This is a genomic window from Micromonospora cabrerizensis, from assembly GCF_022230955.1.
Classification (GTDB): domain Bacteria; phylum Actinomycetota; class Actinomycetes; order Mycobacteriales; family Micromonosporaceae; genus Micromonospora; species Micromonospora cabrerizensis.
This window is the reverse complement of record NZ_JAKKFI010000089.1, coordinates 1-56,787: the sequence shown is the minus strand read 5'-3', so window position 1 is coordinate 56,787 and position 56,787 is coordinate 1. Positions and strand designations below refer to the sequence as shown.

The 56,787-nt window shown below is 70.8% G+C and carries 53 protein-coding genes and 1 pseudogene (1 of these 54 only partly in view); 34 read left to right on the top strand and 20 right to left on the bottom strand.

What is annotated here, in order from left to right; genetic code table 11:
• Positions 1-93, top strand: the 3' portion of a protein-coding gene (locus LADH09A_RS23765) for a PepSY-associated TM helix domain-containing protein (RefSeq protein WP_238647680.1). It extends 1,371 nt beyond the left edge of the window; the window shows 93 of its 1,464 coding nt (coding positions 1,372-1,464); its start codon lies off the left edge, out of view; its stop codon occupies positions 91-93.
• A gap of 87 nt (positions 94-180) precedes the next feature.
• Here the strand turns inward: LADH09A_RS23765 and LADH09A_RS23760 are convergent, their stop codons facing one another.
• The gene (locus LADH09A_RS23760) at positions 181-1,314 is read right to left on the bottom strand and encodes a cupin domain-containing protein (protein WP_238647679.1); all 1,134 of its coding nucleotides are present in this window, start codon (positions 1,312-1,314) and stop codon (positions 181-183) included.
• Positions 1,315-1,327: 13 nt separating this feature from the next.
• Positions 1,328-1,561: a hypothetical protein gene (locus LADH09A_RS23755; protein ID WP_238647678.1), complete on the bottom strand. Its 234-nt coding sequence runs from the start codon at positions 1,559-1,561 to the stop codon at positions 1,328-1,330.
• Between the two features lie 351 nt (positions 1,562-1,912).
• Here LADH09A_RS23755 and LADH09A_RS23750 point away from each other — a divergent pair, with 351 nt between their 5' ends.
• Together LADH09A_RS23750 and LADH09A_RS23745 are read left to right on the top strand one after the other, a co-directional pair.
• Positions 1,913-3,514: a helix-turn-helix transcriptional regulator gene (locus tag LADH09A_RS23750; protein WP_238647677.1), complete on the top strand. Its 1,602-nt coding sequence runs from the start codon at positions 1,913-1,915 to the stop codon at positions 3,512-3,514.
• Positions 3,514-4,341 carry a GNAT family N-acetyltransferase gene (locus LADH09A_RS23745; RefSeq protein WP_238647676.1) on the top strand — a complete coding sequence of 276 codons (828 nt, stop codon included), beginning with the start codon at positions 3,514-3,516 and terminating at the stop codon, positions 4,339-4,341. Before LADH09A_RS23750 ends, LADH09A_RS23745 begins: the two co-directional genes overlap by 1 nt.
• An 8-nt stretch (positions 4,342-4,349) precedes the next feature.
• On the opposite strand, the gene LADH09A_RS23740 is transcribed toward LADH09A_RS23745, so the two are convergent.
• Positions 4,350-5,360 (bottom strand): aldo/keto reductase, encoded by a 1,011-nt coding sequence (locus tag LADH09A_RS23740; RefSeq protein ID WP_238647675.1) that lies wholly within the window; start codon positions 5,358-5,360, stop codon positions 4,350-4,352.
• 115 nt (positions 5,361-5,475) lie between these two features.
• Here LADH09A_RS23740 and LADH09A_RS23735 point away from each other — a divergent pair, with 115 nt between their 5' ends.
• On the top strand, positions 5,476-6,084 hold the full coding sequence (locus LADH09A_RS23735; protein WP_238647674.1) for a TetR/AcrR family transcriptional regulator: 609 nt from the start codon (positions 5,476-5,478) through the stop codon (positions 6,082-6,084).
• Between the two features lie 31 nt (positions 6,085-6,115).
• Here the strand turns inward: LADH09A_RS23735 and LADH09A_RS23730 are convergent, their stop codons facing one another.
• The 3 genes from LADH09A_RS23730 to LADH09A_RS23720 form a co-directional block, all read right to left on the bottom strand.
• Complete coding sequence (locus LADH09A_RS23730; protein ID WP_238647673.1) at positions 6,116-6,745, bottom strand: VOC family protein; 630 nt, start codon at positions 6,743-6,745, stop codon at positions 6,116-6,118.
• Positions 6,746-6,873: 128 nt separating this feature from the next.
• Positions 6,874-7,758 (bottom strand): pyridoxal-phosphate dependent enzyme, encoded by an 885-nt coding sequence (locus LADH09A_RS23725; protein WP_238647672.1) that lies wholly within the window; start codon positions 7,756-7,758, stop codon positions 6,874-6,876.
• Between the two features lie 67 nt (positions 7,759-7,825).
• The gene (locus LADH09A_RS23720; protein WP_238647671.1) at positions 7,826-8,356 is read right to left on the bottom strand and encodes a hypothetical protein; all 531 of its coding nucleotides are present in this window, start codon (positions 8,354-8,356) and stop codon (positions 7,826-7,828) included.
• Between the two features lie 387 nt (positions 8,357-8,743).
• On the opposite strand from LADH09A_RS23720, the gene LADH09A_RS23715 reads away from it, so the two are divergent.
• Both LADH09A_RS23715 and LADH09A_RS23710 read left to right on the top strand, forming a co-directional pair.
• A complete protein-coding gene (locus LADH09A_RS23715) occupies positions 8,744-9,958 on the top strand; it encodes a hypothetical protein (RefSeq protein ID WP_238647670.1) in 1,215 nt (404 codons plus the stop codon).
• Positions 9,951-10,532, top strand: coding sequence for a hemerythrin domain-containing protein (locus LADH09A_RS23710; protein ID WP_238647669.1), 582 nt, complete (start codon positions 9,951-9,953; stop codon positions 10,530-10,532). Before LADH09A_RS23715 ends, LADH09A_RS23710 begins: the two co-directional genes overlap by 8 nt.
• A 97-nt stretch (positions 10,533-10,629) precedes the next feature.
• Here the strand turns inward: LADH09A_RS23710 and LADH09A_RS23705 are convergent, their stop codons facing one another.
• Together LADH09A_RS23705 and LADH09A_RS23700 are read right to left on the bottom strand one after the other, a co-directional pair.
• Positions 10,630-11,340 (bottom strand): GAF and ANTAR domain-containing protein, encoded by a 711-nt coding sequence (locus tag LADH09A_RS23705; RefSeq protein WP_238647668.1) that lies wholly within the window; start codon positions 11,338-11,340, stop codon positions 10,630-10,632.
• Positions 11,341-11,574: 234 nt separating this feature from the next.
• On the bottom strand, positions 11,575-12,702 hold the full coding sequence (locus LADH09A_RS23700) for a glycoside hydrolase family 183 protein (RefSeq protein WP_238647667.1): 1,128 nt from the start codon (positions 12,700-12,702) through the stop codon (positions 11,575-11,577).
• Between the two features lie 233 nt (positions 12,703-12,935).
• Between LADH09A_RS23700 and LADH09A_RS23695 the strand changes: the two genes are divergently transcribed.
• The 5 genes from LADH09A_RS23695 to LADH09A_RS23670 all read left to right on the top strand — a co-directional run bounded on the left by LADH09A_RS23695 (position 12,936) and on the right by LADH09A_RS23670 (position 19,472).
• On the top strand, positions 12,936-14,378 hold the full coding sequence (locus LADH09A_RS23695; protein WP_238647666.1) for an FG-GAP repeat domain-containing protein: 1,443 nt from the start codon (positions 12,936-12,938) through the stop codon (positions 14,376-14,378).
• A 19-nt stretch (positions 14,379-14,397) separates the two neighbouring features.
• Positions 14,398-16,452, top strand: coding sequence for an N-acetylmuramoyl-L-alanine amidase (locus tag LADH09A_RS23690; RefSeq protein ID WP_238647665.1), 2,055 nt, complete (start codon positions 14,398-14,400; stop codon positions 16,450-16,452).
• Between the two features lie 79 nt (positions 16,453-16,531).
• Positions 16,532-17,986: an FG-GAP-like repeat-containing protein gene (locus tag LADH09A_RS23680; protein ID WP_308194675.1), complete on the top strand. Its 1,455-nt coding sequence runs from the start codon at positions 16,532-16,534 to the stop codon at positions 17,984-17,986.
• Positions 17,987-18,003: 17 nt separating this feature from the next.
• The gene (locus tag LADH09A_RS23675; protein WP_238647664.1) at positions 18,004-18,996 is read left to right on the top strand and encodes an alpha/beta hydrolase; all 993 of its coding nucleotides are present in this window, start codon (positions 18,004-18,006) and stop codon (positions 18,994-18,996) included.
• A gap of 20 nt (positions 18,997-19,016) precedes the next feature.
• A complete protein-coding gene (locus LADH09A_RS23670; protein WP_238647663.1) occupies positions 19,017-19,472 on the top strand; it encodes a DNA alkylation repair protein in 456 nt (151 codons plus the stop codon).
• A 31-nt stretch (positions 19,473-19,503) separates the two neighbouring features.
• Here LADH09A_RS23670 and LADH09A_RS23665 read toward each other — a convergent pair whose 3' ends face one another.
• Positions 19,504-20,334 (bottom strand): SAM-dependent methyltransferase, encoded by an 831-nt coding sequence (locus LADH09A_RS23665; protein WP_238647662.1) that lies wholly within the window; start codon positions 20,332-20,334, stop codon positions 19,504-19,506.
• 252 nt (positions 20,335-20,586) lie between these two features.
• Between LADH09A_RS23665 and LADH09A_RS23660 the strand changes: the two genes are divergently transcribed.
• Positions 20,587-21,522: a hypothetical protein gene (locus tag LADH09A_RS23660; protein WP_238647661.1), complete on the top strand. Its 936-nt coding sequence runs from the start codon at positions 20,587-20,589 to the stop codon at positions 21,520-21,522.
• Between the two features lie 52 nt (positions 21,523-21,574).
• Here the strand turns inward: LADH09A_RS23660 and LADH09A_RS23655 are convergent, their stop codons facing one another.
• The 3 genes from LADH09A_RS23655 to LADH09A_RS23645 form a co-directional block, all read right to left on the bottom strand.
• Positions 21,575-22,744: a hypothetical protein gene (locus tag LADH09A_RS23655; RefSeq protein ID WP_238647660.1), complete on the bottom strand. Its 1,170-nt coding sequence runs from the start codon at positions 22,742-22,744 to the stop codon at positions 21,575-21,577.
• Positions 22,741-23,256 (bottom strand): SigE family RNA polymerase sigma factor, encoded by a 516-nt coding sequence (locus tag LADH09A_RS23650; RefSeq protein ID WP_238647659.1) that lies wholly within the window; start codon positions 23,254-23,256, stop codon positions 22,741-22,743. Before LADH09A_RS23650 ends, LADH09A_RS23655 begins: the two co-directional genes overlap by 4 nt.
• A gap of 238 nt (positions 23,257-23,494) precedes the next feature.
• A complete protein-coding gene (locus tag LADH09A_RS23645; protein ID WP_274530042.1) occupies positions 23,495-24,217 on the bottom strand; it encodes an alpha/beta fold hydrolase in 723 nt (240 codons plus the stop codon).
• A gap of 344 nt (positions 24,218-24,561) precedes the next feature.
• Between LADH09A_RS23645 and LADH09A_RS23640 the strand changes: the two genes are divergently transcribed.
• Positions 24,562-26,016 carry an alkaline phosphatase PhoX gene (locus tag LADH09A_RS23640; RefSeq protein ID WP_238647657.1) on the top strand — a complete coding sequence of 485 codons (1,455 nt, stop codon included), beginning with the start codon at positions 24,562-24,564 and terminating at the stop codon, positions 26,014-26,016.
• Between the two features lie 61 nt (positions 26,017-26,077).
• On the opposite strand, the gene LADH09A_RS23635 is transcribed toward LADH09A_RS23640, so the two are convergent.
• The 3 genes from LADH09A_RS23635 to LADH09A_RS23625 are packed head-to-tail and all read right to left on the bottom strand — an operon-like array spanning position 26,078 to position 30,581.
• On the bottom strand, positions 26,078-27,805 hold the full coding sequence (locus LADH09A_RS23635; RefSeq protein ID WP_238647656.1) for an IlvD/Edd family dehydratase: 1,728 nt from the start codon (positions 27,803-27,805) through the stop codon (positions 26,078-26,080).
• Between the two features lie 50 nt (positions 27,806-27,855).
• Entirely contained in the window at positions 27,856-29,373 is a 1,518-nt protein-coding gene (locus tag LADH09A_RS23630; protein ID WP_238647655.1) for an aldehyde dehydrogenase (NADP(+)), read from the bottom strand.
• Positions 29,370-30,581, bottom strand: coding sequence for a fumarylacetoacetate hydrolase family protein (locus tag LADH09A_RS23625; protein ID WP_238647654.1), 1,212 nt, complete (start codon positions 30,579-30,581; stop codon positions 29,370-29,372). The genes LADH09A_RS23630 and LADH09A_RS23625 overlap by 4 nt, the downstream gene beginning before the upstream one ends.
• A gap of 211 nt (positions 30,582-30,792) precedes the next feature.
• Between LADH09A_RS23625 and LADH09A_RS23620 the strand changes: the two genes are divergently transcribed.
• Both LADH09A_RS23620 and LADH09A_RS23615 read left to right on the top strand, forming a co-directional pair.
• On the top strand, positions 30,793-31,590 hold the full coding sequence (locus LADH09A_RS23620) for an IclR family transcriptional regulator (protein WP_238647653.1): 798 nt from the start codon (positions 30,793-30,795) through the stop codon (positions 31,588-31,590).
• A 48-nt stretch (positions 31,591-31,638) separates the two neighbouring features.
• Positions 31,639-32,583: an acyltransferase domain-containing protein gene (locus LADH09A_RS23615; protein WP_238647652.1), complete on the top strand. Its 945-nt coding sequence runs from the start codon at positions 31,639-31,641 to the stop codon at positions 32,581-32,583.
• Between the two features lie 56 nt (positions 32,584-32,639).
• On the opposite strand, the gene LADH09A_RS23610 is transcribed toward LADH09A_RS23615, so the two are convergent.
• Positions 32,640-33,158: a CGNR zinc finger domain-containing protein gene (locus LADH09A_RS23610; RefSeq protein ID WP_238647651.1), complete on the bottom strand. Its 519-nt coding sequence runs from the start codon at positions 33,156-33,158 to the stop codon at positions 32,640-32,642.
• 112 nt (positions 33,159-33,270) lie between these two features.
• Between LADH09A_RS23610 and LADH09A_RS23605 the strand changes: the two genes are divergently transcribed.
• From LADH09A_RS23605 to LADH09A_RS23560, 10 genes and pseudogenes are all read left to right on the top strand, one after another.
• Complete coding sequence (locus LADH09A_RS23605) at positions 33,271-33,954, top strand: pyridoxamine 5'-phosphate oxidase family protein (protein WP_238647650.1); 684 nt, start codon at positions 33,271-33,273, stop codon at positions 33,952-33,954.
• Positions 33,944-34,078 (top strand): annotated as a pseudogene (locus tag LADH09A_RS23600) (DUF1348 family protein); the annotation flags it as partial. The gene LADH09A_RS23605 and the pseudogene LADH09A_RS23600, both read left to right, overlap by 11 nt.
• Positions 34,079-34,315: 237 nt before the next feature.
• On the top strand, positions 34,316-35,071 hold the full coding sequence (locus LADH09A_RS23595; protein WP_238647779.1) for an MBL fold metallo-hydrolase: 756 nt from the start codon (positions 34,316-34,318) through the stop codon (positions 35,069-35,071).
• Between the two features lie 80 nt (positions 35,072-35,151).
• Positions 35,152-36,693: a phenylacetate--CoA ligase family protein gene (locus tag LADH09A_RS23590; protein ID WP_238647649.1), complete on the top strand. Its 1,542-nt coding sequence runs from the start codon at positions 35,152-35,154 to the stop codon at positions 36,691-36,693.
• Positions 36,690-37,136, top strand: a complete 447-nt coding sequence (locus LADH09A_RS23585) for a DUF4188 domain-containing protein (protein WP_238647648.1) — start codon at positions 36,690-36,692, stop codon at positions 37,134-37,136. Before LADH09A_RS23590 ends, LADH09A_RS23585 begins: the two co-directional genes overlap by 4 nt.
• A complete protein-coding gene (locus LADH09A_RS23580; protein ID WP_238647647.1) occupies positions 37,133-38,218 on the top strand; it encodes a hypothetical protein in 1,086 nt (361 codons plus the stop codon). The genes LADH09A_RS23585 and LADH09A_RS23580 overlap by 4 nt, the downstream gene beginning before the upstream one ends.
• Positions 38,215-39,108, top strand: coding sequence for a nitroreductase family protein (locus LADH09A_RS23575; RefSeq protein ID WP_238647646.1), 894 nt, complete (start codon positions 38,215-38,217; stop codon positions 39,106-39,108). Before LADH09A_RS23580 ends, LADH09A_RS23575 begins: the two co-directional genes overlap by 4 nt.
• A 91-nt stretch (positions 39,109-39,199) precedes the next feature.
• Positions 39,200-40,204 (top strand): hypothetical protein, encoded by a 1,005-nt coding sequence (locus tag LADH09A_RS23570; RefSeq protein WP_238647645.1) that lies wholly within the window; start codon positions 39,200-39,202, stop codon positions 40,202-40,204.
• Between the two features lie 281 nt (positions 40,205-40,485).
• Positions 40,486-41,277, top strand: a complete 792-nt coding sequence (locus LADH09A_RS23565; protein WP_238647644.1) for a hypothetical protein — start codon at positions 40,486-40,488, stop codon at positions 41,275-41,277.
• Positions 41,278-41,289: 12 nt separating this feature from the next.
• A complete protein-coding gene (locus LADH09A_RS23560; RefSeq protein ID WP_238647643.1) occupies positions 41,290-41,571 on the top strand; it encodes a hypothetical protein in 282 nt (93 codons plus the stop codon).
• A gap of 90 nt (positions 41,572-41,661) precedes the next feature.
• Here the strand turns inward: LADH09A_RS23560 and LADH09A_RS23555 are convergent, their stop codons facing one another.
• Complete coding sequence (locus tag LADH09A_RS23555; RefSeq protein WP_238647642.1) at positions 41,662-44,520, bottom strand: CBM96 family carbohydrate-binding protein; 2,859 nt, start codon at positions 44,518-44,520, stop codon at positions 41,662-41,664.
• A 189-nt stretch (positions 44,521-44,709) separates the two neighbouring features.
• On the opposite strand from LADH09A_RS23555, the gene LADH09A_RS23550 reads away from it, so the two are divergent.
• From LADH09A_RS23550 to LADH09A_RS23540, 3 genes are read left to right on the top strand one after another with little or no spacing between them, the layout of a single operon-like run.
• Positions 44,710-45,066: a YciI family protein gene (locus LADH09A_RS23550; protein ID WP_238647641.1), complete on the top strand. Its 357-nt coding sequence runs from the start codon at positions 44,710-44,712 to the stop codon at positions 45,064-45,066.
• Positions 45,063-46,328 (top strand): RNA polymerase sigma factor, encoded by a 1,266-nt coding sequence (locus tag LADH09A_RS23545; protein WP_238647640.1) that lies wholly within the window; start codon positions 45,063-45,065, stop codon positions 46,326-46,328. Before LADH09A_RS23550 ends, LADH09A_RS23545 begins: the two co-directional genes overlap by 4 nt.
• Positions 46,325-46,831 carry an SRPBCC family protein gene (locus tag LADH09A_RS23540; protein ID WP_238647639.1) on the top strand — a complete coding sequence of 169 codons (507 nt, stop codon included), beginning with the start codon at positions 46,325-46,327 and terminating at the stop codon, positions 46,829-46,831. Before LADH09A_RS23545 ends, LADH09A_RS23540 begins: the two co-directional genes overlap by 4 nt.
• Before the next feature lie 24 nt (positions 46,832-46,855).
• On the opposite strand, the gene LADH09A_RS23535 is transcribed toward LADH09A_RS23540, so the two are convergent.
• Positions 46,856-47,068 carry a helix-hairpin-helix domain-containing protein gene (locus LADH09A_RS23535; RefSeq protein ID WP_238647638.1) on the bottom strand — a complete coding sequence of 71 codons (213 nt, stop codon included), beginning with the start codon at positions 47,066-47,068 and terminating at the stop codon, positions 46,856-46,858.
• Between the two features lie 114 nt (positions 47,069-47,182).
• Between LADH09A_RS23535 and LADH09A_RS23530 the strand changes: the two genes are divergently transcribed.
• From LADH09A_RS23530 to LADH09A_RS23505, 6 genes are all read left to right on the top strand, one after another.
• Positions 47,183-50,011: an AfsR/SARP family transcriptional regulator gene (locus LADH09A_RS23530; protein ID WP_238647637.1), complete on the top strand. Its 2,829-nt coding sequence runs from the start codon at positions 47,183-47,185 to the stop codon at positions 50,009-50,011.
• Between the two features lie 69 nt (positions 50,012-50,080).
• Complete coding sequence (locus LADH09A_RS23525) at positions 50,081-51,667, top strand: alpha/beta hydrolase (protein WP_238647636.1); 1,587 nt, start codon at positions 50,081-50,083, stop codon at positions 51,665-51,667.
• A 182-nt stretch (positions 51,668-51,849) separates the two neighbouring features.
• Positions 51,850-52,491: a DNA alkylation repair protein gene (locus LADH09A_RS23520; RefSeq protein WP_274530050.1), complete on the top strand. Its 642-nt coding sequence runs from the start codon at positions 51,850-51,852 to the stop codon at positions 52,489-52,491.
• Between the two features lie 96 nt (positions 52,492-52,587).
• Positions 52,588-52,803 carry a hypothetical protein gene (locus tag LADH09A_RS23515; protein WP_238647634.1) on the top strand — a complete coding sequence of 72 codons (216 nt, stop codon included), beginning with the start codon at positions 52,588-52,590 and terminating at the stop codon, positions 52,801-52,803.
• Between the two features lie 83 nt (positions 52,804-52,886).
• Positions 52,887-53,630 (top strand): aminoglycoside phosphotransferase family protein, encoded by a 744-nt coding sequence (locus LADH09A_RS23510; RefSeq protein ID WP_238647633.1) that lies wholly within the window; start codon positions 52,887-52,889, stop codon positions 53,628-53,630.
• Between the two features lie 94 nt (positions 53,631-53,724).
• On the top strand, positions 53,725-54,315 hold the full coding sequence (locus LADH09A_RS23505) for a DinB family protein (protein ID WP_238647632.1): 591 nt from the start codon (positions 53,725-53,727) through the stop codon (positions 54,313-54,315).
• Positions 54,316-54,443: 128 nt separating this feature from the next.
• Here LADH09A_RS23505 and LADH09A_RS23500 read toward each other — a convergent pair whose 3' ends face one another.
• Entirely contained in the window at positions 54,444-56,483 is a 2,040-nt protein-coding gene (locus LADH09A_RS23500; RefSeq protein ID WP_238647631.1) for a hypothetical protein, read from the bottom strand.
• Between the two features lie 73 nt (positions 56,484-56,556).
• Positions 56,557-56,787: integrase core domain-containing protein (locus LADH09A_RS23495; protein ID WP_238647630.1), on the bottom strand; the 231-nt coding region annotated here is incomplete at its 5' end.

Genomic DNA, 56,787 nt, shown 5'->3' with positions numbered 1-56,787 from the left:
GCCTTCCTCGTCATCGACGCCGTCGCCGGCGCGGTGTCCCGACGCCGACGACCTGCCGAGGCGCCCACGTCTCCGGCACCGGCCGGGACCTGATCCGGTGGTCCGGCCGCCCGTGCGACGGGCGGCCGGACGCCGCACCTGACCAGGCCGCCAGGCTCGGAGCGGTCGCGATGACGGTGGTCAGATCACCGTTTGTTTGGTGGTCGGCAGGGCGTCGACCATCGACTTCTGCACGTTGATCGTGTCCGCGATGATCTCGTGGGGCGTGTTGGCCATCCACTGCATCACCGAGATGTCCTCGAAGCGCGGGTGCCGGAACATCTCCAGGAACACCAGCGGTTCGTCACCGGTGTTCTCGATGTAGTGCCCGTAGGCGAAGGGCACGTAGCCCACGTCGCCGGCCTGGAAGTCGAACGTCCGGGCGGCGGCCTGGGACGCGAAGACGCCCATCCGGCCGGTGCCGGAGATGTAGTACTGCCACTCGTCGGTGGTGGGATGCCAGTGCAGCTCGCGCATTCCCCCGGGCTCGACCTCGACGAGGGCCGCGGCGGTGGTCACGGACGCGGCGAAGTTGGTCGAGTCGGTGACCCGGACCGTCCCGCCCTGGAAGCGTTGCGGGGTCTGGGCGGTCATCCGGTGTTTGAAGCTGCGCGGGATGTCGCCGGTGGGGCTGACCACCCGGTCCTGTTGCAGGGGCGGCGGGACGTCGCCCTGGAAGATGTACTTCTCCCGCTCGGGCAGGTTCTCCATCTGTTCCATCGTCCAGCCGAAGTTCTTGGCCAGGACGTGCCGGGGCGTGTGGGCGAAGAAGTCGCTGAGCAGGAAGGTGTTGTTCTCCGAGAAGGCCCCGTCGTCGAAGACGAGCAGGAACTGGGCGCCGTCGGCCAGCGCCTGGATGTTGTGCGGTACGCCCTGCGGAAAGAACCACAGGTCGCCCTCCTTCACGTCCTCGATGAAGTTGCGTCCCTCGTGGTCGACCGCGCTGATCCGGCAACTGCCGCTGAGCATGTACGCCCACTCGGACTGCTGGTGCCAGTGGATCTCGCGGTACCCACCGGGCTCCAGTCCGAACTGGACACCGGCCAGTTGGGTGGCGATCGGCAGGTCGCGGGCGGTGACCTCCCGGGTCCAGCCACCCTTCTCCACCCGGGTGTGCGCCTGGGAGAACGAGAACTTCAGGTTGGGCACCAGCCGGCTGTCGGTCGTCGGCGGCACCACCAGATCGGGGTTCTGCCGCTCGAGTTCGATGTTGCGGCCCGGGATGGGCGGGCCACCCTGGTCGCCGCGGCGCGGCTGGGGATCGCTGTTCGCCATGATCGTTGTCTCCTCATGTCGGTTGGGTCGGCCCGGGCGCGGACACGGATCTGTCTCGCGGGCGCGGCCGGGACGGCAGGCCCAGCAGGGCGCGTACCGCGGGCCATCCGTACTGGACCGCGATCGCGGCGGGAACCGCCACCGCGGTCGCCACCACCACCAGACGGGTCCACGGCGGAGCGTGGCCACCCGCCCCGGTGCTGGCGAACACAATGAGAGCCAGCAGTACGACCCGGAGCCGGTTCACGCCGGGAAGGCTGGTCCGCTCCGGGTTCTCGCCCCGATCGTTGGCTGGCGAGTGGCGGTCGGGCCGACCGGTCGCGCTGCTCGGCAGCCAACGATCAAGGGGAGACGACGTCGTGTGGGCCATGCTTCGATGATCGGGGCCACGCCGGTGCCGTCGCATCACGTGATCGCGCCATTACGTTCCGTCAGATCCGGGACGAACCAGACCTGTGGGAGCCCGAACCACCGGGCGGGGTCCTTTCGCCGCAATCCCGCCGGTTCGTCGATCTGGTCGCCCGCCTCTGCCGCCGTGGATAGGCTCGGTCGCAGGACGGCATTTCGACGCGCCGGGTAACCACCGGGGAGAACGCCATTGTCCGAATCATCCTTCAACGCCGGAGCGATCCCGGCTGACGACATCGCCACCAACACCGAACAGCGACAACGGTGGCTGTTCGCCGAGGCTGATCAGCTCCGGCTCGCCGGGCGCGGTCAGACGGCCCTGCGCACCCTGGCAGTGGAGATCGCAGCGAATGGCCGCGGCGAGCGACACCGCGCCCTGCTGCTCGGCCGCCTGGCCCAGATCGCGGCACTGGAGCCACCGTCGGTCGCCCTCGCGGGCCTACGGGAGTCGCTGAACCAGCGACTGGACGCCCCGAGCCGAGCCACTCTGCTCGCCACCATCGCCACCATCGCAGCCCGCGCCGGACATCCCGACGCCGACGCCCTGCTGCGCGAGGCGGGCACGGCGCACGCCACATCGGGTGACCGGTCATCCGCCCATCACCTCGCCCTCGGCCGGGCCGCCCGCGCGCTGTCGTACGGAGATCTGCCCGGCGCGCACGCCGTCCTGGCGGCCCTGGACCCCGACGCCAGGGCGGCCCGACGGGACGCCACCTCGGTCCGGACCGAAGGAATCCTGGTGCAGCTCGGTCTGGGCCGGCACCAGGACGCCCGGACGGCGACCGGTCAGGCCTTCGGCGACACGACCTCGACCGGTACGCCGCTGAGCGGCACCCTGACCGCCCTGGACTGCCTGCGCATGGTCGCGGTGGGTGAGTTGCCCGAGGCTGCCGCCCTCGCCTCCACCAGGCTCGGATCCGGCTCGGCGGAGCTCAGCCAGGAGACACGTGCCCTGCTGGTCACGGTCATCGCGGAGGTGCACTACCGCCGAGGCGACCACCACGCGGCGCGCGCTGTCCTCCGCACCTGCCTCACCCGGAGACGGTGGCCGGACAGTACCGTGTGGACACCCGCTCTTTGTGTCGCCGTCCGCGATCCCGCCCTCAACGAGCCGGCGAACCTCCTCGACAGGATCGTCGCCGACCTGCACCGGTCGGTGCGCTCACTCCTGCCGGTGCCGCAGTTCGGCCCCCGCCTGGTCCGCGCGGCGGTGACCACTGGCGACACGCAGGCCGCCCGCCGGGTCACCGAACTGGTCGCACTGGTGGCCACCCGGACTCCGGTCCCGCTGTGGCAGGCACTGGCGGACCAGACCAGAGGGCTGCTCGACGGCGACCCCGGCGCCCTGCGGTCGGCGGTCGACGGGCTGCGCACCACCACCGCGTGGCCGGCTCTGGCCGACGCGTTGCTCGACCTCGCCAACAGCCCTCGGCTGCGCCCGGCGCAGGCATGGGATGCCGCGCACGAGGCGGCGGCCCTCTACGCCCGCATCGGCGCGCCGGGCGATCAGGCGACCGCCGACCGACGATGCGCCGAGCTCGCGGCCACCCCGCGCCGTCGGTTGTCGATCGACGAGCCGCCGCGTACGGGCATCGAGGCGCTCACGCCCGCCGAGGAGCGGGTGGCCGAGATGCTTGCCGCCGGTGCCACCAAGAAGGAGGCGGCCGGGCACCTCTTCGTCTCCTTCCACACGGTGGACACCCAGCTCCGGTCCATCTACCACAAGCTGGGTATCCACAACCGGATGCAGCTGGTGCGGGCCTGGGACCGGTACAGGTCGACAATCAGCTGATGACCGAACCAGCCGACCTGACCCCGCTCGCCGAGGGCGTGGAGTGCGAATTCATGTACTCCTACGAGTCGCGGGCGCCCGAGCCCGCGTACACCGATCTCGGGATCGCGACCACGCGCATCGGCGGTGGCGTCGCCCTCGCGATGCGCGACGACCCCTCCGGTGGGTACTGGAGCAAGGCGCTCGGCTTCGGCATCACCGAGCCGTTCACCGCACGGACCCTGGATCGCGTCCTCGACTTCTACCGGGAGCAGGGCGTCGCTCAGGCCGTCCTCCAGCTTGTCCCGTCGGTGCTGCCCGCGGGCTTCGACGAGATCGCCGCGGCACGCGGGCTCGAAGCGGGGAGCACCTGGGTCAAGCTCGCCGCCCGGCCCGGTGACGTGCCTGCGGCCCCGACCCGCCTGCGCCTCGGCCCGGTGCCGACGGCCGAGGCGCAGCGCTGGGCGAACGTGCTGCTCTCCGGCTTCGGTATGCCGGCCGGCGGGCTCACCGACATGCTGGCGGCGACCGTGGGCGAACCGGCCTGGAGACCGTACGCGGCGTGGGACGACGCGGAGCTGGTGGCGGGCGGCAACCTGTTCGTGCACGACGGGAGCGCCTCGCTCAACGCCGCCGCGACGGCACCCGGTCACCGCGGCCTCGGTGCGCAGTCGGCGCTGATCGCCGCCCGCGCCCGAGCCGCGGCCGAGGCCGGATGCCGGTGGCTGTTCGCCGAAACCGGGAAGCCCGCACCGGGTGCGCAGAACCCGTCGCTGAACAACCTGCGCCGGGCGGGGCTGGTGCCGCTCTACGAGCGCCGCAACTGGGTCTGGCGGTCAGCTCCCTGACCTGGCCGTCACTTCTCGCTGTCGAGCAGGTCCATCATCGGCGCGGCGTACCGCTGGCCGGAGGCGGCACCGGCCGGCACCGCGCGCTCGATCTCGTCCACCGTCTCCTGATCCAGCGTCAGGTCGGCTGCGGCCAACGACTCGGCCAGCCGATCCCGCCGGCGCGCGCCGACCAGTGGCACGACCTGCTCGCCCTGCGCGGCCACCCAGGCGATCGCCACCTGGCTCGTGGTGGCCCCCAGCCGCTGCGCGACCCGGCCGAGAGCATCCACGAGGCGCAGGTTGGCGGCCAGGTGCTCGCCCTGGAACCGTGGGCTGTTCGCCCGGAAGTCGGTGCCGGTCAGCTCACGGTCCGCCGACCAGTGCCCGCTGAGCAGACCACGGGACAGCACACCGTAGGCGGTCAGGCCGATGCCCAGCTCGCGCAGCGCCGGCAGGATCGTGGCCTCCGGGCCACGGGACAGCAGCGAGTACTCGATCTGGACGTCACTGATCGGCGCCACCGCGGCGGCCCGACGGATGCTGTCCGCGCTCACCTCGGAGAGCCCGATGTGCCGGATGTAGCCGGCCTGCCGCATGTCGAGCAGCGCGCCCACGGTTTCCTCGACCGGCACCTGCGGGTTCAGCCGCGACGGCCGGTAGATGTCGATGTAGTCGGTGCCCAACCGGCGCAGCGAGTACGCCAGCCGGTCCTTCACCGCCGCCGCCGACACGTCGTACGGTGCCGCCTGGAACCCACCGTCCGGCGTCCGGCGTGCGCCGAACTTCACGCTGACCACCATCTCGTCGCGGCGACGCTCCCGCAGCACCCGGCCGATCAGCATCTCGTTGTGGCCCGAGCCGTAGAAGTCGGCGGTGTCGACCAGGTTCACACCGGCGTCGATCGCCGCGTGCAGGGTGGCGATGCTTTCCGCCTCGTCGGCCGGCCCGTACAGGTCCGACATGCCCATCGCCCCGAGGCCGATGGTCGACACTTCCGGCCCGGAGGCACCCAACCGTCGCCGTCGTAGACCCGTCATGTTCCTCGTCTCCTTCGGTCGTCGTCGCGGTGCGTCCTGCTGCCGGGGCACCAATGTGTACGCTGTGTCCATATAACCAGCACGAAGACACTCTGTCCATATAACCGGAGGACCAGTGGCCCAGCTCACCCCGGACGCCGACCCGCCACCCCGGCGTGGCCGTGGCCGCCGGCCCGCCGACCAGGTACGCGCGGAGATCCTCACGGCCGCCGGCGACCTGCTGCTGGCCGAGGGCATGGCCGGCTTCACGATCGAGAAGGTCGCCGCCCAGGCCGGGGCGAGCCGGATGACGATCTACAAGTGGTGGCCATCCAAGGGGGCACTCGCCCTGGACGGCTACTTCACCGTCGTCGCGCCCACGCTGGCCTTCACCGACACCGCCGACATCGTCGCCGACCTGACCAACCAGCTCGTCGCCTTCGTCCACCTCGTACGCGACACCCCCGCCGGGCGGGTCATAGCCCACCTCATCGCGCAGGCGCAGACCGACCCCGAGCTGGCGGACGCCTATCGGCAGCGCTACTCGGGCCCCCGCCGGGCCCTCGCCGTCGAAGCCATCACCAGAGCCATGGCCCGCGGGCAGCTACGCCCCGACATCGACCCGGAGTCCGTGGTCGACCAACTCTGGGGCGCCTGTTACCACCGGCTCCTCGTCCCCGACCTGCCGCTCACCGAGGCCTTCGCCCGCACCCTGGTCGACAACCTCGTCCGCGGGCTGCGCTGACAGACCGACCGCCGCTCTCGCGTCGCGGGGCTCACTCGGGCGGCGTGGCTCCCGACTGCTCGCTGACCATGTACGCCGCGTACCAGTCGGGCCAGTTCTCGTCGCGCTGGCCGGTGCGTTCCTCGTGCTCGCCGTGGGCGGCCGCCGCGCGTCGCATCGCGCCGGCCAGGTCGGTCGCGGAGCCGAACGACGTCAGCCCACCCTCGATCCGACCCGGAAGCCGGTTGGTGATCTCCTGCATCAGCCAGGTGTTGCCGTCCGGGTCGCGGAACGTGGCACGCGAGACGTAGCTGCGCCGCTCCGGGTCCAGCCCGTCGACCGGGCCGGCCGGGCTGACGTGGAAGACGCCACCGACCTCGACACCGGCCGACACGAGGGCGTTCCGGGTCGCCTCGATGTCGGACACGACCAGGTAGGCCATGGCCGAGCCGGGCGCCGCCGACGTGAGCCCGGTGCCGAACTGCACGGAGCATCCGGAGCCGTGCGGGGTAAACTGGACGATGCCCGGCGGTGTCTGGTCGAGGCGCCACCCGAGGCGTACGTAGAACGCCTTCGCGCGGTCGACGTCCGACACCGGGACGACGATCACTTCGACCTTCATGTCGACGCCCTCGACGCCCGACATGCCGCTCGCTGCGCCCTGAGCACTCTTCGGGCTCATCGCTGCCCCTCCCCGATCACCACGGAACCGCTCGCGCCTCTGCGGGATGCCGCGTTCCCGACATCAGCCGGACGACACCTTCGTGGTCCTGCGCACCTCGAGGAGTCCGCCTGGCCCGAACGAGACAGCTAGACCTGTGGGTGGCCGAAGAGACCCGGAAGCCCGCCGGTGTGCAGAAAGACCACCCTGTCCCCGTGCGGGAAGCTGCCGGCCAGCAGCCCAGCCATCGCCCGGCCGGTGTAGGTGGGATCCAGGAAGACTCCCTCGTCGCGCGCCGTCGTCTCCAACGCCGCTCGCGCGCCGTCGGTCAGCGTGCGGTAGCCCGCGCCCACCTGGGAGCCGTCGATCCGCAGCGCGTCCGGCTCGACCTCGCCGACGAGCAGACCGGCGACGGTCGCCCGCGGGTCGGGCACCGCGCCGACACTCACGCCGATCACCCGCTCGGCGCCGAGTTCGCGGACGAGGCCGGCCATCGTCCCGCCGGAGCCGAGCGCGACCACCACCTCGGCCGCCTCGATGTCCGGCACCTGGGCGCGCAGCTCCCGACCGCAGTCGACGTAACCCTGGGTGGACGCGGGCGAGGTGCCACCGAACGGGATGAGGTACGCCGACCGCGTCTGCGCCTCGTGCGCCACCACCTCGGCGAGCGGACGGTGCCCGCCCCAGACGATCTCGGCGCCCGCAAGCCCGTCGAGCAGCAGGTTGCCCCGCTGGTCGTCCGGGGGCGGGCCGTCGAGCACCAGCACGCAGGCGAGGCCCAGCCGGGCGGCGGCAGCGGCGGTGAGCCGGGCGTGGTTGCTCTGCGGCGCACCGGAGGTGATCACGGTGGTGGCACCGGTGGCGAGCGCCTCGGCGCAGGTGTACTGCAACTTGCGGATCTTGTTGCCGCCCCCGCCGAGGCCGTTGAGGTCGTCGCGCTTGAACCACAGCTCGGCCAGGCCGAGCCGGGCGGCGAGCCGGGGTGCGGCCTCCAGTGGGGTCGGCCAGGTGCCGAGGGAAACCGGGGTGATCATCCGTGCAGCTAATCACCCCGCTGCCCCGCCCGCAGCTCCTCAGCCGACGGAGGGGGTAAGTCAGGCGTCAGCCCCGCGCTGCGGCACGCGGCAGCGGGCCGACGTCCGACTGGCGACCGGGGCGGAGCGCCGCGTGCCGCTGCCCAGGCCCGGCGCCGTCACGGGCGGCGAGCGCATCCGCCACGGCGCCGGTGGTGAACGCGTAGATGGACTTGTGCAGCACGTCGATGGCGAGTTCCGCCCGTGGCCAGGTCAGCGGAGGCGCGCCCACACCGGTGGCGTTCTCCAGGATCTGGTCGTTGGTCAGGCGCACCGCCGTGAACATTCCCGACGCCCAGGTGCCACGCAGGCCGGCCTGGGCCATGACACTCCGCAGCACACCGACCAGTGCGCCCTGCCCGTAGTGCATCGCCAGGTTCTGCCACCGCGGCTGCTGCCCCGGCCGCTCCGGCAGGCCGGTCAGCCGTGCCAGCACCCGGGCCGGCACGTACGAGTCCGGTCGACCTGTCAGACGTTGCTCGACCTTCTCGGCGGCCGTCATCACCGCCGCGCCCACCAGACCCGCCGCCAGTCCCTGCCACACCGCTCTCTTCAGCATGGTGGACGCCCTACCCAGTGCGCGGGCACTCACACCCGCACCCAGCCCGCCGGATCCCGATCCCGGAGGACGGCGTGGTTTGTGCCCGCGCGCCCCGGGTAGCGTGAATTTCGGGTCAAGACACGCGCCCTTCGATGGTCAACCCTGCCTCGTCCCCACACGCGGCGGGTGGGCACCCTCGTCGATGGCGGAGGCACCGTGTGACGGACCGAATTCCTCTTCCGCAGCCACCACCGCACGGCCGTGTCGTCGGCGCGGCCGTGGTGATGCGGCACCGCGCCTGCCTGCCCGTCCGTCGCCGCTCGACCTCGGCCCGACCTTGAGGCAAAAAGCCGTTAGTTGAGGCAATTGTCGGGTACGTCCCCCCTCCCCCGATGAAGGAGAGAGATGTTCAATCCCCTGGACCACAAAGGAGTCCCACTCGACGGCCAGATTCGCAACTGGCGTGAACTGAACGTCGAGCCGATCGACCCGGAGGCGGTAGACCCGTACACCCGGTGTCGGATCATCACGATGAACGGCATCGAGGTCGAGGCGATCAACTTCCAGCACCAGTTCGCCCGAAACTGCCCCGACCAGGAGGTCCGCCGGCAGCTCGCCTACGTCCGGTACGTGGAGAGCCAGCAGCAGCGGGTGGTCAACTGGCTGCTTCCCGGCGTCGCCAGCGTGCTGGAGACGACACTCGGCTACGAACAGGTGGCCGTCGACCTGACCGCCTGGGTGGCCCGACACGAGCCCGACCCCTACCTGAAGCAGGCGTACGAGTTCGGTGTGCTGGAGGATTTCGACCACCTGTACCGCTACGCCAACCTCTACGAGATGGTCGAACGGCGCAAGGCGGAGAAGATCGTCAACGGTCTCACCGAGGTCATGCCGGGTCGGCCGACCACTCAGGAGCACCGGCACCCCTTCGACGAGGTTCGCACCCCGTACGACCGCAACTCGGTGGACCCGCGCTCGAAGCTGCACGCGCTGACGATCCTCTCGGCCGAGCAGCAGGTGATGTTCTACTACATGAACGTCGGCCCGCAGTACATGGAACCGATCGCGCGCCAGCTCTACCAGGAGATCAGCCTGATCGAGCAGGAGCACGTCACCCACTACGAGTCCCTGCTGGACCCGGGCGAGAACTGGTGGGAGCGGCTGCTCACCCACGAGTACAACGAGTGCTGGCTCTACTACTCCTTCCTGCAACAGGAGAGCGACCCCCGGATCAAGGCGGTCTGGGAGCTGCACCTGCAGATGGAGCTGGCTCACCTCCAGCAGGCCGCCGACCTGTTGCGCCAGCACGACGGCCGGGAACCCGAGGAGATCGTCGGCACGGCCGGGTTGCCGGAACCGCTGACCTTCGAGCCCAACAAGGACTACCTGCGCCACCTCCTGGCCACCCAGATGGATGTCACCAAGCTCGGCGAGGGCTACGTCCGTGAGGCCCACGAACGTTTCGAGTGGATGCAGGAGCAACTGCACGACGGCCAGAAGCCGCCGAGCGAACAGGTCATCGACATGCACCGGGAACGCTTCGGCGACGAGTACCGCATCGAGACCGAGGGGCCGCACCCGGTCGACACGCTGCGCGCCCAGGGAGGCAGCCATGCCTGACACCGACGCCCCGACCACGCCCGGGCCCGAGGAGGACGTCGTCGACCTGCTGCTCGCGCAGCACGCCCAGATCGAGCAGCTCTTCTTGCTGGTCATCGGCAGCACCGGCGACACCCGGCGCGACGCCTTCGACGACCTGGTCAAGCTCCTCGCCGCGCACGAGACCGCCGAGGAGGAGGTCGTCCACCCGCTCGCCCGGACGCTGCCCGGCGGGGGTGGTGACGCGATGGTCGACGAGCGGCTCGACGAGGAGCGGCAGGCGAAGGAGACACTGCAGACCCTGATCGCCGGCGGCGTGGACGCCGACGGCTTCGACACGGGCATCATCCTGCTGCGCGACGCCGTGCTCCTGCACGCCCGTCACGAGGAACGCTACGAGTTCCCCCACCTTCGCCAACGCGTACCCGCCGACCGGTTGCGCAGCCTCGCCACCGCCGTCCGGGCCGCGGAGGCCACCGCGCCGACACGCCCACACCCCAGCGCCCAGTCCGCGAAGGGCAACCTGGCCGCCGGCCCCGCGCTGGCGGTCATCGACCGGGTACGCGACGCGATCCGCAAGCCCTCGGAGAGCTGACCGGGATCAGCCGGGCCGGGGTCTGATCCACCGGCGAAAGGGCCGCCCGCATCGTGCGGGCGGCCCTTTCGGGCGCAGCGTGACGTCGGGGCGACACTCACTTCCGAGGCTTCACCGCCTGGGCGACGAGGGCCTCCGCGACCTCGCGCACCTTCCGGTTGGTGTCCTGAGAGATCTTCGACAGCAGCGAGAACGCCTCCTCCGACGAGCACCGCCGGTCCCCCATGATGATTCCTTTGGCCTGCTCGATCACCGCCCGGCTGCGCATCGCCTCCTGCATCTGCGCTGCCAGGGTGGCGGCGTTCTCATACAGGTGCGCGTTGGCCAGGGCCACGGCCGCGTACGCGGCGAAGCCCTCCGCGTTGGCGATCGAGGACGAGTCGAAGGCGTTCGCCGAGTCGCTGTAGATGTTGAGCGCACCGACCACCGACCCCTGGATGGGGAGCCCGATCGAGAGCGAGCTCTGCACCCCGGCGGCGCGAGCCCTCGCCGCCCAAGCCGGCCAGCGATCTTCGGTGGTCATGTCCGGCACCGAGATGGTGTCACCGCTGGCGGACGCGTCCAGGCAGGGGCCGCGGTGCTCCTCGTACTGCCACTCGTCCAACTTACGGGCCAACTCGCCGGTGAAGGCCCCGGTCGAACCGACCTGACCCCGCACCAGGGTGACCGTCACCTCCCTGGTCCCGGGAATGCTCCGATTGGCGAGGTCGGCGATCCGGCCGAGCATGTCGTCGAGGCTGATCTCGTCGAGTCTGACCCGGCTCAGCTCGGCCAACGCCTCAGCGGGTTTCATCGTCTGCTGCGTCATCGCAGTACGCCCTCCTCGATCGGCATCCAGCGGAATGTGACATCCCGGCATGGCCGGGACCCCGTCAGATGCCCGGCAGCTCCGCTCCCGGGGCGGTCGCCGTCAACCCTGGTCCTACCCCCTGGATCACCCACTCACACCCCGCCCAGGACCGGGCGCCCCGCGTTCGGCCGATCAGCTCCGGCAGGTCGGGGACGCGGTGCGGGGCCAGCACGGCGGGCGGCCGGCGGCCCGTCAGACCGAGCCGGTGAACTGGCTGACGTGGTAGGCGGTGCTGCGGCCGTCCGGCGTACGCGTCCACTTCGAGACCATCAGGTGGAGATCGTCGGCGTTGCGGCTCGACCAGGGATGGATGAACCCACCGTAGAGGGCCGGCTCCTGCCAGCTCGTCACCTGGATCTTCTCCGCCGTCCATGCCCGGTCGGGTCCGGACGCGGTCCGGGTGACCAGGCACCCGTTCTGACAGTTCAGGTATGACATCACCCAGGTCCCGTCGGCCAGGCGGCGCACCGACGGTTCGCCGAAGCGGCCGCTGAGGATGGGCGTGCAGGGCCGACCCCAGCCCCAGTTCGTGCCATTCCAGCCCCAGCCCTCGTACGACTCGGGGTAGAAGAGCCGGTCCCAGCGGACGCGGCGCAGCATCATCGGGCCGTCCTGCCGCCCGGAGCGCACCGAGAACACGTAGACGTAATCGCCGTCGCGCTGCATGGTCCACATCTGGAACGGGTCCCTGTTGTCCGGGCTGTTCCACCACTTGAGCGGCGTACGGACGAAGTCGTTGCCGTTGTCGGAGAACGCCAGCCCCGCGTAGCGGGACTTCCACTGCGGCCCGGCCGGGCCGGCGGAGTTCCAGTTCTCGATGCTCATGTAGGAGATGACCTGCCGGCCGGTCTCCGGGAAGCTGATGCCGTCGTTGGGGATGACGGTGACCTCCGGCAGGCCGTCGATGCCGATGCCGTGGTGGCCGTTGTGCATCAGCTCGGGCGCGCGGCCATTGCCGGCCACCCGCGCCGCGCTGTCGAACACCACTCCACCCGGCGCGGCGGGGTGGACGGCGGAACGCAGCATCACCGGCGACCGCCAGTCGTTCGGCACCGGCGGCCCCTCGGGCCACGGCGTGTCGAAGGTGTCGCCGAAGAGGTAACCGATCGAGCCGTTCTCCAACACGTACGGGATGCCCAGATCGGTGCCGGCCACCCGCCAGCGGCTGGCGGTGTCGAGGTCCGCGCCGGTCAACCGCTTCTTCCACACCGCGGCCTGGGCCGGCGCGGCCGTCGTCAGGACGGTGCCGACGGCACCGAGCGCGCCGACCGCGCCTATCGCGGCGGCGCGGCCGAGCAGCGAGCGACGACGCATACCCATGGTTGTCCCTTCCGGTCGGATCGATGCCACCGACACCGGTTGCGGGCGAGTAAAACCCGCGAGGTTCGTCGATGTCAATACCTGCCCGCCCTGAGCCAAGCAATGAAAAGATTCTTCACCGCGCATTGACACCTGTCACCGCCCTGATGACACTCTCAGCATTGCGATTCCGGTGTCCGAGGCGGTTTCGCGACGGCCATCAGGATGACCGTTCGACCCCTGGGAGGAGCAGCGTGAGACGTAATCTCCTGGCCCTGTTGGTCGCCCTCGGCACCGCCGCGGCGGCGGTCACGGCGGCGCCCGCGCAGGCCGACCCGGTCGGCACCCTGGCCTGCCCCTCCATCCCGGCCAACCGCGACCCGGCCGTGACCCTGGTCGTCTACCGGGTCGCCCGCGCCCACAACGCCAACGACAAGGTGCTGCTCTCCGCCTTCGAGGCGGGCTGGGTCGAGTCGCACATGAACAACCTGCCGTGTGGCGACAAGTCGTCGCTCGGGGTCTTCCAGCAGCGCTGGGACTACGGCTGGGGCACTCCGGAACAGATCATGGACCCGGTCTACGCCAGCACCCAGTACGTCACCCGGGCGATCGTCTGCGACCGCAACAACCCGGGGTACAGCGCGGGTCAGGTCGCCCAGTGCGTCCAACGGTCGGGCTTTCCCGACCGGTACGACCAGGTGGCCGCCACCGCGCGGGCCCAGCTCAACGAGGCGGCCCGTACCCACGCCATCGCCGGCGGGTCCGCCACCGACGTCACCGGCGACGGCCGCGACGACGTCGTCGGCTTCACCCAGAACGCCCTCGCCGACGTCTACGTGGCCACCTCCACCGGCAGCGCCTTCGCCGGCACCTCGGTGAAGTGGAACGACTTCTTCTCCGTCGGCGGCGAGACCGCCTCCACCGGGGACGTCAACGGCGACGGACGCGACGACATCGTCACCTTCGCGCACAGCAACACCGGCGACGTGTACGTCGCGCTGTCCACCGGCACCGCGTTCGGCGGCGGGATGAAGTGGCACGACTGGTTCGCACCGGGCGCGGAGATCGGCGCGGTCGGCGACGTCGACGGCGACGGGCGCGACGACCTCGTCGCGTTCACGCACAACGCCGCCGGGGACGTCTACGTCGCGCTGTCGACCGGCACCGGCTTCGGCCCCGGCCTCAAGTGGCACGAGTACTTCAGCCCGTTCGGCGAGTTCCCCGCCCTCGGCGACGTTGACGGCGACGGCCGCGACGACCTCGTCACCTTCACCCAGGGCCCCGCCACCGCCAGCGATGTCATCGTCGCCCTGTCCAACGGCAGCTCGTTCGGCGCAGCTCAGAAGTGGCACGACCTGTTCGCCGTCGGTGCCGAACAACCCCGCGTCGGTGACATCAACGGCGACGGCCGCGACGACATCGTCACCTTCACCTGCAACGCCGACGCCGACGTCTACGCCGCCACCTCCACCGGCACCGGCTTCGCCGGGACCACCGTCAAGTGGAACGACTACTTCTGCCTCGCCGGTGAGTTCCCCTACCTCGCCGACGCCAACGGCGACGGCCGCGACGACATCGTCGTCTTCACCAAGGGCAGCACCAACGACATCCACGTCAGCCTCTCCACCGGCACCGGCTTCCTCGGCGCCACCAAATGGCACGACTTCTTCGGCCTCAACGGCGAGACGACGCTGTGACCCGCGGATTGGAGATCCCATGCGGCTGACCAGGCGCAGGTGCGCCCTCGTTCTGGTGGCGGTGCTCGCCGGCCAGGTGGCGACCGCGCCGGCCGACGCGGCCCCGCCCGTGCCACCCGGCACGCTCGCTGCGGACTTCGCCCGGGCCGCCACCGAGTTCGACGTGCCCCGGGACCTGCTGGTCGCCGTGGGCTACGGCGAGTCCCGACTGGACGGGCACAGCGGCCTGCCCAGCCAGGCCAACGGGTTCGGCGTCATGCACCTCGTCAGCAACCCCACCCAGCACAGCCTCGAACGGGCGGCCACGCTCACCGGCGAGCCGGTCGACCGGCTGCGCTCGGTCACCTCGGTCAACATCCGCGGCGGTGCCGCGGTGCTGCGTGACCTGGCCGACCGCGAGGGACTGACCGCTGCTGCGCGCGACCGGCTCTCCGCCTGGTACCCGGTGGTTGCGGGCTACAGCGCTGCGGCCGACGGCTCGACGGCCCGGCTCTACGCCGACCACGTCTACGACCTGCTGCGGACCGGCATCGCGACCGCCGCCGTGCGGGTCGCCGCGCAGCCGGTGCGCCCCGACCTCGGCCGGTACGCGTCGATCAGCCCGGCCGGCGTCGGCCCGCACGCCGCCGCGGCGGCGCTGCCGGAGTACGGTCCGGCCCGCTGGATCTCCGCCTACGGCGGCAACTACCAGGCCGGCCGGTCGTCACGGATCACCACGGTCGTGGTGCACGTGACCCAGGGGTCGTACGCCGGCACGGTGAGCTGGTTCCAGAACCCGTCGGCGGGCGTGAGCGCGCACTACGTGGTGAAGTCGAGCAACGGTGAGATCACCCAGATGGTGCGTGAGGGCGACACGGCCTACCACGCACGCTCAGCGAACCCGTACGCCGTGGGCATCGAGCACGAGGGGTTCGTGGACAACCCGGCCTGGTTCACCGACGCCATGTACCGGTCGTCGGCCGCGCTGACCCGCTATCTCTGCGACAAGTACGGGTTGCCGAAGACCCGCGCGGCCATCAGGGGACACAACGAGATGCCCGGCAACGACCACACCGACCCGGGCCCCAACTGGAACTGGAACTACTACATCTCCCTGGTCAACGCGGGCGGTGGGTCGGGAGGCCGCTATCTGGCCGGGTCACCGACGGACTTCACCGGTGACGGTCGCGACGACGTCGTGAGCTTCACGCAGGGCAGCCTCAACGACGTCTACGTGGCCACCTCCACCGGCACCGCGTTCGCCGGTACGTCCGTCAAGTGGAACGACTTCTTCGGCCTCAACGGGGAGACCCTGCTCAGTGGCGACGTCAACGGCGACGGCAGGGACGACGTCGTCGCGTTCACCCACGGCACCCTTGCCGACGTGTACGTGGCCCTCTCTACCGGCACCAGCTTCGGCGGTGGCCTGAAGTGGCATGACTGGTTCGCGCCGGGCGCGGAGGTCGGCGCGGTCGGCGACGTCAACGGCGACGGGCGCGACGACATCATCGCGTTCACCCACGACACGAACGCCGACGTGTACGTGGCGCTCTCCACCGGCACCGGCTTCGGCCCCGGCCTCAAATGGCACGAGTACTTCTCCATCCCCGGCGAGTTTCCCGCCCTCGGTGATGTCAACGGCGACGGACGCGACGACATCATCACCTTCACCCAGGGGCCGCTCACGGCGAGCGACGTGATCGTCTCCCTCTCCGCGGGAAGCGGATTTGGCGCGCCCCAGACGTGGCACGACCTGTTCGCCGTCGGCACCGAACAACCCCGCGTCGGTGACATCAACGGCGACGGCCGCGACGACATCGTCACCTTCACCTGCAACGCCGACGCCGACGTCTACGCCGCCACCTCCACCGGCACCGGCTTCGCCGGGACCACCGTCAAGTGGAACGACTACTTCTGCCTCGCCGGTGAGTTCCCCTACCTCGCCGACGCCAACGGCGACGGCCGCGACGACATCGTCGTCTTCACCAAGGGCAGCACCAACGACATCCACGTCAGCCTCTCCACCGGCACCGGCTTCCTCGGCGCCACCAAATGGCACGACTTCTTCGGCCTCAACGGCGAAACCACCCTCTGAGTACGACAGGAGTCCCGCCATGTCCCGGCCGTCGCGTACCCCGGTTCTCCGCGCCCTGGTCGCGCTCCTCACCCTGGCCATGGCGGTCCTGACCGCGGTGGTGGTGTCACCCTCGCCGGCGATGGCCGCCCCGAACTTCAAAGCGCCGTTCCCGTGCGGGCAACGCTGGACCTACGACCACCACAGCGCGGAGGTGCGGCAGGCGTTGGACTTCGTGCGCGCCGACGGCGGCGCCACCGGAGGCACCCCCCAGGTGGCGTCCGCAGCGGGTGTGGCCCGGCACTACTCCCAACCCAGCGGGGCCGGCAACTACATCGTCGTCGACCACGGTGGGGGCTGGACGACCTACTACTTCCATCTCAGCGCCTACTCGGTCACCAATGGCGCGTACGTGCAGCAGGGACAGCAGATCGGCATCACCGGCAGCACCGGCAACTCCTCCGGGCCGCACGTCCACTACGAGCAGCTCTACAACGGAGTCGGACAGACGATCGTCATCAACGGCGTCTCGCTTGCTCCCTACCCTGCCCAGTACCACCAGAAGTACCTGGTCAGTGACAACTGCGGCGTCTCGTCGGGCGGCCGCTACCTGGCCGGGTCACCGACGGACTTCACCGGCGACGGACGCGACGACATCGTGGCCTTCACCCGCGGCTCGCTCAACGACGTGTACGTGTCGGCGTCCACCGGCTCCTCGTTCGCCGGGACGTCGGTGAAGTGGAACGACTTCTTCGGGCTCGACGACGAGACGCTGCTGTCCGGGGACTTCAACGGCGACGGGCGTGACGACATCGTGGCGTTCACCCACGGCTCGCTCGCCGACGTGTACGTGGCACCGTCGAACGGGTCGTCGTTCGCCGGCGCCACCAAATGGCACGACTGGTTCGCGCCGAACGCCGAGGTCGCCGCGGTCGGGGACGTCAACGGCGACGGACGCGACGACATCGTCGCCTTCACCCACGACACGTCCGGGGACGTGTACGTCGCGCTCTCCACCGGCACCGGGTTCGGCCCCGGCCTGAAATGGCACGAGTACTTCTCCATCGCCGGCGAGTATCCGGCTCTCGGCGACGTCAACGGCGACGGCCGCGACGACATCATCACCTTCACCCAGGGGCCGGTCGCGGCGTCGGACGTCATCGTCGCCCTGTCCAGCGGAACCGCGTTCGGGGCGGCACAGACCTGGCACGACGTGTTCGCGGTCGGCACCGAACTGCCGCGCGTCGGGGACATCAACGGCGACGGCCGCGACGACATCGTCACGTTCACCTGCAACGCGGATGCCGACGTCTACGCGGCCGTCTCCACCGGCACCTCGTTCGTCGGCACCACCGTCAAGTGGAACGACTTCTTCTGCCTGCCCGGCGAGTTCCCCTACCTGGGCGACTACAACGGCGACGGCAGGGACGACGTCATCGCGTTCACCAGGGGCAGCCTCAACGACGTCTACGTCGGCCTCTCCACCGGCACCGGCTTCCTCGGTGGCGCGAAGTGGCACGACTTCTTCGGCCTGCCCAACGAGACCACCTTCTGAACCCCCGAGGAGACCTGATGCCCGACGTTCCCCCGCCCGCGTCGATCAGCCGGCGCCGGCTGATCGGTGGCTCCGCGGCGGTGGCCGCCGCCGGCCTGTTCGCCGGCGCCCTTGCCGCGCCGTCCGCCGCCCAGGCCGCCGCCGACGGGTACGGCCTGCGCATCGTCGACCGCAACGAGAACGGCGGCCGCCTCCAGTACTACCGCTTCGCCACGGACGCCATCGAGTGGGACCCCGGCGTCAACGTGCTGCTGCCGGACGGGTACCACACCAGCGGTAGGCGGTATCCCGTGCTGTATCTCCTGCACGGTGGCAACGCCGACTTCCGCACCTTCCACCTTCAGGACAACATCATCGGTCTGACCGCCGGCCGGGAGGTCATCGTGGTCATGCCCGACGCGTCGACCGGTTGGTACAGCAATCCGGTGAGCAGCTTCGTGGGCCCGCGCAACTGGGAGACCTTCCACATGGCCCAGTTGCTGCCGTGGATCGACGCGAACTTCCGTACCTTCGCCGAGTACAACGGTCGTGCGGTGGCCGGCTTCTCGATGGGCGGTTTCGGCGCGCTGAAGTACGCCGCCAAGTACTACGGCCACTTCTGCTCGGTCAGCTCGCACTCCGGGCCGGCCAGCCTCCGCCGGGACTTCGGGCTCGTCGTGCACTGGGCCAACGCCACCTCCGCCGCACTGGACCTCGGTGGTGGCACCGTCTACGGGATCCCGCTGTGGGACGAGGCCCGGGTCACCGCCGACAACCCGGTCCAGCGAATCCCGAGTTTCCAGAACAAGCGGATCTTCCTGGCGGCCGGCACGTCACCCGACCCGATCAACTGGTTCGACACCGCGAACGAGACCCAGGTGCTCGCCGGTCAGCGCGAGTTCCGCGCCGCGCTCGCCCGGGCCGGCATCCCGCACGAGTGGCGCGAGGTGCCCGGCGGGCACTTCTTCCGCCACGACCTGTTCGTCCAGGACCTCAACGGGATGCTCGGGCGGCTGCGCCGCGCCGGCTGAGGGGAGACGGGCGGCTCGCTGTGCACGCTGCGCCGTGGGCACCGACCGGCACGGTAGCTCGCAGGTCATGGCCACGAGCGCCGACGTCCGTCGAGACCTCGCCAGCCGCGCCGACCCGCGCGCCGTACATCGTCGGCCCCTGGCTGGTCGACGAGGAGCGCGGCGTCCTGGACCGGCTGGCCGGGTCAGACCTGGTGTGGGACCGGCGCATCGCCGTCATGGCGACCTTCGCCTTCATCAGGGCCGACGACTTCCGGTGGACCTTCCGGCTCGGTGACCGGCTCCTGCACGACCCGCACGACCTCGTCCGCAAGGCGGTGGGCTGGATGCTGCGCGAGGTGGGCAACCGCGACAGGGCGGCGGAGGAGGAGTTCCTGCTCCGCCGCTACCGCGCCATGCCCCGGGTGATGCTGCGGTACGCGATCGAGAAGTTCGAACCGCAGCGACGACGGGGGTATCTGTCCGGCACGCTCTAGCCCTCCGACATCCCCCCTCGGCGGGGAGACCTCAGTTCTTGCGGCCCACCCCGCCGAAGGCGTCGATGTCGGCGGGCGTGTCGACCCCGTCGTCGGGTCGCCAGCGCGGGCACGGCACGACGCCCGGCTCCACCAGCTCCAGGCCGTCGAAGAAGCCGGCGATCTCATCGGGCGAGCGGAGCGTGTACGGCGTCGCCCCGGTGTCGTTGTAGTCGTCCTGCGCCTGCTGCATCTCCGCGCTGATCAGGCTCGTGCCGTCGTTGAGCGAGAGGTAGCTGCCGCTCGGCAGCGACGCCAGCAACTGCCGCGTGATCGAGCGGGCCGTCTCGTAGTCGGGCACGTGGCCCATGACACCGCTGAGGATGAGGCCGATCGGCTGCTGGAAGTCGAGCGTCCTACCGGCCTCGGCGATGACCGCGGCCGGGTCGTGCAGATCACCGTCGATGTACGCGGTCCGGCCCTCGGGAGTGCCGACCAGCAGCGCACGGGCGTGCACCAGCACCAGTGGGTCGCTGTCGACGTAGACGATCCGCGCGTCCGGCGCGATTCCCTGCGCCACCTCGTGCGTGTTGTTGGCGGTCGGCAGCCCCGTGCCGACGTCGAGGAACTGACGGACTCCCGCCTCGGCGGCGAGGAACATGATCGAGCGGACCAGGAACTGCCGGGAGGCGCGGGCGACGTCGACGACACCGGGGAAGACCTGCCGGTACTGGTCGCCGGCCTCGCGGTCGACCGCGAAGTTGTCCTTGCCGCCGAGCCAGTAGTTCCAGATCCGGGCCGAGTGCGGCACCGACGTGTCGACCTTCTGCTGCACGTCGACGTCGTCGTCGGCCCCGGGACGGCCGGTCGCCTGCGAGTCCATGGCCACGACGCACCTCTCACCTCGACCGCGTACGTCACTGCGTCGCGGGGACAGCCCGGTCGAGGACGTCGTCGCCCGCGACCGTGCCACGGTATAGAAGGCGGAGAATCCACGCCACCCCTGTCCGCGCCACCCCTGTCCGCTCTGCCCGGGCCCTCTCCTGTGGATCGACCACGAGCCTCACCCGAGCGAGGGAGCGCGTTCCCCTGCCAGCGGGGGCCGCCCGCGCGCCGGTGCCGCGAGGATCGAACCATGACGACATCGGCACCGGCCGTCCGCGAGGCGGGTCACGGCCTGACGTACGCAGTGCTCGGCTGGGCCGTGGCATACGGGGGTGTGCGTCTGGCGTGGACCGTCGGTGAGGCACCGGAGTTCGGTCGGATCGGGACCGACCTGCTGGGTTTCACCGGCTGGCGGTCGGTGGCGATGTGCGTCGCGGCGGGCGTCCTGGCGATCGCTCTGGACCGGCTGACGGTCTGGTGGCCGGTGCTTGCGGCGGCCGCCTGGGCGACCGCCGGGGCGCTGGTCGCCGCGGCCGCGATCCTGCTGCCCGAGTTGGTGGGTTTCCTGCTGTTCACGGTCGGCCCGTACTTCGACCCGCTCGCTTTCGCCAGCCGGCTCGGCTGCGTCACCGGAGCGGTCCTTCTCGGCCTCGGCACCGCCCGCTATCAACGACGCACCCGCGGCGACTGCCCGGACTGCTGCCGGACGGTCCGACCGGGCCTGCGGCGCCCCACACCGGCGCGGTGGGCGCGGTGGGCCGCGTACGTCACAGTGACCGGCCTCGTCGCCCGCTTCGCGGCTCAGGCCGTGGTGGGATTCGACGGTCTCATCGACGACCCCACCATGGTCGCGCTGATGATCGGCCTGGTGCTGGCCGGGGTGTTGTTGCCGCTGGCGCTGGTGCACCACTGGGGTGAGGTCTGGCCGGGATGGGTGCCGCTGCTCGCCGGTCGCACGATCCCGCGGTTGCTGTTGCTGGTGCCCGGCTTCGGCCTCGGGGCGGGCATCGTGGCCTACTTCGGCATGGGGATGGTGCAGGTGGTGTCGGGATCGGAGAGCGAGCTCTCCGACGCGTTCCTCTGGGTGGCGATGTCGGCGTACAGCATCCTGGGGCTCGGACTCCTGGCCGCGTCCACCGACTACCACCTGCGTACCCGTCGGCCGTGCGGTGCCTGCGGCCGGTGACCGCGCCGACCGCGGTGCCCGCCGACCGCTCGGTCGACGGGCACCGCGTCCCCTAGCGGCGACAGCGCCACACCAACGGCCGGTACGCCTCGTTCTCGTAGGCGGCACCGACCACGGTCAGGGCGTCGCCGCTGATCCCATTGGCCGTGTAGGTACCCGCGTCGGTCGAGTGGACCTCGGGCCGGCCCGGCAACCGACGCGACGTGCCGTCCGGCGCGACGACCAGCGGCGCACCGTCGTCGACCAGCAGATCACCGGTGCCGGCGATCCCGCTCGCACTGGGAAACGGCAGCAGGGTCACCGCACCGGTGCTGAGGTTCCACCGCACCGGCAACATCTGGACGGCGTTGCCCTTCCGGTCGCCGGGAACCATGCCGATCGCCCACTCGCCGTACGCGGAGTCGACCGAGGCGCGCGGATAGCCGTCGGGCACCGCCAGCGCGGCCCCGGTACCCTCCGGCGTCCACCGGTAGGGCAGCTGGTCCATGGAGCCGACGACCGTGCCGTCGTCGCTAATCGCGATCGCGCCGGATCCCTGTCGCCCGATCAGCCGGAACTCCTGCGGCCGTTCCGCCGACCACAGCACCGCCTGGTGGGACTCCCCGGCTCCGCTGGCGGTGCCGGCGATGTCACCCCGGCTGTTGACCGCGTGCACGAGGACCGCCTGGTAGCCGGGCGGGGTGGCCAGGAAGCGCAGCTTTCCGTTCCGGTAGACCCAGCCCCTGCCGCCGCCGTCGGTGCCGACCACGACGCCGCGAGCGTTGACCGCTGCCGCGTGTCGGGCGCTGGCCGGCAGGACGCCGGCCCTGCCGTCGGTCCACAGTACGACCCGTCCGTCCTCGTTCCCGGTACCGATGTCGCCGACGATGTACCGCCCGGTGGGGTCGACGCGATTCGCCACCGCGACCGAACCACCGATCGGCTGCGGTAACCACGACGCCTCGCAGGTGACCGGCGGGGCGGCGGCGGTCGAAGCAGCAGCGGTCGGTGAAGCCGCGAGGATCGGCGTGACCGCGGCCGGCGGGGTGGGGGGCCGGCCCAGCTCGACGACGCTCACGACGCCGAGCCCGACCAGCACGGTCACCGCGGTGGCTCCACCGACGCGGCGGCGCTGGCGGCGACGCCGGCCGTCGCGGACCGCGCGGCCCACATCGACCCTGGGCTCGGGAACCTGCGCCGATCGCAGCAGCGCGGCGATGCGCTCCTCGTCCAACGTCGTCATCTCGTACTCCTCCCGGACATCTCGCTGACGCCGAGCACCTGGCGGACCGCCACCAACGCCCGAGCCGTCTGCGACTTCACGTTGCCTTCGGAGCAGCCCATCGCCGCCGCGGTGTCGGCCAGCGACAGATCGCACAGGAACCGCAGGACCAGGACGGTGCGCTGCCCGCGAGGCAGGTGCGCGAGGGCGCTCACCACGCTGTCCCGTTCGGCCAACTCGTCGTCCGGCGGGGCCGGCGGGCGCCGTGGCTCCGGCATCGACCCCAGCAGTCGGACCTTCGCCCAGCTCAACCGCTTCTCGTCGACGAGCTTGTGGACCAACATCCGGTGCACGTACGCGTCGACGTTGTCGACCCGGCTCACCCGACGCCAGTTCACGTACAACGCCGTTATCGTCTGCTGCACCACGTCGTCGGCCAGATGGGCGTCGCCGCACATCAGGAACGCGGTCCGATGCAGGCTCGGCAGTCGCGCGGAGACGTACTCCACGAACTCACCCTCGGCATCCGCCATCGAGGCTCCCTCCTCCGCACCCCCGACGGGTCCGGACGACCGCCAGGTTGCGTCGACGCCGAAGTTCGGCGGGGTGCCGGGTCAGCGCGCCAGCGACCGGCCTGTTGGAGAGGGTCCCTCATCGGCCGACGAGAACGGCCCCGCCGCGCTGCGAACAGGCGGCGGGGCCGTGCGTCGAGATCGTCGATGACGTCGTACGCGATCCGTCAGGGCGTGACGGGACCGCTCAAGCCGGGGCTCAGGACGATCCGCGTACCGCCTCGATGATGGTCTCGGCGACCTCGCCCGGCTGGGACGCCGTCATCGCGTGAGATGCGCCGACGATCTCCCGGACACCGCGGGCGTCGGCCCGCTCGGCCATGAAGCGGTGCGCGGCGACCGGGATGTTGTGGTCCTCGTCGCCGAAGACGAACCAGCTGGGCAACAACTTCCACGCCGGCGTCGTCGATGCCAGGCCCTCGCCGAGCGCCTGCTCGGTCACCGGCCGCTGCGTCCGGGCCATCAGCGCCGCCGTGTTGCCGGACACGTCCTGGACGAACTGTTGGTGGTAGGCGTTCTGGGCGATCGCCACCTCGTTGCCGCCGGTGGCCACCGGGTAGGAGACCAGGGTGTCGGCAAGCGTGCTGCCGGGGAACTTGCCGGACAGCGTCAGCGCCGACTCACCCGTGTCCGGGGCGAAGGCATTGACGTAGACCAGGGCACGCACCATCGGGTCGTCCGCCGCCGCCTCGGTGATGACCATGCCGCCGTACGAGTGGGCGACGAGCAGAACGGGTCCGCCGATCCCACGCACCACGTCACGCAGGTACGCGGCATCCCCGGCGACGCTGCGCAGCGGGTTGGCGGCGGCCACCACGGAGTAGGCCGCACCAAGCCGCTCGATCACACCGTTCCAGCTCGCCGACTCGGCGAACGCGCCGTGAACAAGGACAACGGTGACGTCTTGGTCTGACACGGCCATCGGCTCCTTTGCCTGAGGACGGGCGCGGATGGACACCTCGTCCGACTACGTGGGCGTCGCTGATTACCCACGGTGCGACCGGGAAACGTCGCGTTCAGGTCAACGGCCGGTGATGCCGCGCAGGGGTGGTGCGGTGTGGTCGACGGGGACGCTGCGCAGCAGACGGTACGGTCACCGCGTCGGGTCGACGGGCCGCGTCGCGGCGGAAGATCGTGCGGGGGCGCGTACGCGGCCCTGATTCTTCACCCCGATGTCACCGAGCGATCCGGTCGGCGACGTTTCGGTGTTCGCCCGCAGGAGTTGGCTCCAGTCGTCGCACTTGTCCTGACCAGGAGCTGATCCCCGTGCCTTCCTCTCGTCGTACCTTCCTCGCTGGCGGCGCCGCCGCCGGTGTCGGCCTTGCCGTCGCCGGCAGCCTGCCGTCCCTGGCCCAGGCCAGCCCGGGCCGGCCGCACCCGCCGGTCCCGTCCGGTCACGCGCCCTTCCCGCCGCTCGTGGACGACCCGAAGGGGATCCTGGCCCTGCCCGAGGGCTTCAGCTACACCATCGTCACCCGGACCGGCGTCACCCGACTGGACCGTGGCCAGGGCGTGACCCCGGCCGACCACGACGGCATGGCCGTCTACGACGCCGGCCACGGCCGCTACACCCTGATCCAGAACCACGAGATCGACCCGGGCGCGGAGTTCGGCGTGCCGCACGTCAAGGGAACGGTGTACGACGCGGGCGCCGTCGACGCCGGCGGATGCACCGTGATCAGGACCGACCGCGCGGGACGCAACCTGGGTGAGTTCGTCGCCCTCTCCGGCACCATCTCCAACTGCGCCGGCGGGCCCACCCCCTGGGGGACCTGGCTCACCTGCGAGGAGACCGAGGACCGGGCCGGCGACGAGTGGGAAGAGGGCGGCCGGACCGGCGTCTACCAGAAGGACCACGGCTACGTCTTCGAGGTCTGGGCCGACGGCAGCGCGGACCCGAGGCCGATCAAGTGCCTGGGTCGCTACTCCCACGAGGCCCTGGCGGTCGACAAGGACCGCACCCACATCTACCTCTCCGAAGACGCCGACGGGCCCAACGGTCTCTTCTACCGCTGGTCGGCGCCGCGCGGCGTCAAGGTCGGCCCCGGTGTGCTCACCCGCCTCGCGCCGAACGCCGGCGTCCTCGCCGCCATGCAGATCATCATGGACGACGGTTCGGTGCTCCCGGACGTCGCCTACCTGACCTCCGCCCAGCTCGGCCGCCCCTTCCCGGTCCGCTGGATCGAGGTGCCGGACCGCGACGCGCGGGACAAGTCCGTGCGCGAGCAGTTCACCGACGGCCAGGTCACCCGCGGACGCAAGTTCGAGGGCGTGTGGGGCACCGACGAGGGCGTGTACGTGGTCAACTCGTACGCCTGGGACGAGGGTGACCTGCCGGCGGACGCCGCGCCGCACGACGGCATGGTCTGGTTCTACAACTACAAGGCCCAGACCATCCAGTTGGTGACGTACTTCCCGCACCAGAGCGCCTCCGAGGAGGGGACGCCGGTCAGGTACAACGACATCACCTTCGACGGCCCGGACAACGTGAGCGTCACCCCGTGGGGAAGTCTCGTCCTCGCCGAGGACGGCAAGGGCACCTCCCACGTGCTCAGCGCGGTGCCGGGCGGCCCGACCTACGCGATCGCCCGCAACCAGCTCAACGACTCGGAGTTCTGCGGGCCGACCTTCACCGCCGACGGCAAGGTGCTCTTCGTCAACATGCAGGACCCCGGCCTCACCCTGGCCATCACCGGCCCGTGGGAGAAGTACCTGGGCTGAGCCCAGAGCCGCAGCGACGGGTGGGGGTCGGGCGGATCGCCCGGCCCCCACCGGCAACGCCTCAGTGCGAGTGACGGGGTACGTCGCTGCCGCTGCCACCGACGAGGAAGTCCAGGTCCGCGCCCTGGTCGGCCTGCAGGACGTGTTCGCTGTACAGCCGTGTCCATCCCCGGTCGGCCACCGGCGGCGGTGGCCGCCACGCGGCGCGGCGCTGGACAAGCTCGGTGTCGTCGACCAGGAGTTCCAGGCTCCGCGTCGGAACGTCGACGCGGATCAGGTCGCCCGTGCGCACCAGCGCGAGCGGGCCGCCCACGGACGCCTCCGGGGCCACGTGCAGGATGCAGGTGCCGTAGCCGGTGCCGCTCATGCGGGCGTCGGAGATCCGGACCATGTCCGTGATGCCGGCGGCCAGCAGCCGTCGTGGCATCGGCACGTTGCCCACCTCCGGGAACCCGGGGTAGCCGCGCGGCCCGGCGTTGCGGACCACGATCACCGTGTCGGGGGTGACGTCCAGGTCCGGGTCGTCGGCGGCGACGACGTAGTCCTCGATCCGGTCGAAGACGAGCGCCGGACCGGTGTGCGTGAGGAGCTGGGCGGAGGCGGCGGACACCTTCAGCACCGCCCCGGACGGCGCGAGCGACCCACGCAGCACCACGGTGCCGGAACCGGCGGGCTGGAACGGCTCGGCCAGGGTGCCGATGACCTCCCGGTTCCAGCACTGGACGCCGGTGATGTTGTCGGCCACGCTCCTGCCGCTGACGGTGACGTGGTCCATGTGCAGCAGCGGGGCGATCTCCGCCATCACCGCCGGGACACCGCCCGCGTAGGCGAAGTCCTCCATGAGGTACGCCCCGGACGGCATGAGGTTGACGAGCATCGGCACGTCGGCGGTGAGGGTGTCGAAGTCCTCCAGGGACAGGGGGACGCCGAGTCGTCCGGCGATGGCCAGCAGGTGTACGACGGCATTGGTGGAACCGCCGATCGCGGCGTTGACCCGGATGGCGTTCTCGAACGCCTCGCGGGTGAGCACCGTGGAGAGCCGTTGGTCCTGTTCGACCATGGCGACGATCCGGCGTCCGGCGGCGTGTGCGAGCGCGTACCTGCGGGAGTCGACGGCGGGCACGGCGGCGGCCCCGGGGAGCTGCACGCCCAGCGCCTCGGTCACGCAGGCCATCGTGGAGGCGGTCCCCATGGTCATGCAGTGACCCCGGCTGCGGGACATGCCGACCTCCGCCTCGGCGCAGTCGGCCGCGCTCATCCGCCCCGCCCGCATCTCCTCGGTGAAGCGCCAGACGACGGTGCCCGAGCCGATGTCCTGCCCACGGAACTTGCCGTTGAGCATCGGGCCGCCGGTCATCATCAGAGTCGGCAGGTCGACGCTCGCCGCCCCCATCAGCAGACCGGGAGTGGTCTTGTCGCAGCCGGAGAGCAGGACGACCCCGTCGAGCGGGTTGGCCCGCACCGACTCCTCCAACTCCATCGCCAGCAGGTTGCGGTAGAGCATGGTGGTGGGTCGCATCAGGGGCTCGCCCAGGCTCATCGCCGGGAACTCCAGGGGCAGGCCGCCGCTCTCCCACACACCCCGCTTCACCGATTCGGCCAGGTCCCGCAGGTGGGCGTTGCAGGGTGTCAGCTCCGACCAGGTGGTGGCGATGCCGATCACGGGACGACCGTCGAAGACGTCGTCCGCGAACCCCTGGTTGCGCATCCAGGACCGGTGGATGAACCCGTTGCGGCCCTCCGCACCGAACCACTGCCCGCTGCGCAGCGGTCGATTCGTCGTCGACATCGGCACACCTTCCTGTCGTCGTCCCGTCCGGCGGTCTGCGAGCCGGCGGGCTACTCCCTCTTCGGTTCCAAGCGCCCGTCGACTCGGCGGGGAACGGCGGTGTACGCGTCCCGCAGTTCGTCGGGAAGGATCCACTCCGGGGCGTCCTGCCAGGCCAGCGGACGGAGGAAGCGCCGGATCGACGTGGCGCCCACCGAGGTGTGCACGGCGTTGGTCGACGGCCAGGGCCCACCGTGGTGCTGGGCCCAGGACACGCGGACACCGGTGGGATAGCCGTCGAAGACGATCCGGCCCGAGCGGGCGGCGAGCACGTCGACCAGCCCGCGCACGGCATCAGCGTCGTCGTCCGGCCCACGGTGGACGGAACCGGTCAGCGACGGCGGAACGGTCGCCAGGGCGGCGTCGAGTTCGGCGATGTCGCGATACCGGACGACGACCAGGAGCGGCCCGAAGCACTCGTCAGCGATCTCGGCGGTCAGTCCCGGCAGGTCGACCTCCAGCAACCTCGGCGCGACGGTGAAACCCTCGCCGGGATCGACCTGCGGCCGGGCCGAGACACGAGCGCCGGCCCGCTCGAACGCCGTCGCCCCGCTCTCGTAGGCGTCCCGGATGCGCTCGTTCAACAGGACCGCGCCGCCCGCCGAGCCGACCCTCCCCCGCAACGCGTCGAGCAGGTGCTCACCGTCCGGACCGGACGGGATGAACGCCAGGCCCGGCTTGGTGCACAGCTGACCACCGGAGGCCGTGAAGGAGGCGAACAGTCCGTCGGCGATCACGTCTGCCCGGTCGACGGCCGCGCCGGGCAGGACGACGATCGGGTTGACGCTGCTCAGCTCGGCGTAGAGCGGAATCGGGTCGGGTCGTTCGTCGATGGCCGTCTGGATGGCACGGGCTGCGCCGACGGAACCCGTCAACGCTGCCGCGCGGATCGCGGGGTGGCGCACCAGCGACCGTCCGGCCTGCTCCCCGTGCACGGTGCTGATCACACCGTCGGGCCCGCCCATCTCACGAATGGCCGACGTGATCGCGTCGGCGGAGGCGTGTGACGTCAGCGGGTGCGACGGGTGGGCCTTCAGGACCGTGGGACAACCCGCGGCGAGCGCGGAGGCGGTGTCGCCCCCGGCGACCGAGAAGGCGAACGGGAAGTTGCTGGCCCCGAAGACGGCGACCGGCCCGAGGGGCACGAGCATCCGCCGTAGGTCGGGGCCGGGCCCGAGGGGTGTGTCGGCGGCGTGGTCGATGGCCGCCTCGACGTACCCGCCGTCGCGCAGCACGTCACCGAACATCCGGAACTGGAGGGCCGACCGGGTCAGTTCCGTCTCGAGCCGCGGCTGACTCAGGCCGGTCTCCGCCTCCGCGACGGCGACCAGGTCCACGCGACGGGACTCCAGGGACGCGGCGATGCGATCCAGCATCTCCGCCCTGCCGAGTCTGCCCAGGTCGGACAGCCACCGCGCGGCCCGGGACGCCTGAACCGCAATGGCCTCCAGCCGAGACTCGTCCGTCTCGGTGAGATCCGTCGCGCGACGCCGACCGTCACGCGGATCGACAGTGATGACCACGTTCACAGCAGCCCTCTCCTCCCCAGATTGCCCATCAGATCGCGGACGCCGAAGTGCCAGGGCTCGCACTCCTCCGCGTGCCACACCCGGTTGACCAGCGTGCCGAGCGCCGGGCAGCCGATCCGTACCACGTCGTCGACCTTGTGGGTGAAGCCCTCACCGGGGCGGTCCCGGTCCTGGATGGGCGCGAACATCGTGCCGAGCATCAGCGCGGCGCCGTCCGGATAGCGGTGGTGCGGGCCGACCAACTGCCGCACCAGGTCCTCTGGCTCGCGTGACATCAGGGTCATCTCCGAGACCGCCTCCAGGACGAAGCCGTCCAACCCGCGGACCTCCAGGCTGACCTCGAGTTCGCGTACGCGATCCATGCCGAACCGGTCGTCGAAGAGCCGGATCAGGGGGCCGAGGGCACACGAGGCGTTGTTGTCCTTCGCCAGCGGAAGCAACAGTGCCGACCGGCCCTCCACGTCCCGTAGGTTCACGTCGTTGCCGAGGGTGGCGCCGACGATCCGGCCGCTGGACTGGACGATGAGAGTGACCTCGGGCTCCGGGTTGTTCCAGGTCGACGCGGCGAGCACGCCGACCGGAACGGCGGTGCCGACGGCGGAGAGGATCTGCCCCTTGGTGAAGATCTCGGCGTCCGGGCCGATCCCCACCTCCAGGTACTGGCTCCACATGCCCTCTGCCACCAACAGACTCTTGAGCCGCTCCGCCTCCGCCGAGCCCGGGGCCAGGCTGTGCAGGTCGACGCCGACGTCGGCGAGCATCCGGCCCCGGATGTCGGCCGCGAGCGCCAGGTCACCCCGGGCCCGTTCCTCGATGACGCGTTCGATCATCGAGATGGGGAAGGTCACGCCGGCGGCCTTGAGCACCTGAAGGTCGACCGGGGCGAGCAGCCAGGGCCGCGTACGGTCACGGGTCGCGGCCTCGGTGTTGGCCAGTATCTCCCCGAGGTCGCCGACCCGCGGCCCGTCGAGCCCGGCCACCGTCGCCGCGGGATCGGGCAGTTCGCAGATGTCCCGGACGGTCGGGAACCGCCGGCTGATGTCGAGGACCTCGCCGTTTCGGACGGTCACGGGCGAGGGGCCGTCGACGGACGGGTCCCAGATCCGGCCGACGAGGACGCTGTCGTCGGCGTCGGCCGGCAGCGCCTCGACGGCGGTGCCGGCCCAGCCCGCGCCCGGGGTCGTACGCCGGGGCCGTGGCACCGTCATGAGCCGCTCCCCAGGTCGAAGAAGGATGCTCGCCCCGGGGGCGGCGTCCTGGTACATCCGGAGTGGATACGAGTCAGCGCCAGGCAGATGAAATTGCAACGATCGTAGCGCCATGTGCAACGCTGTCAAGTGATGGTTGCCGATGGCAGGTAGCGCATTGCCTAATATGCAACCAGAGCGGCGGCGTTCCGCCGCGGAGGGAGACAGGGCCGTGGCGCAATCGATTCGCCGTGCGATCGACCTGATCCGACGATCGGCGGAGCACCCGCTGTCGCTCACGGAGGCGGCGGACGTGCTCGGCGTCCACAAGTCCACGGCCCTGCGGATCCTGCAGACACTGGAGTCCGCACGCTTCGTACGCCGGACCGGCGCGGGCACCTATGTGCTCGGCAGTGGCGTGATCGAGCTGTCCGAGCTGGCGCTCGGGTCGATGGACCTGCGTCAGTTCGCCGCCGTACACCTGCGTGCGTTGCAACGCCAGACCAGCCACACCGTGCACCTGGCGCAACTGACCGGTGACGAGATCATCTACATCGACAAGGTCGACAGCCCGGCGTTCGACGCCGTCAAGCTGCCGTCCCGGGTGGGACGCGCGGTGTCGATCTACGCGAGCGCCGTCGGCAAGACGATCCTGGCCTACCTACCCCGGGAGGAACGCGACCGTCTCCTCTCCCACGTCGTCTTCGAGCGGTTCACCGACACCACCTTCGCCGACCACGAATCCCTCGCGGCCGAACTGGTCCGCATCCGGCAACAGGGCTGGGCCACGGACAACGGCGAACACGACGCGTACGTGATGTGTCTCGCCGCACCGGTCAGGGACTCACGAGGTCAGGTCATCGCCGCCGCGTCGATGACAGCGATCGAGGTCATCGCCAGCCTCGACCAGTTGAAGAGCGCCCTTCCGCTCCTCCTGAGGACCGCCGAGCAGATCTCGTCCGAGCTGGGCTACACGCCTCCGTCGCCCGCGAGCACGGACGGCGACCGACTGACGAACACACCCGGCTGACGAAACAGCGGTACGAGGGCGAGCCCGGCGACAGTTAGAATCGCCGCCGTGGATCTGGACGAGACCGCCGCCCGACTCGGGGTGCCCGTCGAGGACATCGAACGCGTGCACCAACTCGCCGGCGACCGACCGTCGGCGCCGCTGCCCGACAGGGCCCGCGCGCACGCGATCCTCGGCCGGCTCGCGGTGCCGCCGGACGACACCGCCGAGATCATGGCCGGCTGGCCCGATCCCGGCTCACCACACTGGACCCCGGAGCTGCGCTGGCTGCTCGACCGGTCGACCGCCCTGGTCCGCGCCGATCTCGGGGGTTACGGCTGGCTGTCGCCGGGGCCGGAGTTGCCGCGCGAGCGGGGCCCGGCGTGGCGGCATCTCTACGTGTACGCGTACCTGGCCATGGTCGACGTCGTCACGGCGTACCACCGCGATCACGGCATCGCCGATGCCGTGACCTGGGTGACCCTCGCGGATCTGGGCCGCAACCTCGCGGTCGACCGGCGGATGCGCGGCGAGGGCTGGCCGGTGATGCAGAGCTGGCTGACCCTGCACGCGCGCGGCGGCGTCTACGAGCTGGGGCGGTTGCAGCACCAGCGCGGTGGCAGCGCGATCGACCTGCACGTCCCCGAGTCGGGGCCACTGACCCCGGAGGCGGTCGCGGCCTCGCTCGACGCGGCCCGCGCGTTCTTCCCCCGCCACTTCCCCGAGGAGCACTACACGGCTTTCGCCTGCGGCTCCTGGCTGCTCGACCCGCAACTGCGGGAGTACCTGCCCGAGACCTCCAACATCGTCCGGTTCCAGCAGATGTTCGAGTTGGAGCCCTACGACGAGCAGGAGGGGCCCGACGCCGACGTGGAGGTGCTGCGGTTCGGGTTTCGCAGCCTCACCACGCCGCTCGACAGGCTGCCCCGCGGCAATGTGCTCCAGCGCGCGATCATCGACCACCTGACGGCCGGCCGGCACTGGCAGTGGCGCCGAGGCCGCTTCCCGATCTGACCTGGCAGCTGCCGGCCGACAAGAAAGCGGCGGACGAGAGCGCACGGCCCACGCACTCAGGTCACGCGATGCCGCTGGTAGTGGCGGGCCGCTTTGGCGCGAGCGCCACACCCGTCCATTGAGCACCAGCGTCGGGTGCCGTTGCGCGACGTGTCGTAGAAGTGCAGGACGCAGGCCGGGTTGCCGCAGCGTCGGATGCGGTTGGGTTGCTGGCGCAGCAGCTCCAGGTAGTTGACGGCCGCCTGCCAGGACGGAAGCCAGCCCGGGTCCACGTCATGGTGCTCGTGCACGGCGCCCTGACGAAGCGTGTAGCGCGAGGCGCCACGGGCGAGGATCGCGTTGACCGCCCGTTCGGCGGCGTCGTCGGGCTGCTCCAGGACGCGGCGCAGCGCCGCACGCACCTCGCGCAGCGGTGCCTCCACCGACGCGGGATCGCCGGGGAGCCGGTGCTCGGTGAGCCACCCCCGCAGCCCGTCGGGCTCGTCGAACAGGTCGACCAGGTGACCCCGCTCGACCCACTGGGTGTTGACCAGGTCCAGTGCGAGGGGCTCGCCCACCAACGGCCGACGTGTCATGACGCCAACCTTACCACCGTCTTCGGTTTGACAGGTTAGGCAAACCGACGCACCTTTCTAACCGGCTAACTGAGCCAATGGGGTTAGACCCGAGTTCGGAGGGCGTCCGGCCATGCCACACCGCTACCTACAGGAACTGACCAACGCCTCGGTGGTGGCCGCCCAGCAGCGCTACGGCAGCCGCCCCGCCGTCGCGCGCATGGTCGCCGGCTGGGACACCGACGCGACCCTCGGCGCCGACGAGACCGCCTTCCTCGCCGAACGCGACAGCTTCTACCTCGCCACGGTGGGCGAGAACGGCTGGCCGTACCTGCAGCACCGCGGCGGCCCGCCCGGCTTCCTGAGCGTCCTCGACCCCGTCGACGGGCACAGCGTCCTCGGCTGGGCCGATCTGCGCGGCAACCGGCAGTACCTCTCGGTCGGCAACCTCGGCGCGTCGCCACGGGTGTCGCTGCTGCTGATGGACTACGCACACCAGCGCCGGCTCAAGATCATCGGAACGGCCCGCGTTACCGACGTACGGGACGGGGCATCCGAGGGCCTGCTGGAGCGACTGAGTGTGCCCGGGCAGCCCGGCAAGATGGAGCGCCTGATCACCGTCGACGTGCACGGCTACGACTGGAACTGCCCGCAACACATCACGCCCCGCTTCAGTGAGGCGGAACTCGCGGACGCGCTCGCGCCGATCCGCGACGAGCTCACCCGCCTGCGCGCGGACAACGACGCCCTACGCGCACAACTGCACGGCCGCGCCCTTCCGGACAACCAGCGAGACAGGGACAGCCATGAGCACTGACGCCGCCGACCCGGGTGCGCCACTGCGGCACCCACTGCCGCCGTTCAGCGCCGAAACCGCCCGAATCAAGGTGCAGGCCGCCGAAGACGCCTGGAACACCCGTGACCCGCAGCGCGTGGCCGCCGCCTACACACCCGACAGCATCTGGCGCAACAGGTCGACCTTCCTCACCGGCCGCCACGAGAGCGCGGCTACATGGCCCGCCGGGAAGCCAGCATCAACGACGTTCCCATCTCCGCCGACGAGCGCCGCATCCACGGGCGGAGGCCCCCGGGCGACGACGCCGACATACCGCTGCGGTGACACGTCGCGCGGACGGGCCCGGCTCGCGGGCACCAGAGCAGAACCAGGGAGAAACACCATGAACAAGCTGACCGTACGCTCCGTCGGCGGCCCGACGGCCGTGTTCGACTACGCGGGCTCGCGTGTCGTGTTGGACCCGACCTTCGACGACCCGCGGACGTACCAGAACGGCCCCGTCACGGCGACCAAGTTCACCGGCCCGAGCGCGGCGCCCGAGGATCTCGGCCCGGTCGACGTGGTGCTCGTGTCGCACGAGCACCACATCGACAACCTGGACATCTCCGGCCGTGAGTTCGCGCGCCGGGCCCCACGGGTGTTCACCACCGCCGCGGGCGCACCGAATCTCGGCCCCGGTGCGGTCGGCCTCCGGCCGTTCGAGCACGCCGAGGCCGGCGACATCCGCGTCACGGCGGTCCCGGCGCTGCACGGGACACCGGAGATCGGCGTGCACAACGGCCCGGTGGTCGGCTTCGTGCTGGAGGCGACCGGCTGGCCAACGGTCTACGTCAGCGGTGACAACGCCTCCCTCGATGTCGTGGCGGTCGTCGCGGAGCAGTTCCCGGCGATCGAGATCGCGTTCCTCAACCTCGGCGCGGCCCGGATCGCCGTACGCGGTGACGGGTTCCTCACCCTGACGGCAGAGCTGGCGGCACGAGCGGCGGCCCTGCTCGGCGTCCGGGCGGTGGTCCCGGTGCACCAGGACGGCTGGGGGCACTACACCCAGGATGCCGACGACGTCGTGCGAGCCTTCGAGGAGGCCGGCGTGCGGAACCTGCTCGTCGACCTGCGGCCCGGTGACTCGACGACCGTCTGACGAACAATCCACTTCGTACTCAACGACGCCTGAGTATCCGCCGTCAGGTGCCTGCCCCGACCGCCCGATAGCGTTGCCGCGTGGTCACTTTCCTGCGCCGGTGGACGCTGCGATCCGCGAGCTTCGCTCTGACCTGGCTCTACACGCTCTACCGGATCCACCCGGCGGTGTGGCGGCTCACGGCACGTCAGTACCGCCCGTACATGGGTCACTTCGCCCGGCTGCACGCCTGGATGACGTGCCAGTTCGCCGCGATCGACGTCCCGGCGTACGGCGACTTCCTGCGCCGCGGCAACTGGCGGTTCCGGTGGTTCGACCTGTCGTCGTACCCTCCCACGGACAAGCGGTCGTACGTGCAGGCGTACCCGGAGGCGCAGCGGTGTCGGCACGGTGAGATCGAGATCGCCGGCAGCGTGGTCGACGAGTCGTCGGGGTCGTCCGGTCAGCCGTTCAACTGGATCCGCAGCCGTCGGGAGCTGCGATCGGTGCACAAGAACCTGGCCGGCTACGCGACCATGGTGTTTCCGTCGAGGCGGCGGTTCGTCATCAACGCTTACTCGATGGGCGCCTGGGCCACCGGCACCAACACCGGCATCGCCATGTCCACCATCGCGATGGTGAAGAACACCGGGCCCGACCTCCAGAAGATCGTGGACACCCTGCGCTACTTCGGGCCCGGCTTCGACTACATCGTGACCGCGTACCCACCGTTCCTCAAGCACCTGCGCGACAAGCTCGACGCCGAGGACTTCCCGTGGGCGGACTACCGCATCAGCGGTCTCGTCGGTGGCGAGGGGATGACCGAGGCGCTGCGCGACTACCTCCAGGAACGTTTCCTGAAGGTGCGCTCCGGCTACGGGGCCAGCGACCTCACCATCGGCATCGCCGGGGAGAGCGACTTCACCGTCTGGGTGCGTCGACAACTGCGGACCGACGTCGCGCTGCGCACCGCCCTGCTCGGCGCCGACGAGCACCGGCTACCGATGGTCTTCCAGTACAACCCGCTGGAAACCTATCTGGAGACCACCGCGGACAACGAGGTGCTCTGCACCATCAACTCGACGGCGGTGCTCAACCCCCGGGTCCGCTACAACATCGGCGACGAGGGCAGGCTGATCTCGTACCCCGAGGTCCTGGCCGCGATCAGCGACCCCGCCGCGCGGGCCGCCGCGGACCGCGCCTGGCAGGTCGACCGGATGCGGTTGCCACTGCTCTTCCTGTACGGCCGCAAGGACAGCACGATCTCGTACATGGGCGCCAACATCTACCCGCAGGACGTCGAGTACGGCCTCTACACCGGCAACCCCCAGGCGCACCTGTTGCAGAGCTTCTGCCTCCAGGTGACCGAGCAGGCCGACCTGGAGAGCCGACCGGTCGTCAACCTGCAACTTCGCGACGGCGTGGTGCTCGGCCCCGACGAGCGGCGAACCCTCGTCGACACCTGCCGTGCGGGGGTGCTGCGTCACCTCGCCGAGGTCAGTCGGGACTTCGCCGAGTCCCTCGTCGAGGACCCGTCCGCGGCCGACCTGCGGGTGGAGATCCACGAGTACGGCACCGGACCGTTCGCCGACACCGCCTCCACGATCAAGAACGTCTACCTGGTGAAGGGTGTGCCGGCATGAGGACCACCGACTTCTCCGCGGCTCCCCCGGTGGGCCAGGCGACCGCCATGTTCGTCGGGGCCACCCGCTATCGCGGGCCGCGCTCGATCGTCACGCTCACCCGGACGTGGTTCCGGATGGTCCGGCAGATGAAGCGGATGAACGGGTACCGGTGGCACACCGTGTACTACCAGTTCCCGTTCACGCTCGGCACCATCGCCTTCTTCAGCGACCGCGACGCGCTGCTGACGTTCGCCCGCAGCCGCCACCACCGCGACCTGATGTGCTGGGTGACCGATCACGGCACCACGAACGCGACCGGTGGCTACATCCGCCTGTACAACGCCGAGCCCGAGGGTTACAGCAACGGCGTCTGGCGCGCCGAGGCGGACGGCATGGCGCACATACCGACCTTCACCCCGCTCTCCACCGAGACGGCCGGCCCACCGGTGCACCGTCGATGAGAGTGGATCCGGTGCGGTCGCGGGCCGACCTGCGGGCGTTCGTCGACTTCCCGCTGCGGCTGCACCCGAGCGACCGGTACGTACCCCTGCTGTCGTCGGTCATCGCGACCCACCGCCGCACCGCGGACCTGTTCCTGGTCCGCGACCGCCACGGTGTGGTCGTGGGTCGCACCAGCGTGCACCACAGTGCCGCCTTCGACGCCAAGGTGGGCGCCCGACAGCTGTTCGGGCACACCGAGTTCGTCGATGACGACGACGTCTTCGCCGCCATCCTGGACGCGGTCGAGACCAGGGCCGACGGTCGACCGCTCTTCGGGCCGGTGGCACTGCTGCCCAACCAGACCGGCGGGGTGATCACCTCGGGCTTCGCCGACCGCGGCTTCGTGGACTCCGCGTGGAACCCCGCCTACTACCCGCGGATGTACGAACGGCACGGCTTCCACCGTCGCTTCGAGGCCGACACCTGGCTGGTCGACCTCGACAACACGGTCGTCGCGGACCAGGACCACGGATTCACCTTCGACGACGCCCGGATCGCCGCCGAGCAGCTCGTCGTCCGGCACGGCTCCCGGTGGCGTCTCCACCGCCAACTGCCGATCCTGCGGCAGATGCTCAACGCGAGCTTCGCGCAGCTCGGCTACTACACCGACATCTCCGCCGAGCAGTTGGCGGAGCAGACCGACGGTCTCGCGTTCCTGCTGGACGAGGCGCTGCTCCTCTGGCTGGAGAAGGCCGGCAGGCCGGTCGCGTTCGTCGTCACCGTGCCGGACATCTCCGAGTACCTCATGCGCGTCGGTGGCCGGCTCGGCATACCCAACCAGCTCCGGCTGCTCGCCACCCGCCACCGCTACCGCAGCGACGCCGTCCTCATCATCAAGGGCACCGTGCCCGACGAGCAGGGCAAGGGGTACCTGACGCTGCTGTCCCGAGAGCTGCACCGCAACCTCGCCAGCCTCGGCTACCGCACGCTGCGTAGCACCTTCGTCGAACGAGCCAACGTCGCCTCGGCGGCTCAGTACCGCCGGGCCGGCGGTCGGCCACTGCACGGGTACACCTACTACGAGAAAGCGGCGGTCACGTGAGCTGGGTCGAACGGTTGCGGGCCAACGAGGCGATCTGCCGCCGGGCGCCGAGCGCGCACAACACGCAACCCTGGCGGCCGGAGTACCACCCGGACGAGATCACCATCGGCGTCGATCCGGCCCGCAGCCTGCCCGACTCCGACCCGACCGGGCGGGACCTGGCCCTCGGCATCGGCGCGTTCGTCGAGACGTGCCTCATCGTCTCCGCCGAACTCGGTCTCACCGTCACCGCGGCGCCCGGTCCGCGACTGGTCCCCGCGGCCGACCGCTACGCGACCCCGTTCACCATCGCCGACGTCGAGGCCCGCCGGGTCGCCCGTGGTCCCTACGCACCCGGGCGCGTCGACGCCGCCGTCCTTGACGGGCTCGGCCCCGGCGTCGCGCACGTCCCGACCCGGGATCTCGCGTCGGACCTGACGGTCGCCGACCGGTGGCTCTTCGGCACGCCGGCCGTCGCGGTCGAGCTACGTGACTGGCTGCGACTGAGCCCAACCCACCCTCGATACCACCTCGACGGGCTCACCGACCGGGCGCTCGCCCTGTCCCGGTACGAGGCGCGGGCCCTCTCCGCCGGGCTCCGCGCGTACCCGGTCACCCGCCGGATGGGCCTCCCGGCGCTGCTGGCCGCCAGCGGCCGCGGCCTGTTGCGCTACGACGGCAGCGTCCTGGTCCTGCTGGCCGACGACGACGACCGCGTCGCCGCAGGCCGGCGTCTTCTGCGTACGTGGCTGACGCTCGCCCGGCACGGCCTGTCGGTCCATCCACTCAGCCAGCTCGTCGACTGCCCGGCGACCGCCAGGCGGCTCACCCAGCGGGTGGGCGGCGAACCGCTCGCGGTGTTCCGCGTCGGCCGGCCCCTCGCCGAGCCGGTCCGCTCGGCGCGACGCTAGCCGGCCGGTCACCTCGCGCCGCGTCGTACACAATCGGGTTGTTCTGCACGGGTGCACGGGTGACCATGGTCGGCATGGCGGGAGCTCGCGGGTGAGATCGCCACTTCAGGGCGGGCTGCCGCTGCGGGACGCGGTGGTGGGCGCCGTCGTGGAGATCGCCTGCGACGAGTCGGGATTCTCCGGCACCAACCTGCTGCACTCGACCGCCCCGGTGATCACGCACGCGAGTGTCGACCTGGTGGCCGACGAGGCCGTCGCGCTCATCACCGCGCTGCGGTCGGGGTTCCGGTTCTCACCACACGAGCTGAAGTCCGGGCGGTTCCTGCGCGGCTCCGGTGCCGACGAAGCCCTGGAGTGGTTGCTGACCGCGTTGACCGGCCGCGCCCACGTCCACCTGATCGACAAGGAGTTCTTCCTCGTCACCCGGATCGTGGACTTCCTGCTGGCCGAGCCGTCGTACGCGGCCGGCACCCGGCTGGCCCGCGACCAGCGGCCGACCGCCCTCGGCCTCTACGCGGCCAGACACTCGGCCGGGAGCGACTGGGGTGCCTTCCTGGCGGCGTTCGTCGACCTCGTCCGGATGAAGCGGCGGGTGCCGGTGCGGCAGTCGGTCCACCGGTTCTTCCAGGCCCGGGACGCGCTGCTGCACCGCGGGCTCGGCGCGGCGGCCGACGCCGTCCTCCACGGGCTCGACCCGAGCCACGTGCGAGCCGTGCTGGCCAGACTCGACAACGACGACCGGTCGGTGCCCCCACCGCTGGAACCGCTGCTGCCGGCGCTCGCGGAGACGGTCCTGTCCTGGAGCGGCGGGCAGCGGCAGGTGCTGGTGACCCACGACGAGCAGAGCGCCCTGACGGCCGACCGACTGACTCGCCTTCAGCGGATGATGGCCGCCCGTGGCGCATCGTCGGCGGCAGCCGACACCACCTGGGCTCTACCGAACGGGGTGTCACCCCTGGCGGGGCTGGTGATGGTCGACTCCCGTGACGATCCGCGCGTCCAGGTCGCGGACCTTCTCGCGGGGGTGGCCCGGCGCAGGCCGGGGATGATCGGCGACGCCCTCCGGCAGCCGCCGCCGCACGACCCGGCGGTGTGACGCCCGGCCGCCGCGTTCGGCCGTCGCCGTCGATCCACCTCAGAGGGTGCATTGTCTGCAGTGGACGTACCTCTGGCCAGGTACGGCGTGACGGGAGGTGTAGCTCGCCCTTACCGGGGGCAAGGAACACACATGGAGCGAACGACAGGGAGCGAGGAGCGACGGCTCGGCCAGCGACGCAGGACCGGTGACTCGGACCGGGCGCGGCCGGCGACACGGCTCTCCACCGCCCCTGTGCGATGCGCCTGAGGCACAGCCTGCCCGCGGTTGCGCTCGGGGCGGTGGCACTGGGCGCAGCCCTCGGCGCTGACCCCGCTCGCGCCGACTCCACGCCGCCACTGCCGGTGCCGTTGCCAACCGATCCCCACCCCGCGACGGCCACGACCTCGCCGAATCTCATCGAGACACTGCTGCCCGGCGTGGTCGAGTCGCCGTTGTCGATCCCGCTGCCGTCGGCCATCCCGCTGCCGCTGCCGTCGGCGATTCCGCTTCCCCTGCCGTCGGCCATCCCGCTCCCCCTGCCGTCGGCCAGTCCGCTGCCTCTGCCGGCCATTCCCCTGCCGTCGACGTCGGCCAAGCCCCCCGCCGTTGTGCCGACCCCGCCGCCGAGCGCAGCCCCGTCGTCCTCGTCACCCACCGCCCCCGCTTCCCGGGCCGCCCGCCCCGCCTCGCCGCCGCCCTCAGCACCGCCAGCACCGTCGACCTTCGTGACGGCCACGGTGTCTCGCGGCACCCACGGCACCGCCGACGGCCGCACGCGGGATCGGGCCCGGACGTCGGGTCAGGCGCAGGCGGCGATGGGTGCGGTGCCCGCGCCGACACCGCGCCCGCCGGGCCGCCCCGAGCCGGGGCTACCGGCGATCGTGCTGGCTGTCGCGTCCGCACCCACCGGCGTCGGCGCCGGCGGTGTCGACTCGCCGACGTCAGCGGCCGAATGTCCACCACCCATCTCGCCACTGTCGCGGGGGCTCACCGTCGCCGCCGTCGACATGCGCGCCACCAGCCGGCCCGTGGAGCGGGGGCCTCCGCCTCCACGGCAACTCCTGATCAGTCAGCCGCGTCCACGACGTTGATCAGGAGAGATCATGGAAATAGCCGTCATCTGGATCCCCGCCGACATCGAGCCGTCGGAGCCCGCCGTCGCGGTGTGTCTCGCACACCTTCGGCAACACGACTACCGGTTGAAGGGCATCGTCCGGGCACCATGGGAGACCGTCGAGCAGAAGATGATCGACGGTGAGGTGGACGTCGTCGTGATCGCCGACCCCGCCCACCTTCCGCCGGACCGGTCACCCCGGATCGAGGTAGCCGCCCCGGCGTCGACGGCTGACGAGGACCGATCGGCTTACGACACGCAACTCGACTAGACCGACCAAGCGCCCCGTCCACGCCGGACGGGGCGCTTAGTCGACGTGGCGCTCCCCGGAACCCGTCGACGCCCGGCTGTGAACCGGGTTCTAGGTTGTCACGAGTTCGAAGACCGTGTTTCCGGCGGGGACGATGACCGAGCGCCATCCGGCGCCCGAGGCCGGCGACGTGGCGGGCCTGCCGTCGAGGCGTACGAGGTTCAGCCCGGGATAGTAGAAGGTGACCGTGATGTCGTGGCCGGTCGTGTTCAGCACGCGCCCACCGCGTCCCTTTGCCAGGAGGCTGACGTACGAGTCGGTCTCGAAGCCGTAATCCCGCCAGCGCAGGGTGCGCCCCTTGCGAACGAGGTAGTTCGGCACTTCAACCGTGCTCGGTGCAGCTCCGCTCGTGGTTCGGTACCACGCGGCCCACCCCTGCCACCTCACGTTACCGATGGTGTTCTCGGTCGCACCCATCGATGCGATCGCATAGTCGGTGTGGCCGCTGGCGTGCGTGATCGCGGCACCCGAGTAGCCGCTTCCGGCAATTCTGCTCATCGCCGCCTTGGGGTGAGCGTCGTCGAAGGGAAAGAGCACGGTGACGACGTTCTTGCGGTCTACGGAGTCCGTCGGGTAGGTGACGTAGAGGTACCTTCCCTGACGGCTGTCGGCCCAGTCGGCCAACGGGCCGCTCTTGACGTGCACCTGGGAAGGCGGCGTGGCGAGGAACGCGGTGAGCCTCACCCGGGTGTCGGTGCACGGGTCGACGTCAATGGGGAAGGTGTAATCCGTCATCGTCGGAGCCGCAACTGGATCGCTGGCCGAGTTGGGATGCCAGGCGATTCCTACCGGACCCGATCCCGTCACCTCGGTCAACTCGTCAAAGACCGTCCAGTAGCCCTGGGTGTCGGTGTTCGGGTGGGCGAAGACCAGGCTGCGCCGGTGCCTGCCATTGGGTAGCGCCTCACCGGAGTCGCCGGTGGCGTAGTCGACGCCGCCCCACAGCAGGTCCTCGACGATCCCGGCGCCGTAGGACTTCACGTGATTGTTGAGGCTCGGCGGCGAGAAGTCGTTGAACGTCGGGCCATAGCCAATGAGTGCGGTGTTGCTGAGAACGGCCAGGTCCCTGATCTGAACGTGGCTGAACCCGACCGCGGGCATGCCGTAGCCGCTGTACCCGGAGTTGCGCAGCACGTGCTCGCCGTAAGCGGACAGGTGCAGCGAGTTGGTGTCCCGATGCTGGTGACCGCCGTCCTTGATCGCGTTCCACAGCGCCCCAGCGAGTGCCCGTGGGTCGTGACTGCTCTGCAGGAACCAGGCGCCGGCGTCGGGAAAGACGCGACTCGGAACGACAGCGGTGGGCGACGGCGCCTCGGTCGTCAGGGCGTACGTCGTGATCATCGGAAGGGGCGCGATGGTCACTCGGTTCAGACTCCATGCCGCGTGAGACGCAGACGCCGGGCTGAACTTGTCGGCGCTGTAGGTGCGGGCAGAGCGGGACACCGCGCCGCCGGTTGTCGCGCTGTCGCCGAAGGTGTACTCGTCGCGAGCGACGATGTCGTCCGTGGTGTTGACCAGGAGTCTGGGTAAGAAGCTTGCCTCGGCGGCGACACCCGGTTGTCGCGAGATGAACTGGGCGAACCGGTTGGCCCCAGCACCGGTGGAGCGGATGCCGACCGAGAACTTCCGGGCCCCCGCCGCCAACGCGTCGCGGACGGCCACTGTCACGTCCAGCTCCGCCGCCATCCTGGTCCGCGGATCCCAGGTGCCGAGCAGTGTCGTGGCCGTTGGCCGGTCGCTCCAGGTGACCTTCTCATCCCAGGAGTCGTCCACCCGTGAAACTGCCAACGGGCAGCCGTCCGCGCCGACCATGCTCAGATAGAGCCGAAGTCGCACCTTGACCACCTGGTCGACGGCCAGATCATCGAGATTGAAACGGAGGAAGCACTCTCGGGTGAAGTCGGGCTCGTCCACCTTCACGTGCAGGAGGCCACCAGATTCGCCCGGGTCGCTGGCGTATTTCCCACCGCGTACCGTGACGTTGGCTTCGGCGGCCAGCCTCCTGCGAGGTAGGCGTCGGGTGACCGGCGTCGTGAGGTAGCCGGCATAGAACTCCATCGCCGCCCGGTAGGTGGGGTCCTGGTAGAAGTTGCGATAGCCGGGCACGCTGGAGTAGAGCTCCGGATCCCTGCTCAGGACATCGACAAAATACGATTTCGGGTCACGATCACCCGGTGAGCCGAGGCGGTGGCCGACGTAGGTGGGTGCGGCCAGGTACGCGCCGCTGACCCCCATGACGGACGCGAGATGGCTCTCGAGTTCCCTGATGGCATCGCCGAGCGCCGCCCGCTCCGCGCTGCTTCCGCCGCCCGTCACCCGGTACGCGAGCCAGGTGCCGTAGGCGCCGATCGGCGCCGCCTGCCAGCTCGGGAACGACCGGTAGTCAGCGAAGGCCGCGGCAATCTGCCCGAGGCTCGCTTCGGCCGCAGCTCGCTCGGTCGAGGTGAGCCCGCTGTGGACGACGTCCAGGCCGAGCACCAGGTGGAAGAGAGCGTTCGCCTGGGGAACCGTCCCACTCCAGTCCCATTTGTCGAGCAGTCCGAGGGTGACCACCTCTCGGTGGAGGTGGCCCACCATTGTGAGGATCTTCCGGGCGTGAACCGCCGCGTTCGTCTGGTCGTCGAGGATGTACGCGAGCGAGGAGTAGCTGGCGATCTCGGCGATACGCTTGGACCGGTCACCCAGCGAGAGTGCCGCGTCGAAATCCCAGCCGGCCCGGCTGATCGCGGCCCTCTTCCAGCTCCGCCAGGGCTCGCTGGCGGCCCGTGCTCGCAGGTCGTCGAAGTCGTCGGCCGAGACGAGCAGACACGGGCGGGTTGCCGCAGCCAGGGAGGGGCTCGCCGTCAGCATCGGCAGGGCGCTGGCAGCCCCAGCCAGGAGCGGCCACTGCAGGATCGTACGACGGCGCATGTTCTCCCCCGATGACATGTGGACGCCGGAGCATGCTACCCATGATCTTTCGCCCGGAGTGTCCCGTCGTACGGCGGTGAACTGTCGACGCGGTGAAGATTGGTCCTCTCGTCTGTCGATCGGCGATCAGGTTCACTCGTCGGTGGGGTAGGCGGGCCCGGCCGGGCTCCACACGATGGGATGCGCGACATGGCGAAGTACCTGATCCTCATCCACGGCGACGAGCGGCAGTGGGCCGCGATGTCGCCGCAGGAGTTGCGGCAGCGCGACGAGGCCCACTGTGCCTTCACCGTCGCGGCCGGGCCAGCAATCCTCAACGCCCAGCAGTTGGAGCCGGCGAGCGTCGCAACCACGCTGCGCACCGACCCGGACGGTCGGCTGACCATCACGGACGGGCCGTTCCTGGAGACCAAGGAGGCGGTGGGCGGCTACTACCTGATCGAGGCTTCCGACCTCGATGAGGTGATCGGTCTGGCCTCGCGGCTGTACGAGGTCTCCGCCGCGCACAGCGGGGTGGAGATCCGTCCGGTGGTCGACCGCGGATGAGCGCCGAGGTCGTCGCGGCGGTCGCGCAGGCGCACCGCCGCGACTGGGCCCAGTTGCTGGCCGCGACGGCACGCCTGACCCGGGACCTCGACCTCGCCGAGGAGTGCACCCAGGACGCCTACGCCCAGGCGCTGCGGGTCTGGCCGCAGATCGGCATCCCCGATCGCCCCGGTGCGTGGCTGACAACCACCGCCCGCAACCGGGCGCTGGACGTGCTGCGTCGCCAGTCGGCGTTGCGTCGGGCCCTACCGCTGCTGGTGACCGACCGGTCGGTGCCCGGCCCCGAGGACGGCCTCGATGACGACCGGCTCCGACTCGTCTTCACCTGCTGTCATCCGGCCCTGTCCCGCGACGCTCAGGTCGCGCTGACGCTGCGGCTGGTGTGTGGGCTGTCCACCACGGAGGTGGCCCGCGCGTTCCTGGTGCCGGAACCCACCATGGCCGCCCGGATCACACGAGCCAAGAAGAAGATCACCACGGCCCGGATCCCGTACCGTGTGCCGTCGCCCGATCACCTCGGCGGACGCGTCAGCGCCGTCCTCGACGTCGTCCATCTGATCTTCACCACCGGCCACACGGCGCCGAGCGGCGCGCACCTTGTCCGCCGTGACCTGGTCGACAGCGCAATCAACCTCGCCCGCATGCTGCACCTGCTCATGCCCACCGACACGGAGATCAGCGGCCTGCTCGCGCTGCTGCTGCTCATCCACGCACGTGACGACAGCCGCGTCTCCGCCGGCGGGCGGCTGCAACTGCTCTCCGAGCAGGACCGCGGGCGGTGGGACAACCGGCTCATCAGCGAGGGTGTCGCTCTGGTGACCGACGCGCTGCGTCGCAGGCCGCCGACACGGTACGCCGTCGAGGCCGCGATCGCCGCCGTGCACGCCGAGTCGCCGACCTGGTCGGACACCGACTGGGCGGAGATCATCGGGTTGTACGACGTCCTGCTCCAGCTCTGGCCCTCGCCGGTGGTCGAACTCAACCGTGCCGTGGCCGTGGGTCTGCGCGACGGCCCGCAGGCCGGTCTCGACGCGCTGACACCACTGCTCGCCGAACCGGTCCTGGCGACCTACGGCTACCTCAGTGCCGCCCGTGGTGAATTCCTGCGCCAGCTCGACCGGTGGACACCGGCGGCGGACGCCTACCAGGAGGCCCTGGCCCACACCGACAACGAGGTCGAACGCGCCTTCCTCACCGAACGGCTCGGCGAGGTCCAGCGCCAGGCGTCGACGGCGATCACCTTGAGGGAGGCGTACCGGTGACAGGTGGTCAGGCCGCGCCCGTCGCGGTGTCCCGGCGGATCGCCGCGCCGGCGGCCGACATTTTCCAGGTCCTCGCGGACCCTCGGCGCCACACCGACCTCGACGGCTCCGGGATGCTGCGGGGTGCCGTGTCGGACGCGGCGGTCGCCGCCGTCGGCGACGTCTTCGTGATGAGGATGCACTACTCGCGGTACGGCGACTACGAGATGAACAACCACGTCACCGAGTACGAGGTGAACCGGCGCATCGGCTGGAGGCCGGAGCCGGGCCGAGGCCACCCGGACACCGCACCCGGTGCCGCGCCCTCGACGCGATGGGGACACCGGTGGACCTACGAGCTGACCCCCGACGGCCCCGACGCGACCATCGTGACCGAGACCTACGACTGCTCCCCGCTGCCGGCCGACGAGCAGGCGGCCATGGACGGCGGGCGCAGCTGGATCACGAGCATGACCGCGACGCTGGAACGGCTGGAGGCGCTCTGCGCCCACCCGCGCGGCTGAGGCAGCGGCGCCCCGGCGGCCCGCCTACGAAGCGAAGGTCAGCCCCTGCTCGGCCAGCGCGGCGGCCAGGAGGTCGACCGCCTTCGGCCCCACCCCGTGCATGGCCAGCAGATCGCGGCGGCGGTGGGTGGCCACCTGGGCGAGCGTGGTGATGCCGGCCTCGAGCAGGGCACCGTTGGCCGGTCGCCCGATCGGCGGGAGGTCACCGATCTGCGCGGGCACGTGGCGGGTACTCACCACGCCACGATAGTCCGCCCCGGCCGCCGATCGGCGTCCGGAACGCCGACCTGGTCACTGCTGGCGGCCGTCCAGCCGATGAAGGTCGCTGATCCGGGTCCGTACGATGGCGTGATGGACCCTGCGGGGGTGCCGTCGGCGCTGCGGTACCGACTGCTCGGCCCGGTCGAGGTGCGGTCTCCTGCCGGGGAACGGCTGGCCCTCGGCACGCCGATGCAGGTCCGCCTGCTGGCCATCCTGATGGCGCAGCCGGGCGCCGGGTGGTCCATCGACAAACTCGTCGACGAGCTGTGGCAGGGACGCCCGCCGAAGACAGCGGCCGGAAACGTGAAGACCTATGTCTGGGCGTTGCGCCGCGCGCTACGGTCCCCAGGAGTACCCGATCCGGCCATCCTCGCCGAGGTCACCGGCTACCGTCTCGTCCTCGACCCGCACACGACGGACAGCCTGGCCTTCGACGACCTGACCCAGCGCGGGTACCACGCCCTGCGGCAGGGCCGCTGGTCAGCTGCCCTGGAGGCGTTCGAGGCGGCGTTGGCGCTGTGGCGTGGTGAGCCCTTTGCCGGCCTCCCCGGTTCGGGGGTGTTGCTCTCCGTCCGGGCACGCCTTCAGGATCAGCGGGCGAGTCTGCTGGAGGAGGTCACGGACCTCCAGCTGCGCTCCGGAGCGCACCACGAGCTGATCGAACCGCTCCGGGCGCAGGTCGACGGGGATCCGCTCCGTGAGCGCCCATGGGGGCAGCTGATGGTGGCTCTGGCCCGGGCCGGACGGCGTACCGACGCGCTGGCGACGTACCGGAAGCTGCGCCGACTGCTCGCCGACGAGGTGGGAGTCGAGCCCGGTCCGGATCTCCAGCACCTGCACATCCGCATCCTGCGGGCCGATCGGGAGCTGTTGACACTCGCGCGGTCGCCGAGGAAGACCACGCCCCGGGTCGTCCCTCGGCAACTGCCGGCCCCGCCGGCGATGTTCACCGGCCGGGTCGGCGAGCTGGCCCGGCTCACGACGCTGCTGCTCGGCGACGACGGGCCGGCCGGCACCGTGGTGCTCACCGGCACCGGTGGCGTCGGAAAGACCTGGCTCGCGTTGCGCTGGGCGCACGACAACCGGCACCACTTTCCCGACGGGCAACTCCACGTCGACCTCAGCGGGTTCGGCGTGGCCCCACACGAGGCGTCCCCCTCGGCCGTGGTCGTACGCTCGCTCCTGCCCGCTCTGGGCGTGAAGCCCCTGGAGATCCCCGCCGATCCGGCAGCCCAGTTCGCTCTGTACCGCAGCCTGACCGCGGACCGACGACTGCTGGTACTCCTCGACAACGCGCGCGACGCCGAACAGGTGCGGCCGCTGCTGCCCGGGTCGAGCCGCTGTGGCGTGATCGTGACGAGCCGCCACACGCTGCCCGGCCTGGTCGCCGCCGAGGGCGCTCAACCCCTCGCACTCGACCTGCCCAGCACCGCCGAGGCGCGCCAACTGCTCGCACGCCGGCTGGGTGTGCAGCGGACCGCCGCCCAGCCGGCAGCGGTGGACGAGCTGATCAGCCGTACCGCCCGGTTGCCCCTCGCCCTGTCCGTGGTGGCCGCGCGAGCCGCCGCCCGGCCCATGTTCCCCCTTCAGTCCATCGCCGACGATCTGGCGGCGAGCCGGGGTGGGCTCGCCGCCCTGGCCACCGACGACGCCGCTACCGACCTGCGTACGGTGCTCTCCTGGTCGTACCGTCTACTCAGCCCGGACGCCGCCCGGCTGTTCCGGCAGATCAGTCTGCTTCCCGGCCCCGACGTCAGCGCGGCGGCGGCGACCAGCCTCGCTGGAGCGGCGCCGCACCTGGTCCGACCGGCGCTCGACGAGCTGACTCGGGCGAACCTGCTGGCTGAGCAGTCCCCTGACCGCTTCCGCTGTCACGATCTGCTCCGCGCCTACGGGCAGGAGCTGTCGGACGCACACGACTCGGCGGCCGACCGCAGCGCCGCCCGGACCCGTGTCCTCGACCACTACCTGCGGATCGCCCGGGACGCGGCGCGGCTGGTCGATGCCGGCCGGCTCCCAGTCGACCCGCTGCCCCTGCCCGCCGAGGAATCGCCCCCGGCGTTCACCGACCACCAGTCCGCGCTGGCGTGGTTCGCGACCGAGCAGCGGGTGTTGCTGGCCACCGTCGACGACGCGGTCGCGCACCGCTTCGACGCCCACGCCGGGCAGCTCGCCCAGGCCCTCACTCCGCTGCTCAGCCGTCTGTCACAGTGGCACGACCTGGCTGCCGCGCAGGCCAGCGCGGTCACTGTCGCACGACGCGGCGATGACCCCGGTGCCGAGGCGTTGGCGCACCGGGACCTCGCGCTGGCCCAGATCCAGCTCAGTCGCCACGGCGCCGCCCGCGACCACCTTCGGCAGGCGATGGCGCGGTACGACCAGATCGGTGACCGGCCCGGGCAGGCGAGCACGCACCTGCATCTCGCCTGGCTGCATGACATCGAGGACGACCCGCGGGGGTCGTTGCCACACGCCGCGGCGGCGCTGGCGCTGTCCAGCGGCACCGGCGACCGGCGTGGCGAGGCCGCCGCGCTCAACGCGCTCGGGTGGTGCCATGCCCGGCTGGACGAGCACGCCCGCGCCATCGCCTACTGCGAGCAGGCGCTGGCTCTGCACCAGGAGGTCGAGGACCTGCTGGGCACGGCCCACACCTGGGACAGTCTCGGGTTCGCCTATCAGGGTCTCGGGGTGCACGAGACGGCAGCCGCCTGCTATCGGCGCGCTCTCCTGCTCTACGCGGACCTGCGCGACCAGTGCGGGAGGGCCGAGACGCTCATTCGTCTCGGCGACACCCATCAGGCCGAGGGCGACCTCGAGACCTCGACCGACCTGTGGCGACAGGCGTTGGTGCTGCTCGACGAGATCGGGCATCCGCAGGCCGTGGAACTGTCCGAGCGGCTGGCGGCCGTGTACCGCTGAGGGCCTGCTGCCGGCCGCACCCGCACCGGCATGGATCCGACGTGGACCGGGCGTCGGCAGGCTGGACCAATGCTGACCACGAAGAGACCCACCTTCTGGCATCGCAGCGGGGCTGATCGTCGACGCCCGCCGCTCCTGCGCTGGCTCCCGGCCGTCGTCGCGGTCCTCGCCGCCCTCTCGCTCAACGCCCCGCCGGCGCTCGCCGCCCGCACACCGGTGACAGCCGGCGGTGCCGGGTCGATCGCCGCCCCGCCCGTTGACCGTACGACCGGCGGGTGGAACGGCCGCGTCGACTGGCGAGCGTGCCCGGAACGACCCGACGATCCGGGCACGCGCTGCGGCACCCTGCGCCTGCCGGTCGACTGGGCCCGGCCGAGAGGGGAAACCTTCGAGCTGGCCCTGGCCCGGCGTACCGCCACCGACCCGTCCGCCCGCATCGGCGTCCTGGTCATCAATCCCGGGGGTCCCGGTCTGTCCGGTGTGGACGCGACACTCACCGCCGACGGCCAGTACGGACCGGAAGTGCTGCGCCGCTTCGACATCGTCGGCTTCGATCCCCGGGGTACGGTCCGCAGCGCCCCGGTACGATGCTCGACCGCACTGCTCGACCGGCACCCCTCGCTGGTGCCGACCACGGCGGAGGATTTCGACCGGCTCCTCACCTACAACCGCCAGTTGCGCGACGACTGCCGGGCCCACAGCGGCCCGCTCTTCGACCACTTCGACAGCGACAGTGTCGCGCGGGACATGGAGGCCGTCCGGGTGGCGCTCGGGGAGCGGCAGCTCAGCTTCTTCGGGCTCTCCTACGGCACGCTGCTCGGACAGAGCTACGCCGAGCTGTTCCCGGACCGGGTCCGCGCGATGGTCCTGGACAGCGTGATGGACCACAGCCTGGGGATCAAGGAGTACTTCCGCAGTGGCGCGGCCAGCAACGAGGCACTGTTCCACGAGTTCGTGACATGGTGCGGCCGGAACCAGAGCTGCGCTCTGCACGGACGCGACGTACCGGCGCTCTTCGACCGTCTGATGCGCCGGGCCGACGCGGGCACGCTGGTCGACGCGGCCACCGGTGACCGGCTGGACTGGTTCGAGCTTGGTTTCGCGACGTTCGCCAACTTCTTCGACGCGACCTGGGCCGATCTCGCGAACCTGCTGGTCGCGCTGGAGCGGGGCGAGGCGGCGAATCCTCCCCTCACCTCACCGAGGACACCCGTCCAGACGGGCGAGGAGCTCACCGAGTACGCGCTGCTGGCGTTCTGCGAGGACTGGTCGCTGCCGGTCGACGGGTTCGCCGAGTGGAACCAGCTTCTCCAACTGTCCCGCGCCACGGCACCTCACCTGCGGGCGTCACCGCTGTCCGTCCGCTTCGCCGCGATCTGCCTGGGCTGGACGGCGATCAACCCGCAACATCGGCTGCGGGTGCGGACGGACACCCCGCTGCTGGTGCTCAACGGTCGATACGACCCGGCCACCCCGTACGACGGGGCGTTGCGGGTGGCGGCTCAGCTCGGCAGGCGAGGCGCCCTCCTCACGTACGAGGGATCCGGGCACGGCAGCTATCCCCGCACGGAGTGCACCCGGAGTCACGTCGAGCGGTACCTGATCGCCAGAGTCACACCGCCGGCCGGCGCGAGTTGCCCGGCCGCCCCGGCCTGACGGGTCCGACTCGTCGCGTTGACGCCCCGGCCGCCACGGTAGGTGGCCGGGGCGTCTGTCGGGTCACGCGCCAGCCGCAGGTCACCGTCGGCTCCGCGCGTCGTAAGGTGCATCTCACACCCGAGGAGCTGGAGGCTGCGGTGACCGCGACGACGCCAACTGACACGGTGGTGGCCGAGGTGATGGCCGAGCTGGCCACGCTGGAGGACGACCGGACACGCGAGGTGAACGCGAAACACGGTGACGATCACGGTGTGAACCTCGGCAAACTCCGTGCGCTCGCGAAGCGGCTGAAGACGCAGCAGGAACTCGCCCGCCAGCTCTGGAAGACCGGCGACACCGCGGCGAGACTGCTGGCGCTCCTGATCTGCCGACCCAGGGCGTTCGAGCGGGACGAGCTGGACGCGATGCTGCGCGAGGCACGGGCGCCCAAGGTGCAGGACTGGCTGGTGAACTACGTGGTGAAGAAGAGCCCGCACTCCGAGGAGCTACGCCTGGCCTGGTACGCCGACCCGGATCCGGTGGTCGCGAGCGCCGGGTGGGCACTGACCACCGAGCGCGTGACGAAGAAGCCCGAGAGCCTCGACCTGCCGGGACTGCTCGACGTCATCGAGAGCGAGATGAGGGACGCGCCGGATCGCCTCCAGTGGGCGATGAACCACTGCCTGGCCCAGATCGGCATCGAGCACCCCGCGCACCGCGCCCGCGCGATCGACATCGGGGAGCGCCTGGCGGTGCTCAAGGACTACCCGACCTCCCCCGGCTGCACGTCCCCGTACGCGCCCATCTGGATCAGCGAGATGGTGCGCCGCGCACACACCTGACCAGAGCCCCGACCGAGACAGCCGTGGCGAGGGCGCGGGGAGCGCCCGGACCCTCCCGCACCGCCCGGCGCGACAACAGGTGGCGATGACACCCTCATGCACCCCCCGACCGACGTGGAGCTGACCCGACATGGCCTCCACGCGCAGATCGAGGAGCGTCTGGGCTACCAGCGGCAGGCGCTCCTCGTCTACCGCGCGGCGTACTCGCTGATCACCGCGAACGCCTACGACCCCGAGGGCAGGGACGGTCACTTCGCGTGGTGTGTCGCGGCCCTGAACCGGCCCGACGTGGTCCAAGCCCTCCTGGGTTGAGCACCACCGGACGGCGACGAGGTCAGGCGCGCGCGACAAAAAGCCGGTGACCTGGCTGGTCAACCCCCGCGACAATGCCGAACATGCAGCAGGTCGAGGTCGTCGTCGCCCACCACGAGCGCGTGACCATGCGCGTTGGTGACGTGTTCTTGAAGATCGACGCTGATCAGACGCGCACGGACGTCGAGGTCGAGGCCATGGCTCTGGCGCCGGTCCCGACTCCGGAGGTCCGGTGGCGGAAGCCGCCCGTCCTCGCGCTCGCCGCCCTGCCCGGGACGGCGCTCGGCCGCCTCGGCGCACCGTCGACGGCGTCGCGGGCAGCCTGGGCCGCGGCGGGCGCCGCCGTTCGGATGCTGCACGACGCTCCGCTGCCGCCCTGGCCCGGTCGGAGCCTCGAAGAGATCACCTCGCACCTCGACCGCGAATGCCAGTGGCTGGTCACGAACGGCGTCCTTCCCACCGACCTGGTCACCCACAACCGCCAGGTCGCCGACGCGGCACTCCGGCCGTGGACACCCGCGTTCACTCACGGCGACCTGCAGATCAGCCACGTCTTCGTCGACGGTGACCAGGTCACCGGCGTCCTCGACTGGTCCGAGGCGGGCCGGGGTGACGGCCTGTACGACCTCGCCAGCTTGACGCTCGGGCACGAGGAGCACCTTGGTGACGTCCTCGTCGGCTACGGTGCCGAGGTCGATCTCGACGTGATCCGTGGGTGGTGGTCGGTGCGCAGCCTGCTGGCGATCCGCTGGCTGGTCGAGCACGGCTTCGACCCGTCCTCGCCGGGCTGCGAGGTCGACGTGCTGCGAGCCCGGCTCCGAGGCTGACGGCCACCTTCGCTGCGATGCCGCCCCCGACCGGACGCTGATCGTGCGAACGCCGCACCCACGATGGCCCGGCGCATGAGGAAGACTGGCGGGCATGGCTGACCTGGGCGATGCGAAGGCTGCGCTGCACCACTACCTTCTGGAAAGTCGCGAAGACCTGATCTGGAAGCTCGACGGGCTGAGCGAACGCGATGCCAGAATGCCCCGCACCGCGACCGGCACCAACCTGCTGGGCATCATCAAGCACTGTCTCAATGTCGAAGCCGGCTACTTCGGGTCCACCTTCGGGCGCGAGTTCCCGACGCCGGAGGAACTCGTCCCCATGGAGGCGTTCGACGAGGACCCTCAGGCAGACTGGTACGCGAGCGAGGACGAGACGAAGGATGGCCTGATCGATCTGTATCGCCGTGTCGGGGTGTTCGCCGACCAGACGATCGACCAGCTGCCGCTCGACGCGCCGGGGCAGGTGCCGTGGTGGCAGCCGGGCCGACAGGACGTGACGCTCCAGCGGATCATCGTGCACGTGACCTGCGACATCGCCCGTCACGCGGGTCATGCCGACATCATCCGCGAGCAGCACGACTCGGCGGTTGGCCTGCGGCGGGACAGCACCAACATCCCCGTTGGCTACGACTGGCCGGCGTACGTCGCCAAGCTGACGAAGCTGGCCGACCGCTTCGCCTAGGCCGCGAGACGGCCGCACCCGACGAGCGCGCCGCCCGCCACGGATCTGCGGCGGGCGGCGCGGTCAGCGTTCGGCTCCCGCGGCGAGGCGCCGGCGGTGCCAGCGCCCCCGAGCAGCGGTCGAGCGGATCAGGGGCAGGGCGTCCCCGCGCAGACGTCGACGACCTTGCCGGTGAGCAGGAAGACGGCCTTCTGTCTCTGGGCTCCGGCCTGGGCGCGCGGGAACTCGTGCGGATCGTCGCCGTACTCCGGCCCGGCCGGGGCCAGGTTGGTCGCCGGCGGCGCGTACGCGGCGCCGCTGTTCCAGATCACGAGCGCCGAACCGGTGTACGGGTAGCGGCGGATCGGCGCGATGCCCCAGTACGGACGGACGTCCGACGACCAGCCGTCGGCGAGCGCGGGGGTGTGCAGGCGGGCGCCGATGGTGCGCGCCTGGACCTCCGCCGCGGCGGGCGAGACCTGCTGGTCACCGAAGGCCACGTGCATCAGCACCTGATGCGGTGGGCTGCCGGGCAGTGGTCGGTCGGTCATGTGCTGGGCGTACCCGTTGGCCTCGGACCGGTCCCACAACATCTGCAGCAGCGCGAGGATCAGCTGTTGGTCGACCTTGTCCGGGTAGTAGCCGTCCATCACCGTCTGGAACGGGGCGAAGTCCACGCTGCGTTGCAGCAGTGTGGAGTAGTTCATCGCCGGTACGCCGAGCACCGAGCGGGTCCAGTCCTGGGCGATGGCGGTGAGTGCGCCACCGTTGATGCCGCCCTGGCTGTTGCCGTCGTAGTGCAGCCCACCGGCCAGGTTGACCAGCGGCCGTGCGGCGGCGTCCCGGAATGCCGGGTGGGCGGCGAACCCGCCCGGATGGATCATCGTGCGGCCCAGGAACAGGAAGTTCAGGAAGCTCTGCTGCAACCGGTCCGCCACGGCGGGGAAGGCACTCAGGTCGGCGAAGGCGCCAGCCACATAGGGGACGTCGCCGGCGGCCATGCCGATCCAGCTGGTCGCGCAGAAGGTGAAGTTGTGGGTGTTCGACATTGTCCTGACGTTGCCCGCGTTGATCTCGGTCGGCTTGCCGAGCAGGCCGTGGCCGTAGAGCGACAGATGAGCAGGCCGCCCGGCGGACGCGCTGCGCGGGATGTTGCAGACGAAGTCCGCCGCGATCGTCGCGCCTGACGGCGTGGGCAGGGCGTTCGCGGTCTGCGGCGTCCCGGGACCGCCGGCCGGCCCGTAGTGCAGCCGCGAGCCTGGCCCGCCGTCGCCGGTGAGATAGGACGGTACGCCGATGGTGCCGGTCACCTGCCTGGCGATCAGCGGCTCCTGCTCCACCGGATAGTCGGTCACCTGGGTGACGGTGAACGACGGTGCGGCCCGACGGAGGGCGGCGAAAGCGCTGTCGCGGACCGCCAGCATCCGCCCGGTCAGACCCTGCCGGCTGGCCACGGTGAAGTCCCAGGCCAGGTAGAGGCTGTGCCGCTTGACCCCGGTCCGGATCAGGTCGGCGAGAATCCGCCTCATCTGTGGCGCACGGGTGTCCCGATGGCCGAGGTCCGCACCGGTCACGTAGGCCCTGAAGGCCTTCGGCGCCGGGATCGACGCCCCGTTGCCGTCGCGTATGCCGCGCAGGCCGACGACGTAGCGGGTGCCCTCGGTCAGCGCCACCGCAGGCCGGATGATCAGCACCTGCCGGTCGGGCTGGCTGGTCGCGTGCGCGTCCAGCTCGGCCCAGTACGGCGTGCGCTCACCGGTCCGGGCGTTGATCAGCACGATCGGCGCGTCCGGCGCCAGCGAGCGGCCGATGTCGGTGACCGGCGCGATCCCGGTCGCCGCGGCGTCGAGGCCGGGCACGCGCACCAGGATCGGTGAGCCCGGGCTGAACCCGTCCTGCCGGTTCCATTCCGTCGGGTCGATCGGGGTCCCCGCCACGTTGGCGGGCATCGCGGCGGAAGCGAGCCGCACCCGCTTGCCGGTGGGGCTGGTCCGGTCCGGCACGGTGAAGTAGTCGTTCGGGAAGGGCAGCAGACAGGCCGTCGGGTCGATCGGGTCGCAGGCCTGCTGCCCCGTCGGTGCAGGAGTGGCAGGGGGTGCCGCGGCGGCCGACGTGCCGAACAGGACGGTGCCCGCGCTCATCAGCACGGACACGGCGAGACGGAGCCCTCTGTTGGTGGTCACACGCATCTCCTTCGACGCAGGTGGTGTTCTTCCTACGCTCGTGAAGGAATCTCAGCAACACCGCGACGCCGGTGGATGCCTAGGTGTACTGACCCGTGAGGTTGGGGACGCGGCTGGCGGGTGGTAGGCCGTTGAGTGCGGTGTGTCCGCGGTGGTGATTGTAGGAGTGGATCCAGCCGGGGAGGGCTTGTCGGCGTTCGGTCTCGCTGGTGTAGGGCCGTGCGTAGGCCCATTCGTCGAGCAGGGTGCGGTTGAAGCGTTCGACTTTGCCGTTGGTCGGGGGTGTGACGCGCGGTGTGTCCTGGTGGGT

Excerpts from the sequence above, each read along its gene's own strand:
- LADH09A_RS23610 (WP_238647651.1), bottom strand. The coding sequence starts at position 33,158 with ATGACACGTCGGCCGTTGGTGGGCGAGCCCCTCGCACTGGACCTGGTC.
- LADH09A_RS23680 (WP_308194675.1), top strand. The coding sequence starts at position 16,532 with ATGGCGGTCCTGACCGCGGTGGTGGTGTCACCCTCGCCGGCGATGGCC.
- LADH09A_RS23665 (WP_238647662.1), bottom strand. The coding sequence starts at position 20,334 with ATGGACTCGCAGGCGACCGGCCGTCCCGGGGCCGACGACGACGTCGAC.
- LADH09A_RS23580 (WP_238647647.1), top strand. The coding sequence starts at position 37,133 with ATGAGAGTGGATCCGGTGCGGTCGCGGGCCGACCTGCGGGCGTTCGTC.
- LADH09A_RS23700 (WP_238647667.1), bottom strand. The coding sequence starts at position 12,702 with ATGGGTATGCGTCGTCGCTCGCTGCTCGGCCGCGCCGCCGCGATAGGC.
- LADH09A_RS23500 (WP_238647631.1), bottom strand. The coding sequence starts at position 56,483 with ATGCGTGTGACCACCAACAGAGGGCTCCGTCTCGCCGTGTCCGTGCTG.
- LADH09A_RS23545 (WP_238647640.1), top strand. The coding sequence starts at position 45,063 with ATGAGCGCCGAGGTCGTCGCGGCGGTCGCGCAGGCGCACCGCCGCGAC.
- LADH09A_RS23550 (WP_238647641.1), top strand. The coding sequence starts at position 44,710 with ATGGCGAAGTACCTGATCCTCATCCACGGCGACGAGCGGCAGTGGGCC.
- LADH09A_RS23730 (WP_238647673.1), bottom strand. The coding sequence starts at position 6,745 with ATGAGCCCGAAGAGTGCTCAGGGCGCAGCGAGCGGCATGTCGGGCGTC.
- LADH09A_RS23520 (WP_274530050.1), top strand. The coding sequence starts at position 51,850 with ATGGCCGAGCTGGCCACGCTGGAGGACGACCGGACACGCGAGGTGAAC.
- LADH09A_RS23740 (WP_238647675.1), bottom strand. The coding sequence starts at position 5,360 with ATGACGGGTCTACGACGGCGACGGTTGGGTGCCTCCGGGCCGGAAGTG.
- LADH09A_RS23720 (WP_238647671.1), bottom strand. The coding sequence starts at position 8,356 with ATGCTGAAGAGAGCGGTGTGGCAGGGACTGGCGGCGGGTCTGGTGGGC.
- LADH09A_RS23690 (WP_238647665.1), top strand. The coding sequence starts at position 14,398 with ATGCGGCTGACCAGGCGCAGGTGCGCCCTCGTTCTGGTGGCGGTGCTC.
- LADH09A_RS23660 (WP_238647661.1), top strand. The coding sequence starts at position 20,587 with ATGACGACATCGGCACCGGCCGTCCGCGAGGCGGGTCACGGCCTGACG.
- LADH09A_RS23505 (WP_238647632.1), top strand. The coding sequence starts at position 53,725 with ATGGCTGACCTGGGCGATGCGAAGGCTGCGCTGCACCACTACCTTCTG.
- LADH09A_RS23510 (WP_238647633.1), top strand. The coding sequence starts at position 52,887 with ATGCAGCAGGTCGAGGTCGTCGTCGCCCACCACGAGCGCGTGACCATG.
- LADH09A_RS23715 (WP_238647670.1), top strand. The coding sequence starts at position 8,744 with ATGTTCAATCCCCTGGACCACAAAGGAGTCCCACTCGACGGCCAGATT.
- LADH09A_RS23650 (WP_238647659.1), bottom strand. The coding sequence starts at position 23,256 with ATGGCGGATGCCGAGGGTGAGTTCGTGGAGTACGTCTCCGCGCGACTG.
- LADH09A_RS23760 (WP_238647679.1), bottom strand. The coding sequence starts at position 1,314 with ATGGCGAACAGCGATCCCCAGCCGCGCCGCGGCGACCAGGGTGGCCCG.
- LADH09A_RS23525 (WP_238647636.1), top strand. The coding sequence starts at position 50,081 with ATGCTGACCACGAAGAGACCCACCTTCTGGCATCGCAGCGGGGCTGAT.
- LADH09A_RS23655 (WP_238647660.1), bottom strand. The coding sequence starts at position 22,744 with ATGACGACGTTGGACGAGGAGCGCATCGCCGCGCTGCTGCGATCGGCG.
- LADH09A_RS23560 (WP_238647643.1), top strand. The coding sequence starts at position 41,290 with ATGGAAATAGCCGTCATCTGGATCCCCGCCGACATCGAGCCGTCGGAG.
- LADH09A_RS23555 (WP_238647642.1), bottom strand. The coding sequence starts at position 44,520 with ATGCGCCGTCGTACGATCCTGCAGTGGCCGCTCCTGGCTGGGGCTGCC.
- LADH09A_RS23530 (WP_238647637.1), top strand. The coding sequence starts at position 47,183 with ATGGACCCTGCGGGGGTGCCGTCGGCGCTGCGGTACCGACTGCTCGGC.
- LADH09A_RS23635 (WP_238647656.1), bottom strand. The coding sequence starts at position 27,805 with ATGTCGACGACGAATCGACCGCTGCGCAGCGGGCAGTGGTTCGGTGCG.
- LADH09A_RS23625 (WP_238647654.1), bottom strand. The coding sequence starts at position 30,581 with ATGACGGTGCCACGGCCCCGGCGTACGACCCCGGGCGCGGGCTGGGCC.
- LADH09A_RS23645 (WP_274530042.1), bottom strand. The coding sequence starts at position 24,217 with ATGGCCGTGTCAGACCAAGACGTCACCGTTGTCCTTGTTCACGGCGCG.
- LADH09A_RS23710 (WP_238647669.1), top strand. The coding sequence starts at position 9,951 with ATGCCTGACACCGACGCCCCGACCACGCCCGGGCCCGAGGAGGACGTC.
- LADH09A_RS23745 (WP_238647676.1), top strand. The coding sequence starts at position 3,514 with ATGACCGAACCAGCCGACCTGACCCCGCTCGCCGAGGGCGTGGAGTGC.
- LADH09A_RS23515 (WP_238647634.1), top strand. The coding sequence starts at position 52,588 with ATGCACCCCCCGACCGACGTGGAGCTGACCCGACATGGCCTCCACGCG.
- LADH09A_RS23725 (WP_238647672.1), bottom strand. The coding sequence starts at position 7,758 with ATGATCACCCCGGTTTCCCTCGGCACCTGGCCGACCCCACTGGAGGCC.
- LADH09A_RS23605 (WP_238647650.1), top strand. The coding sequence starts at position 33,271 with ATGCCACACCGCTACCTACAGGAACTGACCAACGCCTCGGTGGTGGCC.
- LADH09A_RS23585 (WP_238647648.1), top strand. The coding sequence starts at position 36,690 with ATGAGGACCACCGACTTCTCCGCGGCTCCCCCGGTGGGCCAGGCGACC.
- LADH09A_RS23595 (WP_238647779.1), top strand. The coding sequence starts at position 34,316 with ATGAACAAGCTGACCGTACGCTCCGTCGGCGGCCCGACGGCCGTGTTC.
- LADH09A_RS23675 (WP_238647664.1), top strand. The coding sequence starts at position 18,004 with ATGCCCGACGTTCCCCCGCCCGCGTCGATCAGCCGGCGCCGGCTGATC.
- LADH09A_RS23705 (WP_238647668.1), bottom strand. The coding sequence starts at position 11,340 with ATGACGCAGCAGACGATGAAACCCGCTGAGGCGTTGGCCGAGCTGAGC.